General features: G+C 52.3%; 65 protein-coding genes, 2 tRNA genes and 2 other annotated features (1 of these 69 only partly in view). Of the genes, 2 read left to right on the top strand and 65 right to left on the bottom strand.

All coding sequences use genetic code 11. The annotated features are described in order from the left end of the window. Nucleotides 1-318, top strand: the final stretch of a protein-coding gene (locus tag QTL79_RS15855; protein ID WP_346353979.1) for an IS3 family transposase. It extends 519 nt beyond the left edge of the window; the window shows 318 of its 837 coding nt (coding positions 520-837); its start codon lies off the left edge, out of view; its stop codon occupies nt 316-318. Between the two features lie 92 nt (nt 319-410). Here QTL79_RS15855 and QTL79_RS15850 read toward each other — a convergent pair whose 3' ends face one another. From QTL79_RS15850 to QTL79_RS15840, 3 genes are all read right to left on the bottom strand, one after another. Beyond that, on the bottom strand, nt 411-1013 hold the full coding sequence (locus QTL79_RS15850) for an HAD family hydrolase (protein ID WP_346355938.1): 603 nt from the start codon (nt 1011-1013) through the stop codon (nt 411-413). 113 nt (nt 1014-1126) lie between these two features. Then, nucleotides 1127-1202 (bottom strand) — tRNA-Ala (locus QTL79_RS15845). Between the two features lie 88 nt (nt 1203-1290). Further along, complete coding sequence (locus tag QTL79_RS15840; protein ID WP_346355937.1) at nt 1291-1551, bottom strand: hypothetical protein; 261 nt, start codon at nt 1549-1551, stop codon at nt 1291-1293. Nucleotides 1552-1762: 211 nt separating this feature from the next. Between QTL79_RS15840 and QTL79_RS15835 the strand changes: the two genes are divergently transcribed. Further along, the gene (locus tag QTL79_RS15835) at nt 1763-2920 is read left to right on the top strand and encodes an HD-GYP domain-containing protein (protein ID WP_346355936.1); all 1158 of its coding nucleotides are present in this window, start codon (nt 1763-1765) and stop codon (nt 2918-2920) included. A 64-nt stretch (nt 2921-2984) separates the two neighbouring features. Here QTL79_RS15835 and QTL79_RS15830 read toward each other — a convergent pair. The 62 genes from QTL79_RS15830 to QTL79_RS15525 form a co-directional block, all read right to left on the bottom strand. Then, a tRNA-Ala gene (locus tag QTL79_RS15830) sits at nt 2985-3060 on the bottom strand. Between the two features lie 136 nt (nt 3061-3196). Next, complete coding sequence (locus tag QTL79_RS15825; protein ID WP_346355935.1) at nt 3197-4111, bottom strand: chemotaxis protein; 915 nt, start codon at nt 4109-4111, stop codon at nt 3197-3199. A 185-nt stretch (nt 4112-4296) separates the two neighbouring features. Further along, on the bottom strand, nt 4297-5178 hold the full coding sequence (locus QTL79_RS15820; protein WP_346355934.1) for a CvfB family protein: 882 nt from the start codon (nt 5176-5178) through the stop codon (nt 4297-4299). After that, nucleotides 5168-5521: a ribosome silencing factor gene (gene rsfS, locus QTL79_RS15815; protein ID WP_346355933.1), complete on the bottom strand. Its 354-nt coding sequence runs from the start codon at nt 5519-5521 to the stop codon at nt 5168-5170. The genes QTL79_RS15820 and rsfS overlap by 11 nt, the downstream gene beginning before the upstream one ends. A gap of 21 nt (nt 5522-5542) precedes the next feature. Next, a complete protein-coding gene (locus QTL79_RS15810; protein WP_346355932.1) occupies nt 5543-6481 on the bottom strand; it encodes an LCP family protein in 939 nt (312 codons plus the stop codon). 16 nt (nt 6482-6497) lie between these two features. Next, nucleotides 6498-7091, bottom strand: a complete 594-nt coding sequence (gene yqeK / locus QTL79_RS15805) for a bis(5'-nucleosyl)-tetraphosphatase (symmetrical) YqeK (RefSeq protein WP_346355931.1) — start codon at nt 7089-7091, stop codon at nt 6498-6500. Further along, entirely contained in the window at nt 7088-7699 is a 612-nt protein-coding gene (gene nadD / locus QTL79_RS15800) for a nicotinate-nucleotide adenylyltransferase (protein WP_346355930.1), read from the bottom strand. The genes yqeK and nadD overlap by 4 nt, the downstream gene beginning before the upstream one ends. After that, complete coding sequence (locus QTL79_RS15795; protein ID WP_346355929.1) at nt 7696-7854, bottom strand: hypothetical protein; 159 nt, start codon at nt 7852-7854, stop codon at nt 7696-7698. The genes nadD and QTL79_RS15795 overlap by 4 nt, the downstream gene beginning before the upstream one ends. Before the next feature lie 36 nt (nt 7855-7890). Beyond that, entirely contained in the window at nt 7891-9144 is a 1254-nt protein-coding gene (locus QTL79_RS15790; protein WP_346355928.1) for a glutamate-5-semialdehyde dehydrogenase, read from the bottom strand. 12 nt (nt 9145-9156) lie between these two features. Beyond that, on the bottom strand, nt 9157-10281 hold the full coding sequence (gene proB / locus QTL79_RS15785; protein ID WP_346355927.1) for a glutamate 5-kinase: 1125 nt from the start codon (nt 10279-10281) through the stop codon (nt 9157-9159). A gap of 15 nt (nt 10282-10296) precedes the next feature. After that, nucleotides 10297-10587 (bottom strand): ribosome assembly RNA-binding protein YhbY, encoded by a 291-nt coding sequence (gene yhbY, locus QTL79_RS15780; protein WP_346355926.1) that lies wholly within the window; start codon nt 10585-10587, stop codon nt 10297-10299. A gap of 19 nt (nt 10588-10606) precedes the next feature. Beyond that, nucleotides 10607-11884: a GTPase ObgE gene (gene obgE, locus QTL79_RS15775; protein WP_346355925.1), complete on the bottom strand. Its 1278-nt coding sequence runs from the start codon at nt 11882-11884 to the stop codon at nt 10607-10609. Between the two features lie 4 nt (nt 11885-11888). After that, the gene (locus QTL79_RS15770) at nt 11889-12119 is read right to left on the bottom strand and encodes a Spo0B domain-containing protein (protein WP_346355924.1); all 231 of its coding nucleotides are present in this window, start codon (nt 12117-12119) and stop codon (nt 11889-11891) included. Between the two features lie 249 nt (nt 12120-12368). Further along, complete coding sequence (gene rpmA, locus QTL79_RS15765; RefSeq protein WP_346355940.1) at nt 12369-12659, bottom strand: 50S ribosomal protein L27; 291 nt, start codon at nt 12657-12659, stop codon at nt 12369-12371. Nucleotides 12660-12669: 10 nt separating this feature from the next. Next, nucleotides 12670-12990, bottom strand: coding sequence for a ribosomal-processing cysteine protease Prp (locus tag QTL79_RS15760; protein ID WP_346355923.1), 321 nt, complete (start codon nt 12988-12990; stop codon nt 12670-12672). Nucleotides 12991-12994: 4 nt separating this feature from the next. Then, the gene (gene rplU, locus QTL79_RS15755) at nt 12995-13306 is read right to left on the bottom strand and encodes a 50S ribosomal protein L21 (RefSeq protein ID WP_346355922.1); all 312 of its coding nucleotides are present in this window, start codon (nt 13304-13306) and stop codon (nt 12995-12997) included. 11 nt (nt 13307-13317) lie between these two features. After that, nucleotides 13318-13392: a sequence feature (ribosomal protein L21 leader region), on the bottom strand. Nucleotides 13393-13438: 46 nt separating this feature from the next. After that, nucleotides 13439-14845, bottom strand: a complete 1407-nt coding sequence (locus QTL79_RS15750) for an Rne/Rng family ribonuclease (protein WP_346355921.1) — start codon at nt 14843-14845, stop codon at nt 13439-13441. A gap of 22 nt (nt 14846-14867) precedes the next feature. Beyond that, nucleotides 14868-15566: a TIGR03936 family radical SAM-associated protein gene (locus tag QTL79_RS15745; RefSeq protein WP_346355920.1), complete on the bottom strand. Its 699-nt coding sequence runs from the start codon at nt 15564-15566 to the stop codon at nt 14868-14870. Continuing rightward, nucleotides 15566-17425, bottom strand: a complete 1860-nt coding sequence (locus tag QTL79_RS15740) for a TIGR03960 family B12-binding radical SAM protein (protein WP_346355919.1) — start codon at nt 17423-17425, stop codon at nt 15566-15568. The genes QTL79_RS15745 and QTL79_RS15740 overlap by 1 nt, the downstream gene beginning before the upstream one ends. A gap of 99 nt (nt 17426-17524) precedes the next feature. After that, entirely contained in the window at nt 17525-18631 is a 1107-nt protein-coding gene (rodA, locus tag QTL79_RS15735; protein WP_346355918.1) for a rod shape-determining protein RodA, read from the bottom strand. Between the two features lie 136 nt (nt 18632-18767). After that, nucleotides 18768-19046, bottom strand: a complete 279-nt coding sequence (gene minE / locus QTL79_RS15730) for a cell division topological specificity factor MinE (RefSeq protein WP_346355917.1) — start codon at nt 19044-19046, stop codon at nt 18768-18770. 14 nt (nt 19047-19060) lie between these two features. Further along, a complete protein-coding gene (minD, locus tag QTL79_RS15725; protein ID WP_346355916.1) occupies nt 19061-19852 on the bottom strand; it encodes a septum site-determining protein MinD in 792 nt (263 codons plus the stop codon). Nucleotides 19853-19883: 31 nt separating this feature from the next. After that, entirely contained in the window at nt 19884-20498 is a 615-nt protein-coding gene (minC, locus tag QTL79_RS15720) for a septum site-determining protein MinC (protein WP_346355915.1), read from the bottom strand. Nucleotides 20499-20614: 116 nt separating this feature from the next. Beyond that, nucleotides 20615-22447: a penicillin-binding protein 2 gene (gene mrdA / locus QTL79_RS15715; protein ID WP_346355914.1), complete on the bottom strand. Its 1833-nt coding sequence runs from the start codon at nt 22445-22447 to the stop codon at nt 20615-20617. A gap of 13 nt (nt 22448-22460) precedes the next feature. Further along, entirely contained in the window at nt 22461-22946 is a 486-nt protein-coding gene (gene mreD / locus QTL79_RS15710) for a rod shape-determining protein MreD (protein WP_346355913.1), read from the bottom strand. After that, entirely contained in the window at nt 22943-23833 is an 891-nt protein-coding gene (mreC, locus tag QTL79_RS15705; protein ID WP_346355912.1) for a rod shape-determining protein MreC, read from the bottom strand. The genes mreD and mreC overlap by 4 nt, the downstream gene beginning before the upstream one ends. Before the next feature lie 15 nt (nt 23834-23848). Beyond that, complete coding sequence (locus QTL79_RS15700; RefSeq protein WP_346355911.1) at nt 23849-24883, bottom strand: rod shape-determining protein; 1035 nt, start codon at nt 24881-24883, stop codon at nt 23849-23851. A 31-nt stretch (nt 24884-24914) separates the two neighbouring features. After that, the gene (gene radC, locus QTL79_RS15695) at nt 24915-25610 is read right to left on the bottom strand and encodes a RadC family protein (RefSeq protein ID WP_346355910.1); all 696 of its coding nucleotides are present in this window, start codon (nt 25608-25610) and stop codon (nt 24915-24917) included. Next, the gene (locus tag QTL79_RS15690) at nt 25607-26176 is read right to left on the bottom strand and encodes a Maf family protein (protein WP_346355909.1); all 570 of its coding nucleotides are present in this window, start codon (nt 26174-26176) and stop codon (nt 25607-25609) included. The genes radC and QTL79_RS15690 overlap by 4 nt, the downstream gene beginning before the upstream one ends. Nucleotides 26177-26202: 26 nt before the next feature. Next, nucleotides 26203-26475, bottom strand: coding sequence for a DUF4321 domain-containing protein (locus QTL79_RS15685; RefSeq protein ID WP_346355908.1), 273 nt, complete (start codon nt 26473-26475; stop codon nt 26203-26205). Nucleotides 26476-26510: 35 nt separating this feature from the next. Beyond that, entirely contained in the window at nt 26511-27041 is a 531-nt protein-coding gene (locus QTL79_RS15680; RefSeq protein WP_346355907.1) for a Gx transporter family protein, read from the bottom strand. A 21-nt stretch (nt 27042-27062) separates the two neighbouring features. After that, on the bottom strand, nt 27063-27440 hold the full coding sequence (locus QTL79_RS15675) for a NusG domain II-containing protein (protein WP_346355906.1): 378 nt from the start codon (nt 27438-27440) through the stop codon (nt 27063-27065). 371 nt (nt 27441-27811) lie between these two features. Continuing rightward, nucleotides 27812-28702 (bottom strand): RnfABCDGE type electron transport complex subunit B, encoded by an 891-nt coding sequence (rnfB, locus tag QTL79_RS15670; RefSeq protein WP_346355905.1) that lies wholly within the window; start codon nt 28700-28702, stop codon nt 27812-27814. A gap of 21 nt (nt 28703-28723) precedes the next feature. Continuing rightward, entirely contained in the window at nt 28724-29314 is a 591-nt protein-coding gene (locus tag QTL79_RS15665) for an electron transport complex protein RnfA (RefSeq protein ID WP_346355904.1), read from the bottom strand. Beyond that, nucleotides 29314-29943 (bottom strand): electron transport complex subunit RsxE, encoded by a 630-nt coding sequence (gene rsxE / locus QTL79_RS15660; protein ID WP_346355903.1) that lies wholly within the window; start codon nt 29941-29943, stop codon nt 29314-29316. Before rsxE ends, QTL79_RS15665 begins: the two co-directional genes overlap by 1 nt. A 15-nt stretch (nt 29944-29958) precedes the next feature. Further along, a complete protein-coding gene (locus QTL79_RS15655) occupies nt 29959-30528 on the bottom strand; it encodes an RnfABCDGE type electron transport complex subunit G (protein WP_346355902.1) in 570 nt (189 codons plus the stop codon). 5 nt (nt 30529-30533) lie between these two features. Next, nucleotides 30534-31517, bottom strand: coding sequence for an RnfABCDGE type electron transport complex subunit D (locus tag QTL79_RS15650; RefSeq protein WP_346355901.1), 984 nt, complete (start codon nt 31515-31517; stop codon nt 30534-30536). Between the two features lie 11 nt (nt 31518-31528). Beyond that, on the bottom strand, nt 31529-32848 hold the full coding sequence (rsxC, locus tag QTL79_RS15645; RefSeq protein ID WP_346355900.1) for an electron transport complex subunit RsxC: 1320 nt from the start codon (nt 32846-32848) through the stop codon (nt 31529-31531). Nucleotides 32849-32878: 30 nt separating this feature from the next. Continuing rightward, nucleotides 32879-33304 carry a SoxR reducing system RseC family protein gene (locus QTL79_RS15640; protein WP_346355899.1) on the bottom strand — a complete coding sequence of 142 codons (426 nt, stop codon included), beginning with the start codon at nt 33302-33304 and terminating at the stop codon, nt 32879-32881. Between the two features lie 274 nt (nt 33305-33578). Beyond that, complete coding sequence (locus tag QTL79_RS15635; protein ID WP_346355898.1) at nt 33579-33962, bottom strand: biotin/lipoyl-containing protein; 384 nt, start codon at nt 33960-33962, stop codon at nt 33579-33581. 41 nt (nt 33963-34003) lie between these two features. After that, nucleotides 34004-34150, bottom strand: a complete 147-nt coding sequence (locus QTL79_RS15630; RefSeq protein WP_346355897.1) for a hypothetical protein — start codon at nt 34148-34150, stop codon at nt 34004-34006. Nucleotides 34151-34165: 15 nt separating this feature from the next. Then, entirely contained in the window at nt 34166-35695 is a 1530-nt protein-coding gene (mmdA, locus tag QTL79_RS15625; protein WP_346355896.1) for a methylmalonyl-CoA decarboxylase subunit alpha, read from the bottom strand. Between the two features lie 46 nt (nt 35696-35741). Then, nucleotides 35742-36149, bottom strand: a complete 408-nt coding sequence (mce, locus tag QTL79_RS15620; protein ID WP_346355895.1) for a methylmalonyl-CoA epimerase — start codon at nt 36147-36149, stop codon at nt 35742-35744. A gap of 12 nt (nt 36150-36161) precedes the next feature. Continuing rightward, nucleotides 36162-37112 (bottom strand): methylmalonyl Co-A mutase-associated GTPase MeaB, encoded by a 951-nt coding sequence (gene meaB, locus QTL79_RS15615; protein ID WP_346355894.1) that lies wholly within the window; start codon nt 37110-37112, stop codon nt 36162-36164. Between the two features lie 78 nt (nt 37113-37190). Further along, a complete protein-coding gene (locus QTL79_RS15610) occupies nt 37191-37583 on the bottom strand; it encodes a cobalamin B12-binding domain-containing protein (RefSeq protein WP_346355893.1) in 393 nt (130 codons plus the stop codon). 19 nt (nt 37584-37602) lie between these two features. Then, nucleotides 37603-39249, bottom strand: coding sequence for an acyl-CoA mutase large subunit family protein (locus tag QTL79_RS15605; RefSeq protein ID WP_346355892.1), 1647 nt, complete (start codon nt 39247-39249; stop codon nt 37603-37605). A 27-nt stretch (nt 39250-39276) separates the two neighbouring features. After that, nucleotides 39277-40782 carry a succinyl-CoA:acetate CoA-transferase ScpC gene (gene scpC / locus QTL79_RS15600; protein ID WP_346355891.1) on the bottom strand — a complete coding sequence of 502 codons (1506 nt, stop codon included), beginning with the start codon at nt 40780-40782 and terminating at the stop codon, nt 39277-39279. A gap of 22 nt (nt 40783-40804) precedes the next feature. Further along, a complete protein-coding gene (locus QTL79_RS15595; protein ID WP_346355890.1) occupies nt 40805-41449 on the bottom strand; it encodes a redox-sensing transcriptional repressor Rex in 645 nt (214 codons plus the stop codon). Between the two features lie 428 nt (nt 41450-41877). Continuing rightward, nucleotides 41878-43602 (bottom strand): NADH-dependent [FeFe] hydrogenase, group A6, encoded by a 1725-nt coding sequence (locus QTL79_RS15590; protein ID WP_346355889.1) that lies wholly within the window; start codon nt 43600-43602, stop codon nt 41878-41880. 34 nt (nt 43603-43636) lie between these two features. Beyond that, entirely contained in the window at nt 43637-45427 is a 1791-nt protein-coding gene (nuoF, locus tag QTL79_RS15585; RefSeq protein ID WP_346355888.1) for an NADH-quinone oxidoreductase subunit NuoF, read from the bottom strand. 18 nt (nt 45428-45445) lie between these two features. Next, nucleotides 45446-45811 carry a (2Fe-2S) ferredoxin domain-containing protein gene (locus QTL79_RS15580; RefSeq protein WP_346355887.1) on the bottom strand — a complete coding sequence of 122 codons (366 nt, stop codon included), beginning with the start codon at nt 45809-45811 and terminating at the stop codon, nt 45446-45448. Further along, complete coding sequence (locus QTL79_RS15575; RefSeq protein ID WP_346355886.1) at nt 45798-46361, bottom strand: ATP-binding protein; 564 nt, start codon at nt 46359-46361, stop codon at nt 45798-45800. The genes QTL79_RS15580 and QTL79_RS15575 overlap by 14 nt, the downstream gene beginning before the upstream one ends. A gap of 6 nt (nt 46362-46367) precedes the next feature. Next, nucleotides 46368-46865, bottom strand: a complete 498-nt coding sequence (gene nuoE, locus QTL79_RS15570; RefSeq protein ID WP_346355885.1) for an NADH-quinone oxidoreductase subunit NuoE — start codon at nt 46863-46865, stop codon at nt 46368-46370. A gap of 6 nt (nt 46866-46871) precedes the next feature. Continuing rightward, nucleotides 46872-47639: a PHP domain-containing protein gene (locus QTL79_RS15565; RefSeq protein ID WP_346355939.1), complete on the bottom strand. Its 768-nt coding sequence runs from the start codon at nt 47637-47639 to the stop codon at nt 46872-46874. Further along, entirely contained in the window at nt 47639-47989 is a 351-nt protein-coding gene (locus tag QTL79_RS15560) for a serine kinase (protein WP_346355884.1), read from the bottom strand. The genes QTL79_RS15565 and QTL79_RS15560 overlap by 1 nt, the downstream gene beginning before the upstream one ends. Further along, a complete protein-coding gene (locus QTL79_RS15555) occupies nt 47916-49316 on the bottom strand; it encodes a [Fe-Fe] hydrogenase large subunit C-terminal domain-containing protein (RefSeq protein ID WP_346355883.1) in 1401 nt (466 codons plus the stop codon). The genes QTL79_RS15560 and QTL79_RS15555 overlap by 74 nt, the downstream gene beginning before the upstream one ends. A 22-nt stretch (nt 49317-49338) precedes the next feature. Then, the gene (locus QTL79_RS15550; RefSeq protein ID WP_428845486.1) at nt 49339-49764 is read right to left on the bottom strand and encodes an ATP-binding protein; all 426 of its coding nucleotides are present in this window, start codon (nt 49762-49764) and stop codon (nt 49339-49341) included. Nucleotides 49765-49766: 2 nt separating this feature from the next. Further along, nucleotides 49767-50123 (bottom strand): DRTGG domain-containing protein, encoded by a 357-nt coding sequence (locus QTL79_RS15545; RefSeq protein ID WP_346355881.1) that lies wholly within the window; start codon nt 50121-50123, stop codon nt 49767-49769. 160 nt (nt 50124-50283) lie between these two features. After that, nucleotides 50284-51555, bottom strand: coding sequence for an O-antigen ligase family protein (locus tag QTL79_RS15540; protein ID WP_346355880.1), 1272 nt, complete (start codon nt 51553-51555; stop codon nt 50284-50286). 68 nt (nt 51556-51623) lie between these two features. Then, a complete protein-coding gene (locus tag QTL79_RS15535) occupies nt 51624-52901 on the bottom strand; it encodes a bifunctional folylpolyglutamate synthase/dihydrofolate synthase (protein WP_346355879.1) in 1278 nt (425 codons plus the stop codon). Nucleotides 52902-53094: 193 nt separating this feature from the next. Then, nucleotides 53095-55752, bottom strand: coding sequence for a valine--tRNA ligase (locus tag QTL79_RS15530; RefSeq protein WP_346355878.1), 2658 nt, complete (start codon nt 55750-55752; stop codon nt 53095-53097). Nucleotides 55753-56059: 307 nt separating this feature from the next. Continuing rightward, nucleotides 56060-56290, bottom strand: a binding site (T-box leader). Between the two features lie 58 nt (nt 56291-56348). Continuing rightward, on the bottom strand, nt 56349-56751 hold a 403-nt coding region (locus QTL79_RS15525; protein WP_346355877.1), incomplete at its 5' end, for a hypothetical protein.

The raw sequence follows: 56751 nt of genomic DNA, 5'->3' as shown, positions 1-56751 counted from the left end.
ATGAAAAAGGAAAAAGTCACTACAGAGCTGCAACTCCATAGTGACCAAGGGTTTCAATACACTTCACAGGGGTATTTTAACCTAACTAAAGAGTATGGTATTACACCGTCCATGTCAAGGCGAGGAAATTGTTATGATAACGCATTAGCTGAAAACTTTTTTAGTATTTTGAAAGCAGAATGCATTTCGAGAATACATCTCAAAACATTTGCAGAGGCTAACGAGGTTATCGATGAGTATATCTATTTTTATAATTTTGAACGCATTCAACTAAAAACAAAACTGACACCGTATGAAAAACGATGCCAGTTTGCGTAATTTAAAGCTATTCTACTTCTGGGCGTTTTATTTTATGTACGTTGTTTCTGGTTCAGTTCACGCTATGACAGGGGCGGTGATTTATTTGCAGTTTACAACAATGATAACGCCTGCAACTGCAGGCGCAACTCTGCAGCCGAGCGAAAATGAATGCCCTTAATGCCTAATCGTTTGCTCGCCTCGATATTCTCCAACGTATCGTCAATGAACACCGTTTCCTCTGCCGTCAGTTGGTAGCGCTGCAACAGAGTCTGATAAATTTCCGTTTCCGGTTTTAACAACTTGACTTCATAAGAAAAGATTCCGCCATCAAATACACGAAAAAACAAATGTTTTGCACATACCGCCTCACGCGCCGCCTGGTGAAAATTAGATAAAATCAACAAACGACAGCCCTTCGCCTTCAATTCTTGCAAAATGGCAACGCTGTCCGTTTTCGGCTGCAACAATTCATACCAGTCTTTCATAGCATAACGAATTACTGTTTCAAGCTCCGGGTTGCGACGGACAAACCTTTCTATCGCGTCAGCTTCGCTAATCGTGCCGCGATCCAAAGCAAGCCATTCTTCACTTTGAAAGATAATTTTACACAACCGAATCGCTAACGCTTCATCGTCAATTCGACTGCGTAAATATTCGAGCGGCTCGAATTCTAGCAGCACCCTGCCCAAATCAAATACAACCGTCTTGATCATAGAGTTTTCTCCTTCCCGCCATCGAACTTAACGTATTTCGATTTTCCACCATCGAGAAAAATCAAAGCACTCAACAAAAAAGCCTCCTGATTCCTCAGAAGGCTTGCAAATTCTGGTGGAGATAAGCGGGATCGAACCGCTGACCTCTTGAATGCCATTCAAGCGCTCTCCCAGCTGAGCTATATCCCCATTGTCCGTCATGCACGTTACCGCCGCACGAGCATTGTTAGTATAGCATATCCATAATTCGCTTTGCAACCTTTTTAGTGAACTTTTTTCACTGTCTCTGCCGCTTCCAATATGCGTAAGCGATCCCGGCTACGAGCGTGACAATAATAAATTCTCCGGCTACCTGACGATAATTGACGCGCTTGGCGCCAACCGGCGGCTGAAGGATGAATGCATAACCGAGGTCAATTGTCGCCAATTTTCCGGTATTGCCGACGCTGGCCGGGATCTTGCCCTGCCAAGGCAGAATCGTAAATATCGCTATCAAGGCAATCGCATAGCTGATTTTAAAGATATGTCCTTTCTTCATGCGTAGCCGCCTCCCATTGCCTGCTGCAGTTCATTTAACAAACGCCACGATTCGATTCCACTTCTAATTATAGCAGGTATCGTTTTATTTTCCAGCGAAGCCGCTGATTTCCCTTCTTTTCTCTGGTAAGAAACGCCTCTTTTAAGTATAGTATAGATAAGAACCATACTGCATCTCGCCCGGCAAATGCAGGCTACGAGGAGGGATTCCTATGCGAAACGTAACGATTGATCAGCTTCGCCCCGGAGATATCATCGCCCAGCATATTTTAAGTCAGGACAATTCGATTCTCTTGGCTTCAGGCAGCATCCTTACCGCCAAAACCATCGAAGCGTTGCAGAATTGGCAGATCAAAATTGTCCGCCTACGTGAAGAACAAGACAGTGATGAAGACGTCAAGCTGGCGCTGCAATTTGATGATATCATTCGTCCCTTCCAAGAACTGCCCGATGCCCCGCCAGCACCGCTTCCTGAACAGGTTGGCGAGACTGACGCGCCGCAAAGGAAAGAACCGTTACCACCCTCGATCATCAATGAAAAATCAGCGCGGCAATACGACAGCATTTGCACCAAAGTCGCCGAAATCCTACGTGATCGCCATCTTTACACCAACGTTGCCACCTTGGAATCGATGGCGCATATCGTTCATCGTTTCGCTTCTAGCACACCGGGAGCAATCGGTTATACGTTAAAGCCGACCATATCCGAACCCCCTCTTAGGCGTTTGGCGCTTCACAGTCTGGCGGTCGCGATTATTTCTAACAAATTAGCCTGCCTACTCGGTTACAACGACGAACAGATAAAAACAATCACGCTCGGCGCACTGCTGCACGACATCGGAAAACTCGCGCTGCCGCCGACAATTCTTGATCTGACCCGGCAACGCAGCAATGACGAAGAAGCCTTATACCGCTCTCATGTCAAAGCGGGCGGCGATTTGTTTCTGCGCAAACAGCTTCCGGATGAAGTCCTATCGATCCTCCTGCAGCACCATGAATCGATCGACGGCAGCGGCTTTCCAAAGCAACTCAGGGGCAGCCAACTCAGCATTGCAGCGCAAATCGTCGCACTGGCCAATCGCTTTGATGCGCTGATCCATGACGACAGCGAACTGCCGGATCTTTTCACGATTCGTCCGCGCCTCTTGCGCGACAGCAGCGGAAAGATCACCGCTGACATCATTGATATCTTTGACCGCTATCTGGCGACCTTTACCTACAGCGTCAACGTGCTGCTCAGCGACGGGCGCACAGCCGAAGTGCTTTATACGCATTCCGCATTCCGCTTCCCAGTTGTAAAGACCGGTAACGGCGAACTGCTCGACCTAAACAAGCAGCCCGATTTGAGAATCATCCGCCTTAAAGTGTAACGCATGCGCGCCCCATAAAATACAAAAAAGGTTTGAAACAAAATGTTTCAAACCTTCATTTTTCTGGTGGAGATAAGCGGGATCGAACCGCTGACCTCTTGAATGCCATTCAAGCGCTCTCCCAGCTGAGCTATATCCCCAATAACGTCGCTGCCGCAAGACGGCTTACCGACATTTATTATTATAACGAGATCATTACATAATGTCAATTCTCTTTTCTTCTTTTTCTCGTTTTAACTCTAATAAAAAAGCGCCGCAACTGCGACGCTTTTTTATTTACAGCGCTTTCTCGTCCACTAAATCAATCAGCTGCGCAATTTCCGGTTTGGAAATCTGTCCGTTCGCTCCGAGCGCATCGCCTTTGCGGCGCATTTCTTCATTGATCAGCGAAGAGAAAATAATGACCGGCAAGACCGTCAGATCGCGGTCCTCACGGATTCGTTTCAACAAATGATGTCCATCCATTTGCGGCATTTCGATATCGGTGATGACCATCTGAACCCGCTTTTCGATCGGGGTATCTTCCTTCGTCATCGCCTCCAGCGCTTCCCACGCCTCTTTACCATTGTTGTAAGCCAGAATATTCTCGTAACCGGATGCTTTAAGCGTATTGGTCAGGAGGTCGCGTAGCATATGCGAATCTTCGGCGACAACGATAGTTTTCTTTTTCCGGATGTCGCGACGATCGACAGTAGCCTCCGGCACCGTCGTCAGCTTGATGTTAATCTCCGGATTGATTTCCGATACAATTTTTTCAAAGTCAAGCAAAATAACCATCTTGCTCGCCATTTTAATAATACCGACCACCATTTCCGAATTCGTAATTGTGGGCGGCGGTTCCATCTCCGTCCAAGAAACGCGGTGAATGCGCGAAACTTCGTCGACCAGGAAACCGACATAATAGTTGTTCAGCTCACTGACGATGATGTTTTGGCTTTTCGCGCCGCTGTCTTCCATACCCAGACAACGCGGCAGATTAACGAGCGGCATGACTCTCCCGCGCAAGGTAAAGACGCCGTCCACATACGGATGCGCATTCGGCATCTGCGTAATCGGCACCTGGTTGATCACTTCTCTGACCTTGGCCACATTGATGCCATAATTTACTTTACCAACTGCAAACTCGACAATCTCAAACTCATTGGTGCCTGTTTCCAGTAAAATTCCTTTTTTGTCACTCACTTCACTCATCGTAACGCCTCCAACCTAATCAAATTTATACCGCACCCGAGCCGATCGCCAGAAAACACGGTTAAACTCACTTCTATCAGCATGTTTAACTTCTCTATAAAAGACACTTTTCCTTCTTCTTCGCCCGGTTAAAAAACAAACAAAAAAGAACTTATCACAAGGAATTTTGCAATAAGTTCTCTTATTTATTCTTTCGGCTCAAGCAGCATCGTCCAGCCCTCTTCTTGACGGACTCGCCCGTCGCGCATCAAACGTCCCAGCGAACGTTTAAACGCGGCTTTGCTCATGGAAAATTTTTCCCGCACCACTTCAGCCGACGTAGTATCGCCATACGGCATACGCCCCTGGCGAGCTTCGAGCACATCGAGAATCGCCTGCGCATCTTTGTCGATCGCGTCTTCTTTCGGCAAACGCATGCTGACATTGATGCGGCCGTCTTCCCGAATAAAAGTGACGCGCACCTTTACTTCATGGCCGACCAACAATTGTCCAATCGCTTCACTGCGATGCAAATATGCCAGATAACGCTCCGGCATTACGAATAAAAACCAGCCGTCTTCGCCGGCATTGTAGATCGAAGCCTCTAACCAATCACCCAGCTTTGCCGTTGTTGCCGGTTTAGACGCACGACGCAGTTCATCTTCGACTTCCATCGTGACCGCAGGTCGACCACTTTTATCGGTATATAGTTTGACCCAAATCCGATCGCCCTCTTTGAGACGGCCGCGCATGCCGGCAAACGGCAGAAACACGCCGCGTTCCGCGCCGATATCGACGAAAGCGCCGTCTTTCGTCGTATTGATGACCTGCACGCGGGCGACCTGCCCTTCTTTCATTTTCGGCAGTTTTGTGCTGGCCGCCAGTCGGCCTTTAGGGTCGAGATATAAATAAACCTCCACCTCATCGCCGATTTTGATTTCAGCAGGCATCCGTTCTTTATAAAGCAGAATATCTTCACTGGTATTGCCGGTTCCGCCGTCAAGAAAAGCGCCTAAGTCCGACATGCGGACGACTTTAAGCACCGCGACTTGTCCCGGACTGTACGGGCTGTTGTTTTCAGTCTTCATATACTTCTACCGGGGCATCGGCCCAGAGCCTTTCCAAATTATAGAAAGCACGATCTTCTTCCACAAAGATATGCGCCACGAGATCGCCAAAATCAAGCAATACCCAACGCGCTTCACGATAACCTTCTCGGCGCAGCGCCGATACTTTGACTTTATCCAGCTCTTTCTCAATGTTGTCGGCAATCGCCTGCACTTGCGTCGTCGAAGTCGCACTGGCAATCAGAAAATAATCGGTGACGTTCGATAAACCTTGCATGTTAAGGATCATGATCTCGCTTGCTTTTTTATCACTGGCCGCCTTTGCCGCCAGTCGGGCTATTTTTTCACTGTTATTCGAATCCATAAAACCCCTCCTCATTCTTTATCACTTCCCATTATTGGCATAAAACAATTCATTCACCACTTGCCGCGCATGCTCCTCGTCCGCCTTCCAATACCACTGCCCTTCAAGCGAAACCGCTTGCCCCGGCAAAAGTTCCACTCTCATTTTGCTTAGACTATCGCTGCGAAGGGCTGTAAGCAGTTTGAAAGCAACGCTTGGCGTAAGATCCGTTTTCAAATATTCTCCCGCATGATTCCATAAGTCAGGCAGGCGCGTCACAATCTCCAATTGGAATACTTGTTCCGCCAACGCTTTCATAAAGATTTGCTGGCGCTGCATCCGTCCGATATCGCCCATTTCATCACTGCGGTATTTCACATACTGTCCGGCCTGCAAACCATCCAAATGCTGATAGCCGCGGTTCAAATGAATCTTCAGATCGGAGTATGCATCTTCATAGTTCATATTCTGATCGACATAGATCTCAACGCCGCCAATCAAATCGACCAGCTGGGCAAAATCCTGACAACTCAGTGCTGCATGATAGGCGATCGGAACCTGCAGTGCATGTTCGATCGTTCGCATCGTCAATTCCGCTCCGCCATAGACGTAAGCCTGTCCAAGCCTCTCGACGCCTTGGCGGCCCGGCAGCGTAACCATTGTGTCTCGAGGAATCGACAGTAAATTGACGCTGTTGTCTTCCGGATTGATGCTAAGCAGCATTAAGGCATCCGCCTGCCCCTTCGCCACTGATGATTGATTTGTACTGTCATCAACGCCGATTAACAAGAGCGTAATCCGTTTTCCAGCCTTATCTGCATAAGGAGAGACCGGTTTTACAATTTTCGGCGGCGGCGCCGGCGGCGTAAAAGACTGAACGGCATAAGCCGCACCGCGCACCACGCCCCAGACCATGCCTGCCATGATCAACAGCAATAGCAGCAACCGCCCCCAACGAACTTTTCGTCGTTTTCGTCTCACCCGCTTCACCACTCGTTCAACACCCCTTCTTGCGCTGGCGCAGCTGCAACAGCAGCCAATTTCGCCCCTCCACCGTTGCCGGATGCAATAAAGCACCATGCCGGAGAAGATGAAGGATACTTCCATCAAACGCTTTTAGCAGCGCAGCCTCCAGGTCACGCTCCGCTAACCGCCTTAGCTCGGTGACGCCGGGAAAATCGCGGCCCGGTTCAATCAAGTCCGCCAGATAGAGGATTTGATCCAAACGCGTCATTTGCGGGCCACCGGTCGTATGCAACGCAATCGCCTGCAACACGGCTTCCTTCTTGACGCCGTAACGCAGCCTGGCCCAATTTGCGGCAAGCGCCGCATGCAAAAGCACTGGTTCGGCCTCTTCTTCTACGCCCCATACCAGGCCAGCCTGCTGCGCCGCCAGCATCATTTCCTTATGCGTCAGTTCACGGGCGCAGTCATGCAGCAATCCGGCCAGCATCGCATCTTCGACGTCAACGTCATGCACTTTTGCCAACTTAGCTGCAGTTTCCGCAACCTGCCTCGAATGCGCCAAACGCTTCGGAGTAAGGTGCTCAGCCAACTGACGCAGGATTTCCTGCTGCCGTTGCTTGTTCATCGATACAAGCCCTCTTTCTGAATATAGTGTTCGACCGCTTCCGGCACAATATAGCGCACCGACTTTCCTTGCTTGACGCGCTCACGAATATCGGTCGCGGAAATGGCAAGTTCCGGCGTTTCCAGCCTATGAATGCGGCATGCGCCAAGGTCTCCATAACGCGCGATGACCTCTTCCAGACCATTGCAGCCCGGCCGCGTCGCCGCAACGAATTGGCATAATTCCAACAGTCGTTCGGGTTCGCGCCAAGTCGGCAATTCGATAATGGCATCTGCACCGGTGATGAAATATAAATCGGCCGCCGCGCCATAAATTCTCACCAGTTCGCGAACGGTATCAATCGTATACGAAGGGCCTGAGCGGTTCATTTCAATATCGGAAGCAAAAAAACACGGATGGGACTGTACGGCGAGAACCGTCATCAAATAGCGATGCGACGCTGCCGTCAAGCCGGCGTTCTCTTTATGCGGCGGACTCGCAGCCGGAATGAAGAGCACTCGTTCCAATTGAAATCGGTCGCGTACAGCTTCCGCAATCACCAAGTGTCCAAGATGAATCGGGTCAAACGTCCCGCCCATGATGCCAATCCTGCATTTCTCGATTTTCATAGCCGCAAATCTCCTCGCCACAAAGCAATGCCGATTCCCAACACCAGTGAAATCAAAAGAATCAGGAGCAGCGCTTTGCTGCGATCCAGCACGTCATGCCGCCCTTTCTCCGTATTCAAATAACGCCACCAGCCTAAGAGATATGCTTTGATCATTTCAAACCGTGCCTTCTTTCTTTCCTTAAGCGTCGCTCAGCGTATTTGTCCGTCGCCATAAATGATATATTTGTAACTGGTCAGTTCTGCAAGCCCCATTGGTCCTCTGGCATGCAATTTCTGCGTACTGATGCCGATTTCAGCGCCAAAGCCGAATTCGCTGCCGTCCGTGAAACGGGTCGATGCATTGACGTAAACCGCGGCCGCATCCACTTCTTTTAAAAAACGTTGCGCCGCGTCATAATCTCGTGTGATGATCGCTTCCGAGTGACGCGTGCTGTACCGGTCGATATGATCCAGTGCAACCGAGATATCTTCGACCACTTTGACCGACAAAATATAATCGAGATATTCCGTCGCCCAGTCTTCTTCACTCGCCTCCTGCAGGCCAGAGCCGTACGTCCTCGTTTGCGGGCAGCCCCGCACCTCGACCTTTGCCTCTCGCAGCGCAGCAAGCATTGACGGCAGGAATTCTTTTGCCGCCGCCTGATGAACCAGCAACGTCTCTAATGCATTGCAAACGCCGGGCCGCGACGTCTTCGCGTTCAGAACGATCTTTTGCGCCATCGCCAAATCGGCTGATGCATCAACATACGCATGGCAAATGCCGGTTCCCGTTTCAATCACCGGTACCGTGCTGTTTTCAACGACAGTCCGAATCAGCCCCGCCCCACCGCGCGGAATAATGACGTCCAGATAACGGTTGAGCCGCAGCATTTCGCGCACCGCCTGCCTGTCGGTATTTTCGACAAGCTGAATGCAGCCAAACGGAAGACCGCAGTCTTCTATCTCTTTGGCCAGCACCCGGCTAATCGCCGTATTGGAATGAATCGCTTCCGAACCGCCTCTGAGCAGTGCTGCATTGCCTGCTTTCAGGCACAAGCCGGCCGCATCAACCGTCACATTCGGTCGCGCTTCGTAAATGATGCCGATGACGCCGAGCGGCACCCGCACTTTATTGATGCGCAAACCATTCGGACGTTGCTGCGCGCCGAGGCCTTCACCGATCGGATCCGGCAACTGGGCAATCTGGCGCAGTCCTTGCGCCATCGCTTCAATGCGCTCTTTTGTCAGCAACAATCGATCCAAGAGAGGTTCCGCCAGGCCTTTTGCCCGGCCCTGTTCCATATCCAGCAAATTCGCTGCCATGATTTGACCGGCATGACGTTCCAGACCGTCTGCCATCATGCGTAGCGCCTTGTTTTTCATTTCGGTCGAGAGCGTTGCGAGCTTTCGCGCTGCAGCTTTCGCCGCTTTACCCTTCTCTTCCAATTCCGCGATGCACTCCATTTTGCCACCCCTTTATCCTAGTATCACCATATTATCGCGATGAATCACTTCATCATAACTTTTATAGCCTAAGATATCCGCGATTTCATTGGTATGGCAACCGACAATCCTTGCAACTTCTTCGCTGCTGTAATACGCAATGCCTCGCGCCATTTCACGTCCGGTCAGATTCATGATGCTGATCGTATCGCCCGCTTTAAACGAACCATTGGCCGTTTGAATGCCAGCGGCTAATAGGCTCGCACCATCCGCTAACGCCCGTTCGCAACCGGAGTCAATCGTTACGCTGCCTTTGATCCTGGCGCCGAACGCCAGCCAGCGCTTGCGAATCTGCAAACGGTTCTCACGTGAGACAAACAGCGTTCCGATTTCTTCGCCTGCCGCGATCGCGCTGATCACGCCGTCGCGCGTACCGGTGGCAATCACCATCGGCACGCCGGAACTGACCGCAATCTTAGCCGCCTGCAACTTGGTGTGCATGCCGCCGGTTCCCAGAGTCGACCCGGCGCCGCCAGCCAACGCTTCTATCTCCGGCGACACATCGTGCACCGTCGAAATCAGCGTAGCATCCGGCGTTGTCTGCGGATTTGCCGTGTATAACCCTTCAATGTCGGAAAGGATAATGAGCAAGTCCGCATCCACAATGCTGGCTACCATCGCCGACAGCGTATCGTTATCGCCAATTTTAAGCTCTTCAATGGCTACGGCATCATTTTCATTGATAACCGGAATGACCCCCATAGCAATGAGGGTCAATAATGTATTGCGCGAATTTGCATAACGACTGCGTTTCACTGAATCCTCCCGCGTCAGGAGGACCTGTGCGGCAATCTGCCCGTATTCAGCAAACATTTTTTCGTAGATATGCATAAGAATGCCTTGCCCGACTGCGGCAGCCGCCTGCTTTTCGGGAATCGTACGCGGTCGTTCCTTAAGACCCAAGCGATCTATGCCAACCCCAACGGCGCCGGAAGTCACCAAGATGATCTCCTTGCCTTGATTGACTAAATCCGTCAGTTCGCGTGCCAGGCGATCCACCCGGCCCACGTTCAGTTTTCCCGTAGCATGGGTCAACGTGCTTGTTCCCACCTTGACCACGATCCGTTTGGCTTGCGCTAACTCTTCCCGTCTCAGCATCTGCCATTCCCCCGTTTACGGTAATTCGATTCTTGGATTCTCCGGATGTTTTTTATAAAGCAAGCCGTTGCGCCCAATCATCTGCACTAAGACAGAGTCGGTCGCATCCGCCAATTCGCTGATGGCATCCTTGGGTTCTTCGGCGCAATTCTTCAGCACGCGTACCTTGATCAATTCGCGTGCGCCGATTACGTCCTGCGCACTCGTGACAACCGGCTCCGTGACGCCGCCTTTGCCGATCTGAACCACCGGGTCAAGAGCGCTTCCCAACGAACGCAAATAGCGTTTTTGTTTTCCTGTCAGCATATTTTGCTGTCCTCCTATGTTATGACTTATATTCAAATTCCATATCGCGAATGCGCACCGTATCGCCTTCTTGAATGCCGCGCTCCTTGAGCGCAGCTTCCACTTCCAGGTTGCGCCAAATCTGTTGGAAACGTCGCAGTGCTTCATCATTGTCAAAATTAGTCATCGCGACTAATTTTTCCAACGCCTTGCCATGCACGACATACGCGCCGTCATCGTCGCGCGTAATCGATATTTGCTGCTCCGGTTCCGCTTCATACACTTTAACGTCCGGATCTTGCGCTACTTCCGGCTCTTCAACATAAGCGGCCAAAAGCTGCGACGCACGCTGCATGACTTCCGGCAAACCTTCACCGGTAGCGGCCGAGACCGCGAACACTTCGCGACCTTCCTGCGCCATGAACTCGGCAACACGCTGATAGTTTTCCCGCGCTTCCGGCAGATCCATCTTATTGGCGGCAACAATCTGCGGCCGCTTTAAGAGGCGCGGATTATATTGGCGCAGCTCTTCATTGATTTTATGATAATCTTCGATCGGGTCTCGCCCTTCCTGGCCCGACACGTCAAGGACATGTATGATGACCTTTGTCCGTTCGATATGTCGCAGAAAGTCATGACCAAGGCCGACGCCTTCGTGCGCCCCTTCAATCAGGCCTGGAATATCCGCCAGGACGAAGCTATGCCCTTCACCGAGACTTACAACGCCAAGCACCGGTGTCAACGTTGTGAAATGGTAAGCGGCAATATCCGGTTTTGCGGCAGAAACCACCGAAATGATGCTCGATTTGCCTACGCTCGGATAACCGACGAGCCCGACATCCGCCAGAAGTTTCAGTTCCAGCTGCAATTCGATGCTGACCCCCGGTTCGCCTTTTTCATAAAAAGTCGGCGCACGGTTCACACTGTTCACGAAGCGTGCATTGCCGCGCCCGCCGCGCCCGCCGCGTGCAGCCACAAACTCCTGCCCCTCTTCGGTCAGGTCGGCGATGATTTGTCCTGTTTCTGCATTTTTCACCGTAGTGCCTGGCGGAACTTTGATAAACAAAGGCTCCGCATTATGGCCATGCATGTTCTTCGTTTGTCCGCCGACACCCGCATCCGCCTTAAATTTTCGTTTGTAGCGAAAATCAATCAACGTATTGGTATTGTTGTCGACTTTCAATATGATGTCGCCGCCGCGACCGCCGTCGCCGCCGCTTGGTCCGCCTTTAGGAACATATTTTTCCCGACGGAAACTTGACATGCCGCTGCCGCCATCGCCTGCCGTCACCTGAATTTTAGCCCGGTCAATAAACATGAATCTATCTCCTTTGATTGCCATCCGTTACCGCTTCTTCAGTCGACGATGGTCGTTCTTCCAATGCATCACTAATCAGACGGGGATCTTTGGCCAGTTCGTCGATATAATCCAGCGCCCGTTGGCCTTTGCCCAACTGCAACAAACCATGGATCACCTGCAAATGGTTGATGAAATCATGCCTTTGCTTGCGTAGTGCCTGGACAACCACTTTCTGGATCTCAGACTCACTCATCTGCCATCCCATCCCTTCCTTATCATCGTAGCAATAGAGCCAAACACCCCATTATTCCAATTATACAAAATTCTGCGGAGTTTTCACAGTCCTAACCGCCGTTTGGAGCGCCATTGACACGAAGACACGAAGATTACGAAATCACACGAAAAAAGTGGAACAACGCCGCTTCGTGCACTTCGTCACCTTCGTGTCTTCGTGTTCGAGAATAAAAAAACCTGCGGCCGTATTCGCGGCCGCAGGCGCTTGTTACATAGCCTCTTCGGTTGAATACACACTTACCTGACGGTTGTAGCGACCTTTGCGTTCAAAGGCTACCGTGCCAGGAATCATGGCATACAGAGTGTCATCTTTGCCAATCCCTACGTTATTGCCGGGATGGAAATGAGTTCCCCGTTGCCGCACCAGAATGCTGCCGGAAGTTACCACTTCACCAGCGTGGCGCTTTACACCCAAACGTTTTGCTTCGCTGTCGCGACCGTTACGAGTGCTGCCAACCCCTTTTTTATGTGCAAAAAGTTGCAGATCAAATGTAAACAGAATCATTTTCTCACCTCCTGTGTTCTAATATTCGAACACTGTCCGAACTGCTCTTGGCGATTTCGTTCAATCCCAAGAGCATGGTTTCCAAAATCGCGTCCGTCATTACATCCGGTGCGTCCTGCAGAACCAGAGCCAGTAAGCCTGGTTTAATATCCAACTGCAGCTCGCGTTTCAAATGCCGATTCAGTCCCAACACGGCCGTCTGCGTCAATGCCGAAACCCCTGCACAGACAATATCCTGTCCGCGCGGCGCGGTTCCCGAGTGACCACGAACGGTAAACCCGCTGATGGACCGTGACTTATCGCGTTCAATTTCTATGGTGATCATCCGCTTACGCTTCGATCTTCTCGATAGTTACTTTCGTGAACGGCTGACGATGGCCTTGGCGTCTGCGGTAGTTGGACTTAGCTTTGTATTTAAAGACCAAAATCTTTTTACCTTTGCCGTGACCCTTTACCGTTGCCGTGACTTTTGCGCCTGTGACTAAAGGTTGACCAACTTTTACAGCGCCTTCCTTGACAACAGTCAGGACACGATCAAAAGTTACTGCCTCGCCTTCAGCAAGTTCAAGTTTCTCGATGAAAACTACATCACCTTCAGAAACACGATATTGCTTGCCGCCAGTTTCGATAATTGCGTACATGAAATACACCTCCCTCATTTGAAACTCGCCGGGGATGGTACGGTTAAAACCGATTTGCGACCTTACCCGTGCGGTTGGGATGTAAGCACAACTACTTACAATGTCAGATAATATCACATCTGCTGTGTTTTGTCAATCTTGTTCCGCAAGAAGAAGAAAAACTTCCGGATGCAATTTCGCATCGCCTTCCAGTCTCAGACTGACGCCCATGCTTTGTTCCATTTGCCGCACACTGTCTTTTAAGCGCAAATGCTCTGCCACATCCGGATGGACCTGCAGCAGCAATTTTCCGCGACGTCCCTTCAATTGCCTGAGTCGACGCCAGATTTGGATGACGACCGTTTCCGGCGACTGTACGCGCCCTCGGCCCTGACAGCAGGGACAGCTGCGATGCTGCAAGTTTTCTGCGTTTTGTCTGGCTTTTTTGCGCGTGATCTCAACCAGACCAAGCGAAGTAAAACCAAGGACATTCGCGCGCGTTCGATCCTGCCGCAAATAGCCGTTTAAAATTTCGAGTACGGCGTGTTGCTTTTCTTCGCCTTCCATATCGATAAAATCGACAATGATGATGCCGCCGATATCTCTGAGCCGGAGCTGGCGCGCGATTTCCGCCGCCGCCTCCTGGTTAGTGCGAAACACGGTGTCCGCCAGACTCGTGTCGCCGGTAAAGCGACCGGTATTGACGTCAATCACCGTCAGCGCTTCAGTGTGATCGATGACCAGATAGCCGCCGCAGCGAAGCGGCACCTCGCGCTGCGATAATTGACTCATTTCCTCTTCGAGCCCCCGACTGAGAAACAGATCCGCGCCGCCTTCATATAAGACCACTCTTTTCGCCAGCTCCGGATCACTGAAACGAAGCAGTTCCACCATCCGGCTATGCGTTTCACGATGATCGACAATCAATTGATCGACATCGCGCGCCAAATGGTCGCGCACAATGCGGATCGCAAGATCCACATCACGGTATAAGAGCGTTGGCGCCTGTGCGATTTGCGCCCGCGCCTGCAACGTCTGCCAGAGGTTTTTCAAATATGCGACGTCATTGCGAAGTTCATCGCCCTGACAGCCGTCCGCCACCGTCCGGACAATCATTCCCATACCCTCCGGGCATGCCGCCTCGGCCAGAAGACGCAGGCGTTCGCGCTCTTCTTCCGATTCGATCCGCCGCGATATCGCCACATGATCGCCGGTCGGCAAGAGTACCACATAACGCCCCGGCAACGTCAGGTTCGTCGTTGCGCGCGGCCCCTTGCTGCCGATTGCATCCTTGACCACCTGCAGCAACACTTCTCGCCCAACGGAAAAAGCGCTTAATTCCTGGTCGCCAATATATAAAAACGCATTCTTATCTCTGCCGATATCGACAAAAACCGCTTGCATCCCCGGCAGGACATTTTTGATCCGTCCTTTATACACGCAACCGACCGGACTGCTGCCTGCGTTCCTCTCCAGTACCAATTCCGCCAAACGCCCGCCCTCCAAGAGAGCCATCCGCGTTTCCTCCGGCGTCACATTGACAAGTATCTCCTTGTCCATCGGTCCATTCCTCCTGTTGCCGTCACACTTCCAAAGGTGTCAGCCAAGGTTCTTTTCCCTCCACGTACAAGCCCAATCGATGACACAATGCGCTTTCAGCGATTTCGCGCGGCAGCGCAAAATTTTGGCTGAGTACCTCTACGATTTCGCCCGGCTTGACGCTGCCTTTCGCCGTAACGTTCAAGCGCAGCTGCAAAACGATTCCCGGAGTTTCACACCGCCAAGAAAGGGGCTCGGCAACAAAATTTTTCACGTCAATCTCACGCCGGCTCTTCGGTGTGACTTTCGTGTACGGCGCGGTCTCGGCCGCATTGAAAGCATTGAACGAAGCTTCCACCTCAGCGATCTGCTCTGGCGCCAACGAAAGACGGATCTCATATTCCACCAGATTGATCTGCGCCATCATGGCAGGCGTGCCCTGCGGCATATAACGGGCAGCCCGCACAGCAAGGCCTTCCGGTAGGACTGCCTGCAACCGCTCCATCGCCTCTGCCAGATCAACGCGTTCCACTAACTCTAAATCCATATACTCGGCCGCACCGGTCACGCCGACCGGCAAGGCCGAGGCAAAAGCCAATTTCATATGCGGGTTGAAACCTTCCGAATACGCGACCGGCAATTTAGCACGGCGCACCGCTTTTTCCCAGGCTCCCGCAACATCGAGGTGAGAAATATAGCGAACTGCATCCCCTTTGGTAATTTCCAAACGCAACTTTTCCATCAGGCATTATCCTCCCAGTCCACCACTTTTACTTTCAAATCAGGGCATACGCCGCATGCGCTGCACTCGCCGCGCCGACAATCCGGCGTAAACTCAGCCGCCACCGCTTTTTGGTATTCCTTTTTCAAAAAAGCGGCATCCGCGCCGCAAGACAGATGCTGCCATGGCAACACCTCATCCATTTCGCGCACGCGGCTGGCATAAAATTCGGGCGTCAAACCGGCTTCGGCAAGTGCCGCCAGCCAAATATCGTAGCGGAAATATTCTGACCAGCCGTCAAACTTTGCGCCTTTTTGCCATGCCAGATACAAAACCTTGCCCAACCGCCGATCGCCGCGGGCAAACACGCCTTCCATAAAACTCGTCTTGGCATCATGCCAGTTAAAGGTGATGCTGCGCTCGCGGTACAGACGGTCACGAAGCAGTTGTTGCTTGCGCGCCAATTCGGCCATGCCATGCTGATCCACCCATTGAAACGGCGTGTGCGGCTTCGGTACGAATGAAGAAACGCTGACGGTGACCTTTGCGCCGCGTCGCCCTTTGACTTCCTTGTAAGCATTTAGAACCTTATAAGCCAAGTCGGCAATACCCAAAACATCTTCATCCGTTTCGGTCGGCAGACCGATCATGAAGTATAACTTCACGGTCGACCAGCCGGCGGCAAACGCAGCCTTTACCGCATTCATCAAGTCTTCTTCCGTCACGCCCTTATTAATGACGTCGCGCATCCGCTGCGTTCCGGCTTCCGGAGCAAACGTCAGGCTGCTCTTTCTCACTTCCTGTACCTGGTTGGCCAGTTCTACGGAAAAACTGTCGATACGAAGTGAAGGCAAAGAAACGCTGACGCCTTGCTCCTTCAGTCCCTCTTGCAATTGACTGACCAGCGGATGCAGGCAGGAATAATCCGCAGAGCTGAGCGAGGTCAGTGAAATCTCATTATAACCGGTCGCATCGGCCATTTGTTTCGCCTGATTCAGCAACGTCTCCATTCTTTTTTCCCGTACCGGGCGATAAATGACGCCCGCCTGGCAAAAACGACAGCCGCGGGTGCAGCCGCGAAACAACTCCAGCATGATCCGGTCATGAACCACATCAATATAAGGTACGACCGGCGTCATTGCCACCGGCGCCGCGTCGAGATCGGCCAGCAATCGCTTTTTCACCACCGGCTTAGACGCATCGCTTAACGGCGTAATCGCTTTTACACGGCCATCTGCTTCATAACTGACTGCATATAAAGACGGTACATACACGCCTTCAAGCGTCGCCAGTTGTAAGAGCAGTTCCTTGCGCCCGCCAGGACGTCCCTCCTTCTTCCAGCGCCCGACAAGCGCCGCCAGCTCAAGAACCACTTCTTCGCCTTCGCCGATAATGAGACAATCAAAAAAGTCGGCCATGGGTTCCGCATTAAAAGCGCACGGCCCGCCGCCGATAACCAAAGGTTCCGCTTCACCGCGCTCGGCAGCCAACAGCGTTATCCCCGCCAAATCAAGCATGTTCAAGACATTGCTGTAGCTAAGCTCATATTGCAGTGAAAAGCCCACCACATCAAAAGCGTGAATCGGTACTTGACTCTCTAAGCTATATAACGGCAGCTGCGCTGCACGCATCTCTCTTTCCATGTCAACCCATGGTGCATATACGCGCTCCGCCAGCATCGCTTCCTGCGCATTGATGACCTGATACAAAATTTTCAGACCAAGGTTCGACATGCCGACTTCGTAAACGTCCGGCAAAGCCAAAGCAACCGTCACATCCATCGCCGCAAACTCTTTGCGCACCGCATTTAATTCCTGACCGGTATAACGGGCCGGTTTGATCACGCGACTAAGAATCGTCGCTGGAACTTCTACTTTCATTTCTAACCCTCCAAAATATAAGCGCCCTTCGGCCTGTATTGAAAATCACGGCACCCTTACCTTCTGCTGTTAAAAAGGTAAGGGTGTCTCCGCATTTGACTAGAACATTATTTTTTGCCTTCGCATGTAGATGTTAAGCAACAAACCGATGGCCATCAGATTTGTCGTCAATGCGCTGACGCCATAACTCATTAGCGGCAGCGGGATACCGGTAACCGGCATGATTCCAGCCGTCATTCCGACATTGACCAAGACGTGAAAGCCCAGCATCGATGTGATCCCGACTGCAAGCAGCGTGCCGAAATCATCTTTTGCCGTCGAGGCAATTTTGATGCCGCGGTACAATAAGATAAGATAGAGCACCAAGATCAATGCCGCACCGACAAAGCCCAATTCTTCACCGATTACGGCAAAGATAAAGTCCGTATGGTTTTCCGGCAAGAAATTCAACTGGCTCTGCGTACCGCCGAACAGGCCTTTACCGAGCAGCATGCCTGAGCCAATCGCAATTTTTGATTGAATGATGTGATAACCGGAACCGAGTGGATCGACATTCGGATCGATAAACACCGATAAGCGCATTTTTTGATAATCCTTAAGAAAGTGCCAAAAAATCGGCATCAACACGGTCGCTCCGCCGAATAACATCATCAATAAGCGTCCGTTAATGCCAGCGACAAAGATCATGCCAAACAAAATAGCCATGAAGACCAATGCCGTCCCTAAATCCGGCTGTTTTAAGACCAGAATAAACGGAATGCCGACATAGAGAAAGATCGGAAGAATATCGCGCCACTGATTCAGTCCGCCTTTTCGATCTTCCAGCATTTGCGCCAAGGCAATGATCATGATCAACTTAGAAAACTCCGATGGCTGCAGATTGATCGGACCGATTTGAATCCACCGCTGCGCCCCCAGCGCAGAATGGCCGACGAACATGACTGCCAGCAGCATGACAAGATTCAGACCGTACAACCACGGCGCCACTCGTTTCAAACTATTGTAGTCGACATTCAAAAATAAAAACATCAGCAAAATATTAACCAACGCAAATACCCCCTGGCGTTGGACATAATAAAATTGCTCGCTGCCGGGCGTATTGGCATGCGTCGCACTGCTGATAATCATGAGACTGACGCCGATCAACAAGACAACCACGCCAATCAACACAAAATCGAGGTTGCGCAATAAACGTTCATTCAACATCTTGATTCCTTGCCTTCCTGCGATAAATAGTCGTGATATCTGTTCCATTATAATGGCAATTTCCGCCACCGTCCAGTAGCAGTACAGCTCGAAGCAAAGGAGCATGGCCCCAAGGAGGAACCATGCTCCAACAATTTTACTCCCGTTCCAGTACGCCGCGTTTCATTCGGTTCACCGGAATATTAGCCACCAATGCCACCGAGGTTTTGCTGTTGGTCAGATTGATTTCCATGTCTTTTTCATTGATATCCATATAATTAGAAATGACTCTGATCATGTCATCTTTCAAAATTTCCATGAATTGTGGCGACACGTTGACCCGATCATGCACCAGCACCAGGCGAAGCCGTTCTTTGGCAATATCCTTTGAGCGGTTCGATTCCTTCCCAAACAGGCGCTGAATTAAATCCAGCATGCTTCACGCACCTCCTATAGCTTAAACAATTTTTTCAATCTATGAAAGAAGCCGTCTTCTTCTTTGAGCGTCATCAATGGGACTTCTTCGCCCAGCAAACGACGCACGATATTTTTATACGCTTCGCCGGCCAGTGAGACTGGATTGGAAACCGCAGGCTCGCCCCGGTTTGTCGAAACGACGATGTACTCATCTTCCGGTATGATGCCCAGCAATTTGATCGCCAGAATCTCATTGATATCGTCAATGTCCATCATGTCGCCTTTTTTCACCATGTGCGGCCGAATCCGGTTGACGATCAGCTGCGGATCATGTTTGCCCGCCGATTCCAACAAGCCAATGATTCTGTCGGCATCACGCACCGCCGAAACTTCCGGCGTAGTGACAATAATTGCGCGATCCGCGCCAGCAATGGCATTCTTGAAACCCTGTTCAATTCCCGCCGGGCAATCGATCAGAACGATGTCAAATTCCTGCACCAATTCGGCAGTCAGCTGCTTCATCTGCTCGGGATTGACCGCATTTTTATCCCGCGTCTGCGCCGCCGGCAGCAAATAAAGATTTTCAAAGCGCTTATCGCGGATCAAGGCCTGCTTTAAGCGACAGTTGCCCTCGGTCACATCGACCAAATCATAAACGATGCGATTTTCCAGCCCCATGACAACATCTAAATTTCTTAGTCCGATATCGGCGTCAACCAATACAACCTTTTTGCCTTGCAGTGCAAACCCCGTACCCAAGTTAGCCGTCGTGGTCGTTTTTCCCACGCCGCCTTTACCGGATGTAACGACGATGACTTCCCCCATCTATGAATGCCTCCGTTCTATTCTTCCTCGGTCAATTCAGCCTCGCCGGTGCAATGATCACTTTACCGGCTTCAATATATGCCATTTCCGCCTGCTCCGGCAGCGCTAAATTATCCGGCGCCCGAGCAATTAAACCGGCAATGCGGATTTGCGCGGCGAGCAAGCGTTTTGCCGTGATCGTAGCATTTTTGTCGCCATAGGCTCCCGCATGGACAATACCCCGGCAGGTTCCGTTAATGGTCACATTGCCGCCGGCAATGACTTCACCGCCTGGGTTGACATCGCCATTGACCACGACCGCACCGCTGTAAATGATCTCCTGGCCGCCTCTGATCGTACGCGAGACTACCAGTTCCTGTCCGCTGTCCGCCTCTTCCCACTCGGCCTGCGCAGTCGGCACGACCGGCGGCAACGTTTCCTCGGTCTCAAAACGCAAGCCAAAGCCTTCCAACAGGCTGCTAAGATCTTGCAGCTGCCGATCGGTAAGCGTCGCCGGAGCCTTGATTTTTGCGCCTTCGGTGAAAAAATCAATTGCCGACTCCAGCTTGCTGCGCAAGTGCGTCAGAATCACATCAAAATCCACTGAAGAATCAATCACCAGTTGCAATCCATGACGACTGCCTTTAAAAACTACACATTCCCGCATGGCACCTTCTCCTAAAGCAGCAGATAATAATCTGTAACTCTAATTCGCTCTTTCCCGCCAAATTCCTGCTGCCGATTCTTTTTGCCTGTAAATAACCGGAGGATCGCCTCCTCCGGTTATAAGACCGTATGCCGCTGATACAATTGTGCACCTTCTACCGGCGGCTGGTTCAGATTAAACGCGGCTTCCAACATTTTGCGCGCAATCGGCGCCGCGGCGCCCGCGCCAAAGCCGCCTTGCTCAACTAAGACGGCAATCGCAATCCGCGGATTATCATACGGCGCATAGGCGACAAACCAGCCGTGGTCGCTGCCGTGCGGATTTTCAGCCGTACCGGTCTTACCGGCAATGGCAACCGGAAAATCTTTGAATGCACCATATCCCGTACCGCCTTCTTGCGCAACATCACGCAGCGATTCACGGATCAATTGCAGCGTCTTTGCAGAAACTTCAAGTTTACCGATTTCTTCCGGCTGGAAGTTTTGCAACACCTCGCCGTGCGAACCGGTAATCTTGCTGACCAAGTACGGACGGTAACGATGGCCGCCATTGGCAATCTCGCTCATCACGACCGCCACCTGCAGCGGCGTCGTCAGCTGAAATCCCTGTCCGATTGCCGCGTCAAACGTCTCCGATAAGTACCATTCTTCATTATAGACTTTTTCCTTATAGCGGCGATTAGCAACCAAGCCGTCGCTTTCGCCCTGCAGCTTGATGCCGGTCAAAGCGCCGAGACCAAACATGCGCGCATATTTTTCCAGATTATCAATACCCAGACGATTGCCCATTTCATAAAAATATACATTGTCTGATTTGGACAGCGCTTCGCGGAAATTGATCCAGCCCAGCGCTTCGCCTTCGGCATTGCCTTTGGGAATAATCCAATGGTGACCACTGTCGAAGATTTTCTCCTCCGGCGTTACTTTACCTAATTCAAGCGCTGCCGTGCCAGTCACAATCTTAAAGGTTGAGCCTGGCGGATATTCGCCGGCGATTGTCTTATTATCCATCGGATGAAACGGGTTTTCATTCAACGCCTTCCAATCCTTTTCCGAAATGCCTTTGGCAAAAAGATTAGGATTGAACGCCGGACGGCTTACCATCGCCAACACTTCACCGGTCTGTGGATTCAAAGCGATGGCCGCTGCCGCCTTGGCATTGCGAAACTCACTCTTCGTTTGCAAATAGTTAAGTTGCGCTTCCACGGCTTCCTCTGCCGCTTTTTGAATCCGGTAATCGATCGTCAGCACGAGATTTTTTCCCGGTACCGTTTCCTTTTTCCCCAAAACATTGACAGGCCGCCCCGTAACGTCAACCTCTACCTGATCGCCGCCGTCGACGCCTCTCAGTTCACGGTCGTATACTTTTTCCAAGCCAAACTTGCCGACTATGTCGCCCGATTTATATCCGTTTGCCTTCAACCGTTCCAATTCCACATCATTTATTTCGCTGACATAGCCAAACAAATGCGCTGCGCTTTCATTATAAATATAATTGCGAATCGGTTGGATTTCGATCACGACGCCTGGAAGCTCAGAACGCCGCTCTTCAATCCGCGTCACCATTTCCGGACCGATGTCGGCCTTGATGCGAATCGGATCGAATGAGCCGCTGTGCTGTTTCAGCTTAGACTTGATATCCTCCGCGGACATCGCCAGCATCGGCGCTAATTTTTCAATTACACCTTCCGGAATCGGACCGGCAATCGGCAAGAGCGAAACAATAAAGCCGGGCCGGTTAGAAACGAGCAGCGAGCCGTTACGGTCATACAAAAGGCCGCGCGGCGCCATGGCCGGGATGATCCGAATCCGGTTCCCATCCGCCATCTTACTGTAATAGTTCCCCTGATAAATTTGCAGGTAAGCCAGGCGGCTGATCAAGGCAATAAAAATTAAAACAATGATAACAGCCAGGATATCCAGCCGATTATGAATGATTTTTCCCCGCACTGACTCACCTCCTTTATTCAATCACTTTAAAGATTCGTTGCATGAAACGATGTACCAAAAGCGCCAGCACCATATTGTAAGCGGCGCTCGGCAATATCACATTTGACAAGCTGTTCAGCCAGCTGATCTTCTGCCCCAGCATCGCCAGAAGCAACAAAATCAAGACTCCGGCTGCAATCGAGGTCGCGCCGGCCGCCAGAATCGGCAGTAAGCGATTATCCTTGTAAACCTTGCCTTCCGTCATGCCGAGGGCATAGCCGATCGTCAATTTGCTCAACAAATGCAAGCCGAAAAAACCGCCTGCCGCCAAATCCTGCAGCAAACCACAAGAAAAGCCCATCGCAACGCCGTAATTTCGCCCGCCGATCAAAGCGGCCGAAACAACTACAAGCAGCATAAGATCCGCTTTGCCGCCTTGAACGGCCAGCATCGGAATTACAGTGGACTGCAACGCCAACAACGCGATGATGCAAACGCCCCAAAGCGTGATTTCCCTCATGATGGCCCTCCAACACTTTGCGCAAGCGGCTTTGCTTCCTGGCCCGGCAACACCGGCAACGGCTCGCGTGATTTTATAATCACGCTCACTTCCTCCAGCTGGTTAAAGTTAACCGCCGGATGAATGACTGCCAGTTTAAGCAACCCGCCTTCATTATTGACGACGTCTTTTACCTCGCCGACCAAAAGGCCCTTCGGATAAATCCCGCCATAACCGGACGTCACGATCCGGTCTCCCTTGATAATATCGGCATCACGCGGAATGTTGACCATCTTCGGTTGAAAGGGATCATTCCCGTTTCCTTCCACAATGGCAGCCACCCTCGATTCCGGTCGCTGCACAATAGCACCTACCGCACTGCGCGGATCAAGCATCAGCTGTATCCGCGCGGTGCTATTATGCACGGAGACAACGTTGCCAACCAAACCTTGCGCCGTAACGACCGGCATATCTTTGGCGATCCCGTCGGCGCTGCCTTTATTGATAATGATGCTTTGCGTCCAGGTTCCCGGGTCACGTGCGATAATCGCCGCTATCACCATGTCAAACTGCGGTGCCGAGCGCTTATACTCAAGCATGGAACGCAAACGGATGTTTTCCGCTTCCACTTCACTGCGTTCCAGCACTTCCTGACGCAGTTTATCGCGTTCCGCTTTCAATGCCTGGTTCTCTTCATAAGTTCCCCACAGGTCGCCTATCGTCGTGCTGGCGTGACGGGTCGCAACTCCGGCCTTGCCGGTGAGATACTCAATCGGCGCTAAAAGCGTCGTAATCACACCTTCTGAAATGGAAAAGCCGATCCGCCCTTCCGCCGCTCCATTCGCTAAAAACAGCACCAAAAACAACAGGAGCAATAAAGCTACCGTCTTATTATACAAAAAGCGCACGTCATGTCACCTCGCCTAACCGAGTTTTTTCGGCGACATGAGAACACGTTTGAGCGTGTCAAGACTTTCCAGCACCTTGCCTGTTCCGATCCCGACGCAAGAAAGCGGATCTTCCGCAATATACACAGGAATACCGGTCTCTTTGCTGATTAAACGATCCAGTCCCTTAAGAAGTGAACCGCCACCGGTCATCACAATGCCTCTGTCCATGATGTCAGAAGCCAGTTCCGGCGGTGTCCGCTCCAGCGTGACCTTGACCGCTTCAATGATTCCCGCCACCGGTTCGCTCAGCGCCAATTGCACTTCGCTCGATTTTATCACGACAATTTTCGGCAGGCCGGTCACCAGATCGCGACCACGGATGTCCATGGTTTCCTCCGTTTGCGGCAGCAATGCCGTGCCAATCGTCATTTTAATCTCTTCGGCAGTACGATCGCCGATCAATAAATTATACGTGCGTTTGATGTATTGAACGATCGATTCATCCATTTCATCACCGCCGATTCGGATCGAACGGCTGCTGACGATGCCGCCAAGCGAAATAACCGCCACTTCCGTCGTGCCGCCGCCAATATCGACAACCATGTTGCCTGTCGGCTCTTCCACCGGCAGACCGGCTCCAATCGCAGCCGCCATCGGTTCTTCAATCAGATAAGCTTCACGCGCACCGGCTTGAATTGTAGCGTCAATAACCGCTCTTTTTTCCACTTCTGTTACGCCCGAAGGAACGCCGACAACGACACGCGGACGGATCAACGGCTTATTCTCCATCACTTTGCGGATAAAATATTTCAGCATCGCCTGCGTCACGTCAAAATCAGCGATAACTCCGTCTTTGAGCGGACGGATCGCTACAATGCTGCCCGGCGTACGGCCGATCATTTGCTTGGCCTCTTCACCAACCGCCTTAACGCTATTGTCGTCGCGCAAAATAGCGACAACCGACGGCTCTCTGAGCACAATACCCTTACCACTCACATAAACCAGTGTATTTGCCGTACCCAAATCGATCCCCATATCTCTTGAAAACGAATTAAATAAACCAAACATATCTTTATTACTCCTTTTTCCACTCAATATATTATTCGATGGCACCCTGTTCTTTTAAGCTGATGTGACGTTGATCTCCGATCACCACATGATCGAGCAACGGTATGTCCAAAATGCGTCCGGCTTCGACCAATTGACGCGTCAATTGCAAATCTTCTTTGCTTGGCGCCGGATCGCCGCTCGGATGGTTGTGAACGGCAATGACCGCCGCCGCCGAATGACTGACCGCTTGGCGGAAAACTTCACGCGGATGGACGATAGCCGCATTCAAACTGCCCACGGCAATGACCGGCATCGCCAGCACCTGATTCTTCGTCGACAAGAGCAGCGCAATAAAATGCTCGCGCTGCTCGCGGCAAAGACGCGCCATGACGAGATCGGCAACATCCTGCGGCGAGCGGATTATCGGACGCTCGCCCTGCTTTGCCACGACCCGTTTGCCCAGTTCAATCGCCGCAGCTATCGTGACGGCTTTCACTTCACCAATGCCTTTAATCTTCGCTAACGTTGACGACGACAATTCATCAAGCCCTTGCATGCCGCTTGCAGCGTGGCGCGCCAATACGCGTTCCGCCAAGTGCATGACCGATTCCGCTTTGGTCCCGGTGCGCAGCAAGACGGCTAGCAATTCCGCATTAGACAACGCTTGCACGCCCTGCAGCAACAATTTTTCTCTCGGCCTTTCTCCTATCGGCATTTCCCTTACCATCACCGGCTTATCGGTCATAGCAGTTTCACGCCCACTTGTTCGAGCAACGCCGCCAATGCCTGGAGCGGCAAGCCCACAACGTTAAAATAGCAGCCATCAATCTTTTCCACCAATAACGCCCCCAGGCCCTGTATCCCATAGGCTCCAGCCTTATCCATCGGTTCGCCGCTTGCAACGTACGCAGCGATGCTGTCTTGCATCAGCTCTTTCATATACACCTGCGTCACCGGACAATCGAGTAAAACCGACTCATCCTGCAGCACTGCGATCCCTGTCATAACCTGATGTTTTCTTCCCGATAACGCCGTCAACATCGCAGCCGCATCCGCTTCATTTGAAGGCTTGCCGAAAACCTTGCCGTCCAAGACGACAATCGTATCCGCACCGATGACAACCGTTCCCGGCGGATAATGCGCCGCAACGTCCTTTGCTTTGGCAAAGGCATGGCCGAGCGCAATTTCGCGCGGCGTCAGCGCCTGTTCATTATCTTCCTCTACAGCGCTGTTCACTGCATGAAATTTGCACTTCACCTGCGCAAGCAGTTCGCTGCGCCGCGGCGAAGAGGAAGCCAGTATGACGCACATTCGAGTACCTCCCTCGCAACCCAATGCTAGACATTGCGAAACAAAATAATCGCCAGTACCATTCCCAAAATGCTGATCAAATTGGGTTGCAGCGTTAAGCCCAAAATCAATTTGATTACATATAAATTGACAGTAACCGGCGGAATATCCAAAATGACAAAATGTCTGACCAAATACGGCGCTACGCCAGCCAGCATGTCGGAGCGGGAAATAATTTCCCCTAAGATACCGCCCAAAACAGCACCGGTAATCAAAAACAAGATCAGCATGCCGTAATTATTACTACTTCCACTGCGCAACGTCGTCCCTCCCGTTTTTCGCCCCCACAGACTGTTCACACATTTTTTTCAGTGAATGTCCCACGGGGAAGTTTCAATAAAAAGTAGGCCGCCGTATAACCGGTTCCCACACCCGTAGGAAGCGCAAACAACAGCAAATAAGGCAAATACCAAAACATGGTCTCGCTGCCCACCAACAGAGCCGCAACCGCCAACTGCGCCAGATTATGTGCAATCGCACCCAGCAAGCTGATGCCGACCAACGAAAAGAGCGGCCGCAACCTATGGTACGCCAGCGTCATAACCAGAACGCTGGCCACGGCGCCGTTGACACTCATGGCAAAAGACGGCCCCATAAAGGTCCCGCCAAAAAGGGAGCCGATAAAGACACGCCCAAACACCACATAAAAAGCAGCCCGCCAGCCAAGAAGCACCAATGCCACCAACGACATCAGATTCGCCAATCCCAGTTTCATGCCCGGAACGGGCAAGGGTAACGGCAACCATCCTTCAACTACATGAAGAACGCTGGCCATGGAAACAAATAAGGCCAGCAAAATGAGACGCCGAATGTCCTTTTTATCCACTCTAACTACTCCTGTTCCCAGTTAACGGGCGATATCGTCCAGTTCGCTCTCGGTCGTTGTAACCTTAACCGTCACGCGAAAAGGCAGACAGACCAACTGCTGATTAGGCAAACTCACCCAACCTTGTTGAACGCAAAGATGATCCGGACAATTCGCTTCCCGGATCCTAATCCTCCCATTATCCGCTTCGATGACATTGACTTCGTCGCCTTGGCGCAGAGTGAATTCTTCCCGGTAACCTTGGCGCAGGGTCATTGTTTTAACGACCTGTCCCGCCACTCTGACTTCAGCAATTTTCTCACCGCTCTCATGCGCAGCCAGATAAAAACTAGCGCTGATTCCGGCCAATGCTGCAGACAGCAATACTACGATCAGGATCTTATCCGCTTTTGTCAGCATGCCACTCACCTTGTCGGTTAATCTCCATTATTGTACCGCATCTTGCCCCAACTTGCAAACCGGCAAAGCAATAATTCGCAGCGCAAATTCATTAAGTTTTTCACAGTATTTCAATGACGGAATTTTAACGCAACAGCAGTGCAAATTCGCTCTTTTCACTTTTAAGACCACTGCGCCACTCCTATATGGCGACAACAACATTTTAACACGATAGCTGCGAAGATGGAGAGGAAAGGAAGATGTTTATATTGCCAAACTCACCGCTTTCTTTTCGCTTTGAAAACAGAACGCTCCTGCAGGTCCGGCATGGTTCCGTATAATAAAAAAAGTCGCCCCAGACGTTGCTTTCAACGTGTGGGGCGACTTTTTTATTACTGCTGCGCAGCAGGCGGCGGGTTACAGGCCGAGCATGCAGCCTGCACGTCCGCTTCCGTCTCGTGTCCCGGCACGATGCCGGTTACGAACGGACGGATCGCTTTTGTCGGACACTTGGCCAGACACACTGCGTCGGAGCACTGCGCTGCGCAAATCTTGGCATCGACAATCGCCAGATTGTTTTCCATCTTGATTGCGCCGTGCGGACACTGCCGCATGCAAAGTGAGCAACCGATGCAGGCAACGCCGCACGCCTTGCGGGCAAACGCGCCTTTATCCTTCGAATTGCAGTTAACACGCACATGCGATGTCATCGGCATGAGCGCAATCACGCGCTTCGGACAAACCGAGACGCACTTGCCGCAAGCCGTGCATTTTTCCTCATCAATAATCGGCAAACCGTCTTCACTCATTCGCATTGCATCAAACGGACAAGCAGACACGCAGGTTCCAAGACCAATGCAGCCATGCTTGCACATTTTCGGACCGCCAAACAGCAAGTTCGCTGCCACGCAATCCGACACGCCGTTATAAGCATAAGAACGGTTGGCTTTACCGGCGCCGCCTGCGCAAAGCACTTGCGCAATTTGCGGTTCCATCGGCGCAGCCGCTTTCCCGGTCAATTCGGCGACCAGTTTAGCTACCGCATCCTTGCCCGGTGTGCAAAGGTTCGGCGGAACGTCGGGATTCAAGACAACCGCTTCGGCATAAGCCATACAACCGGCATAGCCGCAAGCGCCGCACTGCCCTTTCGGCAAAACATCCTCGACGATATGAATCAACGGATTTACTTCAATAGCAAATTTCTTGTTGGCAAAGGCCAGAATAAAGCCGAATACCAGTCCCAGACTTGTCAAAACAAGCAGGATTAAGATGGAAGTACTCATTGTATCTCTCCTCCGCCCCTGTTATAGCGGAATCATGCCCGAAAATCCAAAGAAGGACAACGCCAGCATACCTGCAAGAATGAAGGAAATGCCCAGACCTTCCAAAGATTTAGGGACAGCCGCATATTGTAATTTTTCCCGCAGACTGGCCATCAGGATGATCGCCAAGGCGAAACCAGCGCCGGAACCGATCGCATGCACCACGCTCTTGCCGAAGGTGAAGTTGGATTCCGCATTCAAGAGCGGTACGCCAAGCACGATACAGTTCGTGGCAATCAGCACCAGATAAATGCCCCACATATTATACAACGTCGGAGCATGTTTCTTGATGATCATCTCCAACAATTGCACAAAACTGGCAATCATGACAACAAAGACTGCCGTAGTCAGGAACGTCAGATGGAACGGATGCAACACATAGTTGTATACCACCCACGCCAGAATCGAGCTCAGCGTCATAACCGACGTTACCGCCATCCCCATGCCGATGGAGGCATTTAGATTTTTGGAAACGCCGAAGAAAATACAAAGGCCGAGGAAACGTGTCAGAACAAAGTTATTAACGATGACGGCACCCATGAACAGGGTGAAATACTCTTTTAACATGTCCATCAGGCGACGCCTCCTTTCGCTTTTTCAGCTTTCATTCGATCTTGATACGCGCCAATGATATTGAAGCTGCCGATCATCAAGCCGATCAGGATGAAACCGCCCGGCGGCAGGATCATAATCAAAGCCGGATCATAGCTTGCGCCCAGGAGCTGCATGCCGTAGATGGATCCCGAACCAAAAAGTTCGCGGATCATGCCGACCAAAATCATCGCCAGTGCGAAACCAGCGCCCATGCCCAGTCCGTCAAACATCGACGGTACGATGGAATTCTTCGCCGCAAACACCTCGGCCCGGGCCAAGATGATTGCGAATACGACGATCAGCGCCAAATAAATGCTCAATTCCTTGTACAACAGCGGCGTATACGCCTCCATCACCAGTTGGACGACCGTAACGATCGTCGCGATCGAAGTGATGTAAACCGGAACACGCACTTTGGGATTGACCAGTTTGCGAAACACGGAGACAACCATATTGTTCGCCGTAATAACAAACAGTACTGCCACTCCCATCGCCGTCGCATTCATCGCTGTAGATGTGACCGCCAGAGCAGGACACAGACTCAGCGCCAAACGAAAGATCGGGTTTTGTTCAAATACGCCTTTGATGAAAATCTGCCATAAATTCATAGTCTGCACCTCCTTCTATTTATTGGCGGCCGCATAAGCAACCACTTCTTCTACCGCTTCCTTAATGCCTTTAGTGACAGCACGCGATGTAATCGTCGCGCCGGTCAGCGCCTGGATGTTCTTATCCGTCGGCACTTTCACCACTTCGAGCGCCTCGGCTGCCTTGCCGACAAACTGTTTGCTGAACTTAGGTTCGCCAGCCTTATCGCCCAGTCCCGGCGTCTCGTTATGCTGCAGAATCTTATAGTCCATCACCTTGCCGTCCGGCGTAACCGAGAGAACCATTTTGATCGCACCGCCGTAGCCTTTCGTTTCTGCAGGTACGACATAAGCAACCGTCTTGCCGTCTTTCTTCGCCAGATACCAATCGGTCTTACCGGCAATCGGCGTGAATTCCTGCGCGTCGCTGACGACGGCTTTCATCGCATTGTTCTTCAGTTCGATTCTTGAGTTCGCCGCCACCGGCGCAGTGAAAGCATATACGCCGGCAATAATCGCACCGGATAACAGGCAGGCGATGGTCATGTTAATGCCTATCTTGAAAATATTATCATCGGCGTCATGGCCGTGTGCATCATGAGACATGCCTCTTACCCCCTTGCTCCGTATTTTTTAGGCCGTACCAAACGATCGATCAACGGCGTGACGCAGTTCATCAGCAAGATTGCATAGCAAACGCCTTCCGGATAGCCGCCCAAAAGGCGAATCAGCACCGTCAGAAGTCCCGCGCCAATCGCGAAAATGACTTGCCCCTTGATCGTGATCGGAATCGTAACCATGTCGGTCGCCATATAAAATGCACCGAGGATCAAACCGCCGGACATCATGTGAACGATCGGATCACCGCCGAATACTCCGGTCAGCACGCCAACCGTCGCAATCATCGTGACCGGCACCTGCCAGTTGATATAACCTTTATAAATCAGGTACGCGCCGCCCAAGAGCAGGAGCACCGCCGACGTTTCGCCCGCACTGCCGCCTCTGGTCCCAATGAAGAGCGACTTATACATTTCCATTTTGTCGCCGAACAGAGCGACCAGTTTTTCATAGCCTTGCAGCTTCATGATGCCAAGCGGCGTTGCCGACGTCACAGCGTCGACCTTACCCAGCAAAGAAGCAGGCGTCGGCCAGGTTGTCATCGCAATCGGCCAGGATGCAAGCAAAAAAGCCCGTCCGATCAACGCCGGATTGAAAATATTATAACCAAGACCGCCCATCGTATGTTTGGCAATGCCGATTGCCACCACAGAACCGAAGACCGGCATATACCACGGCAAACCTGCCGGGATGTTCATTGCCAAGAGCAAGCCGGTAAGAACCGCGCTGCCGTCGCAAATCACATTATCCTTGCCCTGCCAGCGCAAGACCAGGTACTCGGTGAATACCGCACTGATAATACACAATAAGAGATTGGTTACCGCCGGCATGCCGAAATTGTAGACTGAAAACAGGGCTGCCGGAGCCAATGCAGCATTGACGCTCCACATGATTTTGCTGATGGACTCTTCACTCCTGATATGGGGTGATGTCGAGACCGACAGGGTACCGATCTCCATTTTTGCTTCCGCACTCATGTCGTTCCCTCCTATTTTTTCGCCGCCATCGCCGCATTTTGGGCTTTGGACAATTTAATATAGTGTACGATATTGCGTTTTGCCGGACAGACGTAAACACAGGAACCGCATTCTACACAATCCAGCAGATCATATTCTTCCTTCGCAACCGGATACGCGCCTCGCTCGCCGAGAATGCTCAGCATACTCGGAATCAAGCCCATCGGGCAAGCTTCAACGCAACGGCCGCAGCGGATACAGGGTCGTTCCACTCCAGGATTGACATCGGCCGCTGTAAGTGCAAGAATACCGGACGTACCTTTCATGATCGGCGCCTCAATATTTGACTGCGCCATACCCATCATCGGGCCGCCGGCAATAACCTTCATCGGTTCTTCTTTAAAGCCGCCGCACATCGCAATTGCATTGCTGAACGTATCGCCCACTCTGAGCAGCAGGTTTTTCGGTTCGGCAATCGCCGCACCTGTAACCGTCGTGACGCGCTCGATCAGGGGAATGCCGCGTTCTACCGCATCGGCAATCGCAATCGCCGTACCGACATTTTGCACGACAACGCCGACATCCATCGGCAATGCACCAGACGGCACTTCTTTGCCGGTAATGACATGGATCAACGTTTTTTCCGCGCCTTGCGGATACTTTGTCTCGAGCGGCATCACTTCAATACCGACTACGCCGCAGACTTTTTGCATCGCTGCAATCGCATCCGGCTTGTTCTCCTCAACGCCGACAATACCGCGTTTGACGCCGAGCGCTTTCATTGCAATCTGCATGCCGGTCACGATTTTTTCGGTATACTCGAGCATCGCGCGATGATCCGCGGTCAGATACGGCTCACATTCGGCCGCATTCAAGATAAATGTGTCGATAGACTTATCGGGCGGCGGCGCCATTTTTACATGCGTCGGGAACGTAGCTCCCCCCATGCCGACCAAACCGGCCTGGCGGATCGCATCCTTGATTTCATCCGCTTCCATCGCTTTCCACTGCCGATCAAGCGGCAGTCCTTCCAGCCATTCATCCTGTCCATCGCTCTCAATCACGATTGCAACACAGGAGCCAAAGACCGAATGCGGATAATCCGCAATCTCTACCACCTTGCCGGAAGTAGACGCATGGATCGGACTCGATACGAAGGCCTGAGCCTCAGCAATAACCTGACCTTTTTTTACCAAATCTCCGACGGTTACAACCGGTGCACAGGGCGCGCCGATGTGCTGCCGGGTCGGAATGATGACTTTCACCGGTACCGGAGCCACCTCGATTGCCTTAGTTGCCGTGTACCGTTTGCGATCGTCAGGGTGTACGCCCCCGCGAAAGCTCTTTGCCATAATTTCACCCCTCTTAAAACATTGAATGCCTTACCGGTTCGACAGAATATCCGTGATCACCGGCTGCATACTAACATTGGTTTTGGAGCTTATATCAAAATACTTGACGTACCCTATCGCTAAGGCAAAACCAAGTACCCCTCCCAAAATCTGTAGAGTCAGCAATGCCAGACCCCATTTTTCCGCGAGCCACCAGCCCGCCAGAGAACCCAAGAACGCGGCCAAGAGCGGCTGCATATAAACAATAAAAGCAGCCTTTAGCATATTGACTTCTTTAATTTCAATCGCTACCTGCTGCCCTGGTTTTGCCCCAAGAGGGTTTCTGGCCGTTAGCACCATAGCAGAGTTTCCAGGACATGCCCCGCAATTTTCGCAGTCGTTATGTCTGCTCGTCTTCACTTTAGCCGTTCCATCCGGCAAAAGTTCCAGAACAATACCTTCCTGTACTTTCTCCACACAAGCACCTCCTCTCCATCTCAAGGCCTTTTATCAAATTCGTCACACATCTACAATTTACAACAAATTACTACATTCAGTCAATGCTTTTCAAAATTAAAACTTGCTTCCTCTTATTGTTCGTAAGCAGAGGCGAACTATCGCAATATTGTGAATTTACGTACACAATATCTTTATTTCGCCTTCTTCATTGTATACTAATCGACCTATGGTCTGTCAATGTCGTAAGCAGAAAAAAATCGTGCAATTTTTCAATTGCACGATTGTGATTTTTTTACTTTATTACCGCGAGGATGTCTCCACCCTTAACGCCTTGGTCCGCTGCGGCATTGATGGACTTCACAGTGCCATCGACCGGTGCGGTAATTTCGTTTTGCATTTTCATGGCTTCGAGGATCATGATTACGTCGCCTTTTTTGATCGCCTTGCCGGCTTCGGCTACAACTTTGATGATCTTGCCAGGCATCGGAGCAGTTACAGGGGTATCGCCTGCGCCAACTTCAGCAGCTGCAGGAGCAGCAGCGGCGACAGGAGCCGGAGCTGCTGCTTTCGCAGCAGGAGCTGCCGCTTTAGCAGCCGGAGCGGCCTTTGCTTCCTTTACTTCTTCCACTTCAACCTGGTAAGCAGTGCCGTTTACTGTGATATTAAATTTTTTCATGACAATAATACCTCCACAACGTTTTCTGTTTTTAAAAAGTGTTACGCGTTTTGACGACCAGCGACAGTCCACACTTCACTGGCGCGTCTGACAGTCACAGCTTGAAAGCTGGAACCCAGCATTTGCTGGACGGCAGCCATGATGACGGCTACCACTTCTGGACTTACACCTTTTGCATTGACGCTCATGTTTTTCCACCTTTCCTACAGCGGAATATTGCCGTGTTTCTTCTGGGGCCGCTGTTCCCGCTTACTGGCCAGCATGCTCAGAGCGGTAATGATACGAGGACGGGTTTCTTGCGGTTCGATGACTTGATCGACAAAGCCGCGTTCGGCTGCTTTGTAGGGAGTCGCGAACTCTTCGATGTACTTTTCTGTTTTTGCCTTTACTTCGGGGTCTCCCCTAAAGATGATGTTTGCCGCACCTGCAGGTCCCATGACCGCAATTTCGGCAGTCGGCCAGGCCAAGACCTGATCCGCGCCCAAATCTTGCGAACACATTGCCAGGTAAGAACCGCCGTATGCCTTACGGGTAATGACGGTGATCTTAGGTACGGTCGCTTCCGAATAAGCATACAACATTTTCGCGCCATGACGGATAATGCCGCCATACTCTTGGCTTACGCCAGGCAGGAAGCCCGGTACATCAACCAGATTCAAGAGAGGAATGTTGAATGCGTCGCAGAAACGAATGAAGCGGGCCGATTTATCAGAAGCATCGATATCCAGGCAACCGGCCATAACAGACGGCTGATTGGCGATGATTCCTACGGTCTGACCATCAAACCGGGCAAAACAAGTGATCATGTTTTGAGCAAAAAACGGCTGAGATTCATAATATTGACCATCATCGACAATCGCTGTGATGACGTCTTTCATATTGTACGGTTGGTTCGGATTATCCGGTAAGAGAGTCACCAACGACTCTTCCATGCGGTTCGGATCATCCGTCGCAGGAGCAGACGGTGCACCTTCCAGATTGTTGCTAGGCAGATAGCTGAGCAGCAAACGGATTTGCTCCAGGCAGTCCTGGTCGTTTTCCGCTACGAAATGAGCGACGCCGGACGTCGTGTTGTGAGTCATCGCTCCGCCAAGCGCTTCAGCGGTAACTTCTTCAGCCGTTACCGACTTGATAACCTGCGGACCGGTAATAAACATTTGGCTGGTGTTTTTCACCATGTAGATGAAATCCGTCAGAGCCGGCGAATATACCGCGCCGCCTGCGCAAGGTCCCATGATGACGGAGATCTGCGGAATCACACCCGAAGCCATAGTATTATTGTAGAAAATCTTACCATAACCGGCCAATGCATCGACCGCTTCTTGAATCCGGGCTCCGCCCGAATCGTTAAGGCCGATGACAGGTGCGCCCATCTTCATTGCCAGGTTTTGTACCTTGATGATTTTAGCCGCATGCATTTCGCCAAGCGAACCGCCGACGACGGTGAAGTCTTGTGCGAATACATAGACCAAGCGACCATTGACCGTGCCGTAGCCGGTTACAACGCCTTCGCCCGGAGCTTCGACCGAAGCCATGTCAAAATTGGTGCAACGATGCGTGATGAACTGATCCAGTTCAACAAAGGTATTCGGATCGAGTAATAATTCGACCCGTTCACGGGCAGTCAGCTTGCCGGTAGCATGCTGCTTGTCGATCCGCTTTTGGCCGCCGCCTTGCATGATCTTTTCCTGCCGTTTTTTCAGGTCTTCAATGCGTTCTTGAACGGTTGACATGATACACCTCCAACAACATTCCACTTAAAAATATGAGTTGCAAAAATTATTTGCGTTCGGACAGTTCCAGCAGAATGCCGCCGGTAGCTTTCGGATGAACAAATGCGATTTGCGCACCGCCAGCGCCGTAACGAGGAGTCTCGTCGATCAGGCGCACGCCTTTGGCTTTCAGATCGGCCAGTGCATTTTCGACATTGTCGACGCGAATGGCCAAATGTTGGATGCCTTCACCGTTTTTCTCGATGAACTTGGCAATCGGGCCGTCCGGAGACGTAGACTCGAGCAGTTCGATCTCGCTGTCGCCGCAAGGGATAAAGCAAACGCGAACTTTTTGTTGTTCAACGGTTTCTTCGCCCATGATTTCCATGCCCAGCATCTCGCTGTAAAACTTCTTAGCTTGATCCAGATCTTTCACGGCAATGCCGATATGATCCACTTTCAGTGTCTTAAACATATTCAGTCCTCCTCAAACCTTCACTTCACGCAGCACATCGGCTACGATCATATTGACTACGGAATAGGGATCCTTCTCCCGTCGTTCAATACTGGCGACCAATTCTTCCAAACTGCCGTAACGATCGAGACGTTGACGCACAAAGCGTCCCATTTCCTGATCTAGCATATTTAAAAGTTCGGTCTTTGTCCGGCCATGACGCCGCAGTTCAAACTGATCGGCTTCTTTGGCCCACGCCGTATATTCGGCGACGGAATCCAGTAATTCATCGATGCCTTCGCTTCGGCTGGCTACAACCCTCTTGACCGGAGGTCGCCAGTCGAGCATCGTCTGGTTCATATCCAGCATCATTTCCAGCTCAACATTCAGTCGGTCGGCGCCATCAAGATCCGCCTTATTCAAAACGAAAATGTCGCCGATTTCCAAAATGCCCGCTTTAATCGCCTGGATATCATCGCCTAAACCCGGTACCATGACGACCAGAACGGTGTCCGCCGATTTGACGATATCGACTTCCGATTGTCCGACGCCGACGGTTTCAATCAAGATGACATCTTTGCCCGCCGCATCCATGATTTTGACGGTCTCTGACGTCTTTCTCGACAATCCGCCGAGACTGCCCCGCGTTCCCATACTGCGAATGAAGACGCCTTCATCAAGCGTCAAGTCATTCATCCGAATCCGGTCGCCTAAAATAGCGCCGCCCGAAAAAGGACTGGTCGGGTCTACGGCGACAATGCCTACGGTCTTACCCTGACGACGATACGCCTTGGCCATTTTATCCGTCAACGTACTCTTACCAGCGCCCGGAGGTCCGGTAATGCCGATGACATGCGCTCGTCCGGTATGAGCATACAACTGCTGCATAATCGCAACCGCTTCTTCATACTCATTTTCTACCGCAGTGATCGCCCGAGACAGGGCCAGGCGGTTGCCGGCCAATAATTCTTCGACAAGTTTCATGTTGACTGCACCACCTTATGCAATTGCGGGTCCGGCCAGATGGCCGGACCGCACAATGACACGCTTTGCTCGGTCAGTTTATTGTACGTTTTTCTTGATGTACTCGATGATGGCTCCGGTCGGGGTACCCGGCGTGAAGACTTCGGATACGCCGGCTGCTTTGAGAGCCGGGATATCGCTGTCAGGAATTACGCCGCCGCCGATGATCAGCACATCTTTCATGCCTTTGCCGCGAACCAGTTCCACAATGCGCGGGAACAGATGCGGATGCGCGCCGGAAAGCAGGCTCAGTGCAACAACATTTACGTCTTCTTGCAGCGCCGCTTCGGCAATTTGTTCCGGAGTCTGACGCAGGCCGGTATAGATAACCTCAAAGCCAGCGTCACGCAGAGCGCGGGCAACAACCTTCGCGCCACGATCATGGCCGTCCAGGCCAGGTTTTGCAACTAATATACGAACACGTTTTTCCATCGTAGTCCCTCCTACCGCTTTACAGGCTGACATGCGCTTGGTATTCGCCGAACACCTTACGCATTACGCCACAAATTTCGCCCAAGGTTGCATACGTTTTAACCGCTGCCAGGATTACCGGCATCAGGTTGACAGACTCATCTTTACAAGCCGCTTCCAATGCAGCCAAAGCCTTGTCGACTGCTGCATTGTCGCGTTTTGCACGCAGATCGGCCAATTTCTTCTTCTGGCCAACGCCTACCGAAGCATCTACGCGCAGCAGACCTTCCGGTGCTTTTTCTTCCACTTGGAATTTATTGACGCCAACAATAACGCGGTCATTGTTTTCGACTTCTTTCTGCCATTTGTAAGCGCTGTCTTGAATTTCTTTTTGGACATAGCCTTTTTCGATGGCAACGACGGCGCCGCCGATGTCGTCAATTTTCTTGATGTAATCCCAAGCTTCTGCTTCGATTTCATTGGTCAGCGCTTCTACATAGTAAGAGCCGGCCAGCGGATCGATAACATCGGCCAGACCGCTTTCATAAGCGACGATCTGTTGCGTACGCAAAGCAACCTGTACGGATGCTTCCGTCGGCAGAGCCAACGCTTCATCCTTGGAGTTGGTATGCAGGGACTGGGTTCCGCCCAAAACGGCAGCGGCTGTTTGCAAAGCAACGCGAACAACGTTGTTTTCCGGCTGTTGCGCAGTCAGCATCGAACCTGCGGTTTGGGTATGCACGCGAAGCATCCAGGACTTCGGATTGGTAGCGCCGAAACGCTCTTTCATGACTTTTGCCCATACGCGACGGGATGCACGGAATTTCGCAACTTCTTCCAGCACGTTGTTGTGTGCATTCCAGAAGAAAGAGAGACGACCGGCAAAATCATCAACGCCAAGGCCAGCCTTGATTGCAGCATCAACATACGCGATGCCGTTAGCAATCGTGAAGGCAATTTCCTGCGCAGCCGTGGAACCGGCTTCGCGGATATGGTAACCGGAAATGGAAATGGTATTCCAATTCGGCACTTCTTTGGAGCAGAATTCGAAAATGTTCGTGATCAGACGCATGGAAGGCTTCGGCGGGAAGATGTAAGTGCCGCGCGCCGCATACTCTTTCAGGATGTCATTTTGAATCGTGCCGTTCAGCTTATCGGCGGTGACGCCTTGCTTCTCAGCAACAGCAATGTACATAGCCAACAGTACGGAAGCCGGTGCATTGATCGTCATCGAGGTGGATACTTTGCCCAGATCGATTTGATCAAACAGCATTTCCATATCGGCCAGCGAATCAATTGCAACGCCGACTTTACCAACTTCGCCTTCGGAAATGACATCATCGGAGTCATAGCCGATTTGCGTCGGTAAGTCGAAAGCGCAAGACAGGCCGGTCGCACCGGACTCGATCAGATAGCGATAACGCTTGTTGGACTCTTCTGCAGTCGAGAAACCGGCATACATACGCATCGTCCAGAAACGACCGCGATACATGGTAGGTTGCACGCCGCGCGTGAACGGATATTCACCCGGGAAGCCCTGGTCGCGCAGATAGTCATTGTCTGCGATGTCAAGCGGAGTGTAGATCCGCTTTGCAGGCAGGTTGCCCCGCTCAGGGAATTTTGCACAGGCTTTTTGGACTTTGGCGTCATACGCCGCCAGTTTTTCCTTTAAAGAATCATTGCTCATGGATTTAAAGTCCTCCTTCACTTACACTTATTTCTTCATGGTGCCGGTTTCTTTGAACCGGACATGCCAGGATAGGGCTTCATCAAGCAGATGCGGCGTATGGGCTTTCTTGGTCGCCGCTTCGGCTCTTTCCAGATAATCAAGCAGCATCGGCCGATAATCCGGATGAGCGCAGTTATTAATGATCGCTCTGGCGCGTTCTCTCGGGCTCAAGCCGCGAACATCCGCCAAGCCAATCTCGGTAACGAAAATATCGGTATCATGCTCGGTGTGATCGAAATGCGAACACATCGGGACGATCGAGGAAATCGCACCGTTTTTGGCTGTCGACGTGGTAAAGAAGCAAGTCAGGTAAGCGTTACGAGCAAAGTCGCCGCTGCCGCCGATACCATTCATCATCTTCGTTCCCATGATATGCGTCGAGTTGACATGACCAAAAATGTCAAACTCAATCGCGGTATTCATCGCAATGATGCCGATGCGCCGAGCAATCTCGGGGCTGTTGGCGATTTCTTGCGGACGCAGCATCATCTTTTCGCGATAAACGTCAATGTTTTCATAAAGGCGGCTCAAACCAGCCGGCGACGGCGAGAACGACGTGCCTGAGGCAAATTTCAGCTTACCGGCATCTGCCAGGTCAAGCATACCGTCTTGAATAACTTCGGTGTACACTTCCAAATCGGTGAAATCGGAGTTGACGAAACCAGTCACGACCGCATTGGCGACGGAACCGACGCCGGATTGCAGCGGTAAAAGATTCTTCGGCAAACGTCCTTCTTTGATTTCATTTTTAAAGAAGTCAATGATCAGCTCGGACATGACCTTGGAATGTTCATCGATCGGAGCAAAATCACGCACATCGTCGCCGATATCGCAGGGGACGATATATTTGATCTTATCGAGGCCACAAGGAATATAAGGCGTCCCGATACGGTCATCTACTTTTACAATGGGAATCGGCTGCCGATGGGGAGGATCAAGCGGCACGTACACGTCGTGCATGCCTTCCAGCGCCAACGGCTGCGAAACGTTTACTTCAACGATGACAATGTCGGCGCTTTGTACAAAGGAAGCCGTATTGCCCATCGAGGTGGTCGGGATGATATGCCCTTCTTCCGTGATGGCGCAGGCCTCCACGATCGCTACATCCACTTTGCCGCCCAGATGCCCGTAACGGGACAGTTGAGCCGATTCGCTTAAATGAACGTCGAAATACTCTACGCCGCCGCTGTTTAAAGCATTGCGCAGTTCCGAGTTCGTTTGATAAGGCATCCGTTTGTGGATGCCGTTAACGGCAGCGAGTGCGCCGTCCAATTCCTTACCAACAGATGCGCCTGTCCAGAGATTAATCTGGAACGGCTCTTTTTTCATCCGTTCAGCCAATGCCAACGGCACTGCCTTAGGATAGCCAGCCGGAGTAAACCCGCTGGTTCCGATATTCATACCTGGTTTGATGACGGCTGCAGCTTCTTCTGCACTCACAATTTTTGCATGCAACGCACTGTTGCGCACACGATCACGAATGTCAATCATGGAATGCTGTCCTCCAAACTTGTTATGGATTTACCGGTGTCTGTCTGGCTAAATAAAAAGAAAGACTGCTTAGCCCTACCGACAAGTCTTCGTTGATGACTCGTACAGTGGCAGGCACCTTAATTTTACGCGGCGCAAAATTCCAAATGCCGCGTACGCCGGCAGCGACCATGCGATCTGCTACCGATTGAGCATGGATCTCCGGTACGGTAATGATTCCGATATGGATATTTCTTTCGCGCATCACCTCTTCCAATTGATCCAAATGGGAGATAGTGGTTCCCTTTATGACTTGCCCCACTTTCGCAGGGTCAACATCAAACATGGCTACCAAATTGAACCCGAGGGAATCGAAATTACGATAATGAGCCAGAGCCCAACCTAAGTGCCCCAGGCCGATCACCGCAACATTCCAATTGCAGTGCAGTCCCAGAATTTCCCCAATATTCCGGATTAATTCGCGCACAAAATACCCCACGCCTTTTTTCCCAAACTGACCAAAAGATGCCAAGTCCTTACGGATTTGTTCCGGCGTCACCCCAAGACGCTGGCCCAACTCTTCGGACGAGATGATCTCAAGCCCCTCCTCCTGCACCAACCGAAGCGTGCGGAAGTAAATGGGAAGGCGATCAATCGTTGCCTTTGATATCACAATATTCTCTTTCACCAGACAACCTCCTTCGCGTTCTTCCTGCCAAGAAGAAAACACACAAGCAACACAACTTCATATCCCCAACAGTAAGTACAAATTCTCACATAAACGAAAAAATCCTGCCTACAAACACGAAAAAAGCAAAGAAAAGTCTGTATACATATTCTAAATATACTTAATTTTTGGAATAATATCGTTTATGCTCCCGTTTTCAACCCCTTTGCTTTTTTTCCAAAAACTTTTTCATTCCGCCATCATTCGCGTTTATTCGACTTTGATTTTCCCATCGTTGTACTGGTGATGCTTTACTATTTACGCATGGACGGCGCTAAACCCTGTTTAGCATAATTCTTTTCAGTATTGCGTAACTAAAGTAAGCGCAACCGACTTCCGGCAAGCGGGATTGGAAAAGACCGCCTCTTGCGAGACGGTCTTTTCTTCAATTATCCCCTGTTTTGCGGATGATAATGCGTATGCAGGAGTTTATGCGCTTTTTCGCCATTCGGCTCGCCAAGCCAGGTTGCATACAGCTCCTTGATGGCCGGATTTTCATGCGACTTGCGTAGCGTCGAACAGCTGTCGCAGCCATAAATCGCGTCGATGCGACGTTGCCGGAAGTTCTCGCAGCTGGTCACCGGTTGGCCGCCGCCGCCGATGCAGCCGCCTGGACAAGCCATGATCTCAATGAAGTGATAATCGGCTTCGCCTGCGCGTACCTTATCCATCATCAGCTTTGCATTCGCCAGCGTATGCGCGACCGCCACCTTGACCGCGGTGTCGCCGACCTGGACCGTTGCCTCTTTCAAGCCGTCCAGACCACGCACCGATTTAAAGTCGACACACTCCAGCTCTTGTCCGGTCACGACTTCATAAACGGTACGCAGCGCCGCTTCCATAACGCCGCCGGTTGCGCCGAAGATCACGCCCGCACCGGTACTGATGCCCATCGGAGCGTCATATTCCTCTTCCGGCAATTTTTCAAAATCAATCCCGGCTTCTTTGATCATGCGGCCCAGTTCGCCGGTCGTCAGGACAAAATCAACATCCTGATAGCCGCTCGATTTCATTTCTTCCCTTACAGCTTCCGCCTTCTTCGCCGTACACGGCATAATCGAGACGGAAACGATATCTTTCGGATCGATCTTGCTCTTTTCCGCATAATACGTCTTGACCAGTGCGCCGAACATTTGCTGCGGCGATTTGGCGGTAGACAAATGATCTAACAGATCCGGATAGAGCAGCTCAGCGTAATTGACCCAGCCCGGACTGCATGAAGTGATCATCGGCAGCTTTCCTTTGCCTTTCAGGCGGCCAAGCAGTTCGGTACCTTCTTCCATGATCGTCAGATCGGCCGAGAAGTCGGTGTCAAACACCTTGTCAAAGCCGAGTCGTCTCAGCGCCGCGACCATTTTTCCGGTCACGACGTTCCCGACTTCCATACCGAGCGCTTCGCCGAGCGCAACACGGACCGCGGGCGCAGTCTGCACGACAACATGTTTCTTCGGATCGCCAAGCACTTGCCAGATCGGTTGCGTATCATCTTTGACCACAATCGCAGCGGTCGGGCAGACGGCTGCGCACTGTCCGCAATAAGTACAGGCAACCTGATGCAGCCCCTGGTTGAACGCAGGCACCACCGTGGCGTTAAAACCGCGTTTCGCGAAGGAATAGACGTGCACGCCTTGCCGTTCACTACAGGCCCGTATACAGCGTCCACAGAGGATGCATTTGCTTTGATCCCTAACAATCGACGGATTCGCCTCATCGAGCGGATGTTGCTTGCGTTCGCCGTCAAAGCGCACCTTACGAATCCCAAGATCGGCGGCAATGGTCTGCAATTCACAGTTCATGCTGCGCTGGCAGGACAGGCAGTCCTGCGGATGATTGGCCAGCAGCAGTTCCACCACCATCTTGCGTGCATCGCGCACTGCCGGACTATTCGTATGAATGACCATGCCTTCATTGACCGGATAGACGCAGGAAGCCGGCAAATTGCGCACGCCCTCTACCTCGACCAGACAGACCCGGCAATTTCCTTCCGGACGCAATTCCGGATGATGACACAGCGTTGGAATATCGACACCGGCCGTCCGTGCCGCATACAAGACGCTTGTTCCTTGCGGCACCTGGATCTTGCGACCGTCAACCGTTACATTAACCATATCCATGAATCAATTCACTCTCCATTCACGACATTATCCGCTATCCTTTTATAATCGCCTTGAAAGGACACTTCGCCAAGCAAGCGCCGCAACGTATGCAGACATCCTGATCGATCACGTGCAGGCCTTTCAATTCGCCGCTGATGGCATCCACCGGACAAGCTTTCTTACATAAGCCACAGCCTTTGCAGGCCTCCGTAACCTGATAACTGGCCAGATCGGCGCAAGCGCCGGCCGGACAACGCTTATCATGGATATGCGCCTCATATTCATGCCGGAAGTATTTCAGTGTACTAAGCACCGGATTCGGCGCCGTCTGACCAAGACCGCAGAGCGAAGACGCCTTGATGTTCTTGGCCATTTCTTCGAGCAGCGCGATATCGTCAATTCGGCCTTCGCCTTTCGTGATCCGCTCCAGGATCTCAAGCATCCGTTTCGTTCCTTCGCGGCAGGGCGTGCATTTGCCGCAGGATTCCGACGTGGTGAATGTCAGGAAGAACTTCGCAACGTCAACCATACAGGTCGTTTCGTCCATGACGACCAAGCCGCCTGAGCCCATCATCGCGCCGGCCTGGATCAGCGAATCATAATCGACCGACAAATCCAGAAGTTCTTCCGGCAGACAGCCGCCGGACGGTCCGCCAATCTGCACAGCCTTAAACTTCTTGCCATTTTGAATGCCGCCGCCGATATCAAAGATGATTTCCCGCATCGTGATGCCCATCGGCACTTCGGCCAGTCCGGTATGGTTAATCCGCCCGGTCAGCGCGAAGACCTTGGTCCCCTTGCTGCGTTCGGTACCGATCGAGGCATACCACTCGCCGCCTTGGCTGATGATTTGCGGCACATTGGCAAAGGTCTCGACATTATTGATATTCGTCGGTTTTCCCCAGAGACCCGAGATCGCCGGGAAAGGAGGCCGTGGACGAGGCATACCGCGTCGGCCTTCGATCGAAGCGAGGAGCGCCGTCTCTTCGCCGCAGACAAAAGCGCCTGCGCCTTCTTTGATCTTGATATGGAAGTTGAACGAACTGCCCAGAATGCCATCGCCCAAGAGTCCCATTTCTTCCGCCTGCTTGATCGCGATGCGCAGCCGTTTGATCGCCAGCGGATATTCAGCCCGCACATAAACGTAGCCCTCATCCGCGCCGATCGCATAACCGCAAATCGCCATGCCCTCGATGACGCGATGTGGATCGCCCTCCAGCACGCTGCGGTCCATGAACGCGCCGGGATCTCCTTCGTCGGCGTTACAGACGACATATTTCTTATCGCCTTTCGCCTTCGCTGTGAACTCCCATTTCATGCCGCTCGGAAAACCGCCGCCGCCCCGGCCGCGCAGCCCGGACGTCTTCATTTCGGCGATAACCGTTTCCGGCGTCATGTCGGTCAGTGCTTTGCCAAGCGCCTGATAGCCGCCGACCGCAATGTATTCTTCCAATATTTCCGGATCGATATGTCCGCAGTTCGCCAGCACCAGGCGCATCTGTTTCTTGTAAAAATCAATGTCGCTGTATTTGGGAATCCGCTCCATGGACATCGGTTCTTTGTATAAAAGTCGTTCTACGACACGACCTTTATAGAGATGTTGCTCGACAATGTCTTTGACATCCTCTTCCTGCACCCGGACATAAAAGACTCCTTCCGGATAGATGATGACAAGCGGTCCCATCTCGCAAAAGCCGTGACAGCCCGTCTCAACCACTTTGACTTCCTTATCCAGACCGAGCTCGGCCAGTTGTTTTTCCAGGGCCGCCTGTACGCGTTTCGACCCCGATGAGATACAACCCGTACCGGCACAAATCAGTACATGCGCTCTAATATGTTCCATCTTTTCCCCTCCACTAGCCTATTCTTCGATCTTGGCTACGACCAATTCTTCTACAATGCGCCCATTAACCACATGTTCGGCAACGATCGTCGGCACATTCTCCGCCGTGACGCGTCCGTACGTGATACGTGGCTGCCCTACGCGCACCACATCGACCAGTACTTCCTTTTCACACATGCCGATGCAACCCGTTTGCCGCACCGTAACGTCTTCCAGATTCCGCTTGGCTATTTCGTTCAGGATCGCACTCATCACTTCTCTGGCGCCCGCCGCAATGCCGCAAGTCCCCATACCGACGATCACCTGTGTGCCCGCGGCATGACGCAAACTAGTCTTTGCTTTCACTTGTTGCTGCAGCCGTTTTAAATCTTCAAGACTCTTCATTCTCTACACCTCCGTACAGTATCGCCAAATTTTCCTTCAAGTAGCCCTGCAGCCATTGCAGGATTTCAGGCTGCGTCAGTGGCACGCCGCCCAGTATCTCATTGATTTCCGACGCCGCAATGCTAAAACTCCGCTCGTCCACGCGATGCAGATAATGAAAATCAAGCATCGGATTGCCCACCAGAATCGTTTGCAAGGTGTCCGCCATGTTGCCAAGCGGCGGCCTGTCCCAATGACTATGCCGATAAAGCGCTTCAATCAGCGTGCCTTTTCCCATCTCGGATTCAATTTTTAAATGCCCTTCGCAACGCTGCGTCGACATTTGAATCAGCGGCAGCCCCAAGCCAATGCGGCGCGTCGTGCGACTCGTATGAAACGGATCGACAACCTTGCTGCATTCTTGCTTTTCCATGCCGCGCCCATTGTCGCGCACCCGGATGATCAGAGTATCGGCGCTAAGATCTTCTACGACTTCCAGCATCACCTTGGTAGCCTCAGCCTCTACTGCATTTTGTACCAAATCTAAGATATGGAGCGACAACTCTCGCATTTCAGCTTAGGAATAGCGAGCCAGAATCGCCGGGATGCTCTCTGGCGTCAAGCGGCCATGCGTATCGTCATTGACCATCAGTACCGGCGCCAATCCACAGGCGCCGATGCAGGCCACCGTCTCCAACGTAAAGCGCAAATCCTCAGTCGTAGTTCCCGCTACAATATGCAGTTGATCTTCCAACGTTTTCAAGATCGCTTTGGCGCCCCGCACATGGCAGGCCGTCCCCTGACAGACGCGGATAATGTTGCGACCGCGCGGATTCAAGTGAAATTGGGAATAAAACGTGACTACGCCATAAATATGGCTAATGGGAATATCAATCTGAACCGCAATGTGTTCCAATACTTCTTTGGACAGATAACCATAGAGGTTTTGCGTGTCCTGCAAAATGGGGATCAAAGCCCCCTTCACATTCCGGTACTTTTCCAGGACTTCTTTCAATTCGATAAATTGATTTGCCTGGTTGCCGCCGCAGCATTCATGTTGCTTGCTCAATTTCATTCCTCCTCATCTTGTAGTCTCTGGAGCATAGAGAAACTCGCCGATATGCCTGCCCCCTGAACCACTGAGCGCCAGTTTCACTTCGCTCAGACTGGCCGCTTCCAAATGCAGCACCGTTTTCGGTCCATTGATGAAATCACCAATGGTATGTGCATCCGAAGCCGTAACCAGCGGCAGACCGGTCGCTTCCCTTATTCGGTTTTGAGCCCCTTTATCCTGGCAGCGCCGCGAAACTTCTACCGCCGCCAGGGTTACATCAGCGGGAACAAATCCCAACTGGCTGATGACGCTGTAGGATGGACGATCAACATGGCTTGCAATCGCCACGCCGCCCAAACGCTTCACTTCCGCCGTGGCTTCCGCCAGTGAGCAATGCAGTGAAGCTAAAAGCATGACCTCTTTGACCTCTACCAGGTTATCTTCATGGTCAACGACAAACTGTCCGCCAAACGCGTCTTCATCATTGACCAGCTCTGTAATATGAAGATCTACAAAACGCTGCCATTCAGCGTAAACCGCAAGCGACTCAAAAAGCGCAATAAAGTGGACCTCTTCCCTTGTCTCCACTTCCATGCCGGGAATGACTAAAATTCCCGTTCCTTCGGCCGCCCGCTCTGCAGCGATAATATTGTCGCCGGCATTGTGATCGGTGATCGCCACAATATCGACGCCAATCTCCAGCGCTTGCTCAATGATGTTGCGCGGCGTCATTTCAACTTCCGCACAAGGTGAGAGCAATGTATGCACATGGAGGTCCGCCACATAAGAGCGCATCACGCGCCCACCACTCCCGCGCGGTAGAGACGTCCTACCGTTTCAAATGCGGATAATTCTGTCGTAAAAAGAGGCAACCCCTCCTGCCCCGCTTTACGTACCGCATCGCCGTCCGGTTTTGTGCCGCCCGCGACGACAACCGCCCCCAGTCCCGCCAAAACAGCAACCGCTACCACATTCTGATGCCCCTGCATCGTCACCCATACCCCTTCGGCTTTCGCCTGTCCCATCACATTACTCAATAAATCCGATGCATAACCGCTAGACAACGTCACCTCAAGCGCCTCCTCCGGAATCGTCGCTACCGCCGCGGCGGCCAGAAGTTCCGGCAACTCTCTTACTCTTACCATCCCTTATCGCTCCCTTTTTTTCTTTCTTATCCAGCGATGGCGGCAATTTTTCCGCCAGCCCCATCATTTCTTTCGCCAATTCATGCACGCGCTCGCGCAATTTGAAGATGCAGTCCATCTCGCTGGCTTGCCCCTGTACAATGTCTTCCGCCAACGCCTTGCAGGTCGGCGAACCACACGAACCGCAATCAAGCCCCGGCAAACGCTCCAGCGTCCGCTCCATTTGTTCCACCTTGTACAAAGCCTTTGAAATATCCTCATCCAAGCGCATAATCGGCCTCGGTTCAAGCGTACCGCGCTGCACCAAATCCTCCGGCGCAAGCGGCAATTCCGGCTGCGGCTGCAACCGTTTTCCGACAGCCAGTCGATTGCGCATCCGGTGTTCGGCAACAAAGCGATTTTCCACCATCAGCGGCCCGCCGATGCAGCCGCCGGCGCAAGCCAACGCCTCCACATAATCGATATCCTTCAATTTCCCCATCGCCACTTGCTCCAGCACGTTGCTGATGCTGTGAATTTCATGCACTACCAGCGTATTCAAGACGCCGGCCGCCTCTGTCTCGCCGCCGGCCACCGCCCAGCCCATTCCAGCCCAGGACGCCCGTCTGCACTTAGCAACCGCGGCCGGTTTTTGCAGAATCACCCGGCGTAATTCGCCGAAAATGTCGGCAATCGATATCGCGCCGCTGATATTCGACGGCAGATCGCCGAGCGGCTGACGAATCGCGGTCAGCTTGGCCGGACACGGCGTAATGAACCACACGCCCAACTCGTCCTGCGGCCTTCCCGTGCGGCGCGCATACTCCTCGCGCACCATACGCGCCGCAATCTCAACCGGCGCCTCAAACGGCACTAGATGATCGATCAATTCAGGAAACTTCACCTGAATCAGCCGTACGACCGCCGGACAGGCCGATGAGATGAGCGGGCGCTTTACCTGCTTATGCTGCAACAGTTCACGAATCGCCGTCGTAACAACCTCCGCGCCCACCGCGACGTCAAAGACCTCGTCAAAGCCAAGCGACAACAAACCGCAAAGAATTGCATCAACCGTCACCTGCGCCTCAAATTGTGAATATAATGACGGCGCGGGCAACGCCACATTATGCGGATAGCGTTTGATATCCGCCAGCGAATCGGTAACTGCGGTTTTAGCCCGGTTCGGACAATAGCGGATGCATTCGCCGCAGTCGATGCAGCGCGATTCCGTGATCTTCGCCTTGCCGCCGCGAATGCGTATCGCCTCCGTCGGGCAGCGCTTGATGCAGCTGACGCAACCTTTGCAGCGCTCGGAAATCAAACGCACAGAGTGAAAATATTCGATCATGCCGCTTCCCACCTCTCTTGGCTCAGTGGTTGATGATGATGCGCAGCGTCGTTCCTTCGCCGACTTTCGATTCGATGCTGAACCGGTCTGCGCAGCGGGACATATTCGGCAATCCCATACCCGCGCCAAACCCCATCTCTCGGATATGATCCGGCGCCGTCGAATAGCCTTCCTGCATCGCCTGATCGACATCGGCGATGCCCGGCCCGGAATCCTTGACCTCGATCTCGGTTCGATCCGGGTATACCTTGGCCCGGATATCACCGCCCAGCGAATGAATGATCACATTCATTTCGGCCTCGTAGGCGCTGATCGCGATGCGCCTAATCACCTCAGCCTTCACGCCGACCTGCTGCAAGGTACGCTTGATCTTGCCTGACGCATCTCCTGCGCCGTTAAAGTCACCGGCGGTCAGGTGGAACTCCATCGCCAGAGCAGGTTGCTCCACGCTCATAACTCTTCACCGCCACTGCCGCGCAGGCCGGCTGCGTGCAATCGGCCGCAGGATTCAAACATCGAAAGCGACGTGACCAAAAGCGGCACCTGGCGCTCTTTGGCTAATTCAACCAGTTCGGTGGCCGGATATTTGCCGCGGACAAAAACAATTGCGGCCATATCACTGATTTCCGCCGTCTTTACGACCTGGACATTGGTCAAACCGGTCAAAAGCAGCGTCTTATCTTTGGTAAACGCCAACACATCGCTCAACAGATCTGCGCCGCACGCGGTCCTGATTTCGCGTTCCAACAGCTCGTCGCCCCAAAGAATTTCCGCTTTCACAATCTCTTTTGCCTCGCGCAGATTCACACGGATTCCCCCTCTGCAAATTGTTCGAAATCTCTTGTTTGTGAGAACTTTCACGCAATTAAGGGCAAAAAATTAGAGGGCGCGCTGGCCCTGCTAACAAAGACAAAATATGTATATTTTATTCAGTTTTCGTTGCTTTTTATTATTCGGCATCGTTTTTTTAATTCCTGCCGGAAACACCCTGGTATTTTCTGTCAACCCCACTTGCAGCTTGCGCCATAGTCGCACGCTGCAAGACGATAATCAGCGCGAGCGTCAGCCAATACAAGAGCGACAATTGAATATTAAAAAGTACGTAATCCGTTAAACCGTTCAATAAAATTCCAACGAACGAGGCGGCCATGCCGAGGAACATGCCCCGCGCTTTTGGTCCGGCCTTGCGCCAGTTGCGTACAGCCATCCGGCCATGCGCGATCAACACCGTCATGAACGCGACAAAGCCCGGCAAACCGATTTCCGCCGCAAAATTCAAATACATGTTATGCGCATGCAAAATTTTCACCGCAGGATTTTGAATAAAAAAATCATATTCCGGATAAACCATCCAGTAAGAACCCCAGCCGATGCCGAACCACGGATGGTCCTGAATCATCGCCACGGTACTTTCCCAGAGCGCAAGGCGCAGCATCGACGAGGTATCCGTCGGGTTCATCACCGACATGATCCGCTCCAGCACTGCCTCATGCCCGATTAAGAGCGCGACCGGCACCACCGCCAGCAGCCACAGCAGCCGTCGATTGATCAAGACGCCTGCCAAAGCGACCACCGCCAGCAGACTCAACCAGCTGCCGCGCGAATAAGTCAGTACCAGACAGCCGATTTGAGCCAGTCCAAGTGCCGCCAGCAAAAGCCTTGTGCGCTTTTCCGTCTCCTGCCACAGCATGCCCCCGGTCAGCGACGCCAAACTGACGAGATAGCCCGCTAACAGGTTCGGATTTTCCAGCGTGGAAAAGACGCGCATCGTAAGTTCGGGGAACTGTTCCCGGTCCACCCACTCGGCCGCCATGATCGAACCGGCCAAATATTGATAAAACCCGTACAGACAGACCAAAGCCGACGAGGAGAGAAGCACGAACGCCATGCGCCGTACCTCTTCGACCCGAGTGAAATTGCTCAGCGTCAAATAATAGAAGAGGACGTAGCGCCCCATCAAATGGTAGTAATTATAAAAACTAAAATCGCGATCCGGCGAAAATCCGACCGAAATAAACGAACAGCCGATCAGCAGCCAGATCCATTTGTCAAACGGTCCAGTCTGCACCAGCCAGCGCCGTTCAAGTCCCATCCGCCCGAACCAGGCCAGCGCGGCCACATTCAGGAACCAACTCGCCGCATCAAAAGAGAGCGGCAGGAAAAATGCCGCGGCAAAAATACCGTAGCGCGTTGCCTTTGCCAGCCACCCGGCCAGCAGATCCGTTTTAAACTGTTTCATCGTTTCACCTGTTTCAGCTTACGCTCATATTAAATCAGCTAAATTATAGCCGACAGCGCCGACTTTGTCTATAACCCAAGCAAACTCCGCACCGTACCGACCAAATACAGCGAACCCGCCACACACAGCAATTCGTCCGGCCCTGCCATCGTTTTCGCCTGTTCCAGCCCCTGGAAAATTTCTTCGCAGCATACAACCTGGCGCGCCTTGATCTGTGCGGCGATCACCTCCGGCGACGCAGCGCGTTCCGAGGCGGGCGGCACGACGACAACCCTGTCCTCCGGTCGGATCAGCGCGCCGAGAATACCGGACACATCCTTGTCCGCCAAAATGCCGAGTAAGAAGACGCGCGGCTTTTGCGGCTCCAGTTCATCGAGATTGGCGCGCAAACAAACAGCGCCCGCCGGATTGTGCGCGCCGTCGATAATAATTTCCGGACGCCCGGCGATTCGCTCAAAGCGCCCCGGCCAACACGCCGTCTCCAGTCCTCTTGCAATCGCAGCGCGCGTGATGCGCGGCTCGCGCTCGCCAAGCAGCGCCGCCGCCGTCATCGCCAGCGCCGCATTATCGAGTTGGTTGCGGCCAAGCAGCGCCATTGAAAATTCCGGCCAGACGTCGCCATGTAGCGTGAGGCGAATCTGCTGCCCCTTTGCCGCGAGAACGCCCGCTACGCAAAACTCCTGCCCCAGGCGCTGCAGCGCGCTTTTCTTTTTGCGCGCCGTTTCTTCGATCACAGCAAGCGCCGGAGGCTGCGCAGCGGTGATGACCGGCACGCCTTCTTTGATGATGCCTGCCTTGACGGCCGCGATTTCCTCCAGCGTACTGCCGCAACGATCGGTGTGTTCGAGCGAGATGTTCGTGATCAGCGATACTTCCGGTACAATCACGTTCGTCGAATCGAGCAGGCCGCCAAGGCCCACTTCCACCACCGCATACTCGACCTTTTTTTCGGCAAACAGCCAAAACGCGGCGGCGGTGATCACTTCAAATTCGGTCGGATGCTCAAGACCCGCTGCCGCCATTTTTTCGACCGCCGCTTTGGCCGCAGCAATGGCCAGCGCAAAATCCGCTTCGCTGACGTCGCTGCCGTCCAATACCATCCGCTCCGTATACGAAACGAGATGCGGCGACGTATATAGCGCGGTCTTCAAACCCGCACTGCGCAAGATCGCCTCCAGCATCGCGCAGGTCGAGCCTTTGCCGTTCGTACCGGTCACATGAATCGATTTGAATTTCCGTTCCGGATGATCGAGAAAAGTAAGCAAGCCGGAAATCCGCTCCAGCCCCAAATGAATGCCGAACTTGCCAAGTCCGGCCAAATAATCCAACGCTTCCTGATACTTCATGCTGCCGCCTCCATTTTGCATTTAAAAATGAACGATGGATTTCAACACGAAAAAGCGAAGAAAAGCGAAGAGGGGAAGATATTTTTAAAGCAACATTCTCCCCCTCTTTTCTTTTTCCTTCCCCACTTCGTGTTGAATCCCCACGTGTTGATTCGCAAAGTCAAAAAGGCGGCTCTACGGCCGCCTTTTTGACTTACAGACTTGCCAGATAGACCAGGCGTTCCTGGATGGCGGTCTTCTTTTCTTCATATTCGGCCGCTTTGGCCCTTTCTTTTTCAATGACTTCCGGCGGCGCTTTCGCGACGAAACCTTCGTTCGACAGTTTGCCCGCGATGCGCGCCAATTCTTTTTCTAAGCCCGCCAGTTCCTTGTTGAGACGCGCGTTTTCCTTCTCGACGTCGATCAGCCCCTTCAGCGGCAGGAACGCTTCGACGCCGGTCACAACCGCCGCCATCGCATTTTCCGGTTTCGCCGCGTCCGCAGCCAGGAAGGTCACCGGTTCGGCGGCGGCCAGCGTGCGGAAGTAAGCGCTGTTCGCTTCCAGCACCGCTTTCAGTTCGGCGCTGCCGACCAGCAATTGCAGTTCGCTCTTGCGGCCCGGCGGAACATTGACTTCGGCGCGCATATTGCGCACCGCTTTGATCGTTTCCATGATCACTTCCATCTGCTGCTCGGCGCTTGCATCCGCAAGCTGCGCCGTAGCAGACGGCCACTGCGCCGTCATGATGCTCGCTCCTTCATGCGGCAGATGTTGCCAGATCGTCTCGGTGATGAACGGCATAAACGGATGCAGCAACTTCAAGGTATTTTCCAGAATCGACCAGAGGACGTATTGCGCGGTCGCGCGGTTCTTGGCGTCTTCCTTGTTGTAAAGGCGCGCCTTGGCCAGCTCGATGTACCAGTCGCAGTATTCGTTCCAGATGAATTCATACAGCACCTTGGCCGCCTCGCCCAGTTCAAAGCGTTCCAGATTGCGCGTCACTTCGCTTACCGTCTTCGCATAGCGGCTTAAGATCCAGCGGTCGGCCAGCGTATAATCCGCCGTATCCGGACGATAGTCTGCGTCAAACCCTTCCAGGTTCATCTGCACGAAACGCGACGCGTTCCAGAGCTTATTGGCAAAGTTGCGGCTCGACTCGACCCGTTCCCAGTAAAAGCGCATATCGTTGCCCGGCGTATTGCCGGTGATCAGCGTGAAGCGCAGCGTATCCGCGCCGTACTGTTCAATGACCTCGAGCGGATCGATGCCGTTGCCCAGCGATTTGCTCATCTTGCGGCCCTGCGAATCGCGCACCAGACCATGAATGAACACATGCTGGAACGGAATTTCTTTTTGGAAGGCCAGTCCCATCATGATCATCCGGGCGACCCAGAAGAAAATGATGTCGTAACCGGTAACCAATACGCTCGTCGGATAGAACTGTTTCAACTCCGGCGTTTCTTCCGGCCAGCCCATCGTCGAGAACGGCCAGAGCGCGGAACTGAACCAGGTATCGAGTACGTCCGGGTCCTGCTCCAGATGCGTGCCGCCGCATTTCGGGCAGCTTTTCACCTCTTCGCGCGCTACGACCGTTTCGCCGCACTCGCAATACCAGGCAGGAATGCGATGTCCCCACCAGAGCTGACGCGAGATGCACCAGTCGCGGATGTTGTCCATCCAGTTAGTGTAGGTCTTGGTAAAACGCTCCGGCACAAACTGGATGCGCCCCGAATCGACCGCTTCCACCGCCGGTTTAGCCAACGATTCCATTTTGACGAACCATTGCTTCGACACCAGCGGTTCAACGACCGTCGTGCAGCGCTGGCAATGCCCGACCGCATGGTTATGTTCCTCGATTTTAACCAAGTATCCGGCGTCTTCCAAGTCTTTCACCAATTGACGGCGGCACTCATAACGATCCATCCCGGCATATTTGCCGGTGTCCGGCGACATCGTGCCGTCGTTTTCGATCACGACCAGCTGCGGCAGATCGTGACGCAGGCCCATCTCAAAGTCGTTCGGGTCATGCGCCGGCGTGATCTTAACCGCGCCGGTGCCGAACGCAACATCGACATAGTCGTCGGCGATGATCGGAATTTGACGGCCCACGATCGGCAGGATCAATTCCTTGCCAACCAGTTTGCCGTAGCGCGCATCCTCCGGATTAACCGCAACCGCCGTATCGCCAAGAATCGTTTCCGGACGCGTCGTCGCAATCGTAACCGACTCTGTATCGCTGCCCGCTACCGGATAGCGTACATGGTAGAGATGGCCCGGTTTTTCCTCATGCTCGACTTCGATGTCGCTCAAAGCGGTATTGCAGCGCGGACACCAGTTGGTGATGCGATGCCCTTGATAGATCAATCCTTTTTCATAGAGCGAGACAAAGACTTCCTTCACCGCTTTGGAGCAGCCTTCGTCCATCGTGAAGCGTTCGCGTTCCCAGTCGCAGGATGCGCCGAGACCTTTCAGCTGTTCGGTAATGCGGCTGCCGTACTGGTGCTTCCAGTCCCAAACCCGTGCGACAAAATCTTCCCGCCCCAGATCGTGACGGCTCTTGCCTTCATCCTTCGCCAGCATTTCCTCGACCTTGTTCTGCGTCGCAATGCCCGCATGGTCGGTACCCGGCATCCAGAGCGTGTTGTAGCCCTGCATGCGGCGGAAACGGATCAGGATATCCTGCAGCGTATTGTCGAGCGCATGCCCCATATGCAACTGTCCGGTGACGTTGGGCGGCGGAATGACGATGCTGAACGGTTTCTTGCCTTCTTCCACCTCGGCATGGAACAGTTTGTTGTCTTCCCAAAACTTATACAGTTTGGCTTCAACCGCTTTCGGATCGTATACGGTTGGAATTTGATTTTCACTCATGATTGTTGCCTCCTTCGATTTTTTATCGTAATAAAGTTGTTGATTCGACTTGGTGTTGGGAAACGACGGGAGTTTTAACACGAAGAATAGGAAGAAGAAATATTTTTATGCTTCGCTCTTCATTTCTCGACTTGTTTTCCCTTCAATAAACAGGCTCTGGTGAGACTGCTCAAAAAGTGCCAGCTACTAGGCGTGACGAGGCGTGTACAGCGCCGCGTACTAACGTACGCAAGCGAACACCCGCAGGAACAACGACGTAGATGGTGCTTTTTCAGCAGCCTCACGCAAAAAAAAATTCTTCCATCCTAAAAAGGACGAAAGAACTGCTTTCGTGGTACCACCTTGCTTCTCCGCTTCGATGCAACTCGAAACGAACTCTGACGGCTGTAACGGGCCTTGCTCCCGGCAGTGCTTACTGAGCTTCAGCGCTGCGGCTCCAGGACGACTTTCCGCTGTCTCCCGCCGAAAACCTTTCAGCCAAGGGTTTTCTCTCTAACGGTGGGAGGAAGAGCGTACTCCTTCCTGTCATTGCTTGTGTTTTTATGATGGATATAGGGTTTACTATACTAGGAAAAAGGGGGGATTGTCAATTGATTTCACATTTGCCAATCTGGTAAGATGCTTAGGCTTGCAGGCTTCGGCAAGTTCAACTTGATAATAAAGTGATTTTCGCTTACCTGAGCCCCTTTCGCCGTCGCAATTTTTTCAAAACTAAACGGCGCTGCGAGCAGACATGGTCGCAGCAGCCTGCCAAAAACAGAATTCCTGACGGACGCGCCGTCCTTGGCGCTCCGCCAGCGTGCGACGTCCATGTCGCACGTTCTGTTTTTCTTGTCCGCCGCTTCCTGTCTACCATTCTCGCGCCTACACGTTTTGAAAAAACCGCAACGGCGGGGATCAGGGAAACGAGAGACAAGAACGCCGATCAACGAACGAGAAAAATCCGGTTGGCGACGTCCTGTCGCCACTGCCGCTGGACTTGTCCCCCACTCCCTGCCC

It is taken from the genome of Azotosporobacter soli (assembly GCF_030542965.1).
Classification (GTDB): domain Bacteria; phylum Bacillota; class Negativicutes; order SG130; family SG130; genus Azotosporobacter; species Azotosporobacter soli.
This window is presented reverse-complemented; position numbering and strand designations above follow the sequence as displayed.

Coding starts and splice junctions, on each gene's coding strand:
- proB (WP_346355927.1), bottom strand. CDS start 10,281: ATGCTGAGACGGGAAGAGTTAGCGCAAGCCAAACGGATCGTGGTCAAG.
- QTL79_RS15575 (WP_346355886.1), bottom strand. CDS start 46,361: ATGCGAGAGTTGTCGCTCCATATCTTAGATTTGGTACAAAATGCAGTA.
- QTL79_RS15590 (WP_346355889.1), bottom strand. CDS start 43,602: ATGGATATGGTTAATGTAACGGTTGACGGTCGCAAGATCCAGGTGCCG.
- QTL79_RS15850 (WP_346355938.1), bottom strand. CDS start 1,013: ATGATCAAGACGGTTGTATTTGATTTGGGCAGGGTGCTGCTAGAATTC.
- minC (WP_346355915.1), bottom strand. CDS start 20,498: ATGCGGGAATGTGTAGTTTTTAAAGGCAGTCGTCATGGATTGCAACTG.
- mmdA (WP_346355896.1), bottom strand. CDS start 35,695: ATGTCAACCGTTCAAGAACGCATTGAAGACCTGAAAAAACGGCAGGAA.
- yhbY (WP_346355926.1), bottom strand. CDS start 10,587: ATGCTGACAGGAAAACAAAAACGCTATTTGCGTTCGTTGGGAAGCGCT.
- rodA (WP_346355918.1), bottom strand. CDS start 18,631: ATGTTGAATGAACGTTTATTGCGCAACCTCGATTTTGTGTTGATTGGC.
- QTL79_RS15565 (WP_346355939.1), bottom strand. CDS start 47,639: ATGCGCTCTTATGTGGCGGACCTCCATGTGCATACATTGCTCTCACCT.
- mreD (WP_346355913.1), bottom strand. CDS start 22,946: ATGAGGGAAATCACGCTTTGGGGCGTTTGCATCATCGCGTTGTTGGCG.
- QTL79_RS15700 (WP_346355911.1), bottom strand. CDS start 24,883: ATGTTTGGTTTATTTAATTCGTTTTCAAGAGATATGGGGATCGATTTG.
- nuoE (WP_346355885.1), bottom strand. CDS start 46,865: ATGAAATTGAGCAAGCAACATGAATGCTGCGGCGGCAACCAGGCAAAT.
- obgE (WP_346355925.1), bottom strand. CDS start 11,884: ATGTTTATTGACCGGGCTAAAATTCAGGTGACGGCAGGCGATGGCGGC.
- QTL79_RS15760 (WP_346355923.1), bottom strand. CDS start 12,990: ATGATCACCATAGAAATTGAACGCGATAAGTCACGGTCCATCAGCGGG.
- QTL79_RS15795 (WP_346355929.1), bottom strand. CDS start 7,854: ATGATCAAAGCATATCTCTTAGGCTGGTGGCGTTATTTGAATACGGAG.
- QTL79_RS15610 (WP_346355893.1), bottom strand. CDS start 37,583: ATGGAAAAACGTGTTCGTATATTAGTTGCAAAACCTGGCCTGGACGGC.
- scpC (WP_346355891.1), bottom strand. CDS start 40,782: ATGATTGACATTCGTGATCGTGTGCGCAACAGTGCGTTGCATGCAAAA.
- yqeK (WP_346355931.1), bottom strand. CDS start 7,091: ATGAACAAGCAACGGCAGCAGGAAATCCTGCGTCAGTTGGCTGAGCAC.
- QTL79_RS15840 (WP_346355937.1), bottom strand. CDS start 1,551: ATGAAGAAAGGACATATCTTTAAAATCAGCTATGCGATTGCCTTGATA.
- QTL79_RS15630 (WP_346355897.1), bottom strand. CDS start 34,150: ATGAGCGTCAATGCAAAAGGTGTAAGTCCAGAAGTGGTAGCCGTCATC.
- QTL79_RS15820 (WP_346355934.1), bottom strand. CDS start 5,178: ATGAAGACTGAAAACAACAGCCCGTACAGTCCGGGACAAGTCGCGGTG.
- QTL79_RS15835 (WP_346355936.1), top strand. CDS start 1,763: ATGCGAAACGTAACGATTGATCAGCTTCGCCCCGGAGATATCATCGCC.
- QTL79_RS15690 (WP_346355909.1), bottom strand. CDS start 26,176: ATGTGCGTCATACTGGCTTCCTCTTCGCCGCGGCGCAGCGAACTGCTT.
- minE (WP_346355917.1), bottom strand. CDS start 19,046: ATGCTGGATTTAATTCAGCGCCTGTTTGGGAAGGAATCGAACCGCTCA.
- nuoF (WP_346355888.1), bottom strand. CDS start 45,427: ATGGAACATATTAGAGCGCATGTACTGATTTGTGCCGGTACGGGTTGT.
- QTL79_RS15605 (WP_346355892.1), bottom strand. CDS start 39,249: ATGAGCAATGATTCTTTAAAGGAAAAACTGGCGGCGTATGACGCCAAA.
- rplU (WP_346355922.1), bottom strand. CDS start 13,306: ATGTACGCAATTATCGAAACTGGCGGCAAGCAATATCGTGTTTCTGAA.
- radC (WP_346355910.1), bottom strand. CDS start 25,610: ATGACCGATAAGCCGGTGATGGTAAGGGAAATGCCGATAGGAGAAAGG.
- QTL79_RS15655 (WP_346355902.1), bottom strand. CDS start 30,528: ATGTCTCATGATGCACACGGCCATGACGCCGATGATAATATTTTCAAG.
- rsxC (WP_346355900.1), bottom strand. CDS start 32,848: ATGGCAAAGAGCTTTCGCGGGGGCGTACACCCTGACGATCGCAAACGG.
- mce (WP_346355895.1), bottom strand. CDS start 36,149: ATGTTTAAGACACTGAAAGTGGATCATATCGGCATTGCCGTGAAAGAT.
- rsfS (WP_346355933.1), bottom strand. CDS start 5,521: ATGGATTCGAATAACAGTGAAAAAATAGCCCGACTGGCGGCAAAGGCG.
- rsxE (WP_346355903.1), bottom strand. CDS start 29,943: ATGAATTTATGGCAGATTTTCATCAAAGGCGTATTTGAACAAAACCCG.
- QTL79_RS15560 (WP_346355884.1), bottom strand. CDS start 47,989: ATGGTAAGAGTAAGAGAGTTGCCGGAACTTCTGGCCGCCGCGGCGGTA.
- QTL79_RS15540 (WP_346355880.1), bottom strand. CDS start 51,555: ATGAAACAGTTTAAAACGGATCTGCTGGCCGGGTGGCTGGCAAAGGCA.
- QTL79_RS15825 (WP_346355935.1), bottom strand. CDS start 4,111: ATGAGTGAAGTGAGTGACAAAAAAGGAATTTTACTGGAAACAGGCACC.
- QTL79_RS15535 (WP_346355879.1), bottom strand. CDS start 52,901: ATGAAGTATCAGGAAGCGTTGGATTATTTGGCCGGACTTGGCAAGTTC.
- QTL79_RS15580 (WP_346355887.1), bottom strand. CDS start 45,811: ATGAAGAGTCTTGAAGATTTAAAACGGCTGCAGCAACAAGTGAAAGCA.
- nadD (WP_346355930.1), bottom strand. CDS start 7,699: ATGAAAATCGAGAAATGCAGGATTGGCATCATGGGCGGGACGTTTGAC.
- QTL79_RS15750 (WP_346355921.1), bottom strand. CDS start 14,845: ATGGACAAGGAGATACTTGTCAATGTGACGCCGGAGGAAACGCGGATG.
- QTL79_RS15740 (WP_346355919.1), bottom strand. CDS start 17,425: ATGAAAGTAGAAGTTCCAGCGACGATTCTTAGTCGCGTGATCAAACCG.
- QTL79_RS15555 (WP_346355883.1), bottom strand. CDS start 49,316: ATGATCGAATATTTTCACTCTGTGCGTTTGATTTCCGAGCGCTGCAAA.
- minD (WP_346355916.1), bottom strand. CDS start 19,852: ATGGGGGAAGTCATCGTCGTTACATCCGGTAAAGGCGGCGTGGGAAAA.
- QTL79_RS15530 (WP_346355878.1), bottom strand. CDS start 55,752: ATGAGTGAAAATCAAATTCCAACCGTATACGATCCGAAAGCGGTTGAA.
- QTL79_RS15790 (WP_346355928.1), bottom strand. CDS start 9,144: ATGGAGTGCATCGCGGAATTGGAAGAGAAGGGTAAAGCGGCGAAAGCT.
- QTL79_RS15675 (WP_346355906.1), bottom strand. CDS start 27,440: ATGCTGACAAAAGCGGATAAGATCCTGATCGTAGTATTGCTGTCTGCA.
- QTL79_RS15635 (WP_346355898.1), bottom strand. CDS start 33,962: ATGAAAAAATTTAATATCACAGTAAACGGCACTGCTTACCAGGTTGAA.
- QTL79_RS15665 (WP_346355904.1), bottom strand. CDS start 29,314: ATGGACATGTTAAAAGAGTATTTCACCCTGTTCATGGGTGCCGTCATC.
- QTL79_RS15650 (WP_346355901.1), bottom strand. CDS start 31,517: ATGAGTGCGGAAGCAAAAATGGAGATCGGTACCCTGTCGGTCTCGACA.
- rnfB (WP_346355905.1), bottom strand. CDS start 28,702: ATGAGTACTTCCATCTTAATCCTGCTTGTTTTGACAAGTCTGGGACTG.
- QTL79_RS15770 (WP_346355924.1), bottom strand. CDS start 12,119: ATGAGTGAGTCTGAGATCCAGAAAGTGGTTGTCCAGGCACTACGCAAG.
- meaB (WP_346355894.1), bottom strand. CDS start 37,112: ATGAAACTTGTCGAAGAATTATTGGCCGGCAACCGCCTGGCCCTGTCT.
- QTL79_RS15745 (WP_346355920.1), bottom strand. CDS start 15,566: ATGGAAAAGTTGCGTTTGGAAATTACCAAAGGGGATGCAGTTCGCTAT.